At 49.4% G+C, this 57,671-nt stretch carries 52 protein-coding genes and 1 pseudogene (1 of these 53 running past the window's edge); 13 read left to right on the forward strand and 40 right to left on the reverse strand.

What is annotated here, in order from left to right:
- Positions 1-130: 130 nt before the first annotated feature.
- The 15 genes and pseudogenes from BMY60_RS15670 to hisC form a co-directional block, all read right to left on the reverse strand.
- Positions 131-460 (reverse strand): hypothetical protein, encoded by a 330-nt coding sequence (locus tag BMY60_RS15670; protein ID WP_177166601.1) that lies wholly within the window; start codon positions 458-460, stop codon positions 131-133.
- Positions 457-576: a cation transporter gene (locus BMY60_RS16610; protein ID WP_090332170.1), complete on the reverse strand. Its 120-nt coding sequence runs from the start codon at positions 574-576 to the stop codon at positions 457-459. Before BMY60_RS16610 ends, BMY60_RS15670 begins: the two co-directional genes overlap by 4 nt.
- A gap of 24 nt (positions 577-600) precedes the next feature.
- The gene (locus BMY60_RS06080; RefSeq protein WP_090332172.1) at positions 601-822 is read right to left on the reverse strand and encodes a cation transporter; all 222 of its coding nucleotides are present in this window, start codon (positions 820-822) and stop codon (positions 601-603) included.
- 117 nt (positions 823-939) lie between these two features.
- Positions 940-1,557, reverse strand: a complete 618-nt coding sequence (locus BMY60_RS06085) for a hypothetical protein (RefSeq protein ID WP_090332173.1) — start codon at positions 1,555-1,557, stop codon at positions 940-942.
- A 132-nt stretch (positions 1,558-1,689) separates the two neighbouring features.
- A complete protein-coding gene (gene tatC / locus BMY60_RS06090) occupies positions 1,690-2,457 on the reverse strand; it encodes a twin-arginine translocase subunit TatC (RefSeq protein WP_090332175.1) in 768 nt (255 codons plus the stop codon).
- Between the two features lie 77 nt (positions 2,458-2,534).
- Complete coding sequence (tatB, locus tag BMY60_RS06095) at positions 2,535-2,930, reverse strand: Sec-independent protein translocase protein TatB (RefSeq protein WP_090332177.1); 396 nt, start codon at positions 2,928-2,930, stop codon at positions 2,535-2,537.
- A 241-nt stretch (positions 2,931-3,171) separates the two neighbouring features.
- Positions 3,172-3,363 (reverse strand): annotated as a pseudogene (gene tatA / locus BMY60_RS16185) (Sec-independent protein translocase subunit TatA); the annotation flags it as partial.
- Between the two features lie 29 nt (positions 3,364-3,392).
- Positions 3,393-3,749 (reverse strand): histidine triad nucleotide-binding protein, encoded by a 357-nt coding sequence (locus BMY60_RS06105; RefSeq protein ID WP_090332179.1) that lies wholly within the window; start codon positions 3,747-3,749, stop codon positions 3,393-3,395.
- Between the two features lie 6 nt (positions 3,750-3,755).
- The gene (locus BMY60_RS06110) at positions 3,756-4,091 is read right to left on the reverse strand and encodes a phosphoribosyl-ATP diphosphatase (RefSeq protein ID WP_090332181.1); all 336 of its coding nucleotides are present in this window, start codon (positions 4,089-4,091) and stop codon (positions 3,756-3,758) included.
- Complete coding sequence (gene hisI / locus BMY60_RS06115; RefSeq protein ID WP_090332258.1) at positions 4,088-4,477, reverse strand: phosphoribosyl-AMP cyclohydrolase; 390 nt, start codon at positions 4,475-4,477, stop codon at positions 4,088-4,090. The genes BMY60_RS06110 and hisI overlap by 4 nt, the downstream gene beginning before the upstream one ends.
- Before the next feature lie 314 nt (positions 4,478-4,791).
- Positions 4,792-5,565: an imidazole glycerol phosphate synthase subunit HisF gene (gene hisF / locus BMY60_RS06120; protein ID WP_090332182.1), complete on the reverse strand. Its 774-nt coding sequence runs from the start codon at positions 5,563-5,565 to the stop codon at positions 4,792-4,794.
- A gap of 66 nt (positions 5,566-5,631) precedes the next feature.
- Entirely contained in the window at positions 5,632-6,384 is a 753-nt protein-coding gene (hisA, locus tag BMY60_RS06125; protein ID WP_090332184.1) for a 1-(5-phosphoribosyl)-5-[(5-phosphoribosylamino)methylideneamino]imidazole-4-carboxamide isomerase, read from the reverse strand.
- Positions 6,385-6,616: 232 nt separating this feature from the next.
- On the reverse strand, positions 6,617-7,261 hold the full coding sequence (gene hisH / locus BMY60_RS06130; RefSeq protein WP_090332185.1) for an imidazole glycerol phosphate synthase subunit HisH: 645 nt from the start codon (positions 7,259-7,261) through the stop codon (positions 6,617-6,619).
- 29 nt (positions 7,262-7,290) lie between these two features.
- Positions 7,291-7,878: an imidazoleglycerol-phosphate dehydratase HisB gene (hisB, locus tag BMY60_RS06135; protein WP_090332187.1), complete on the reverse strand. Its 588-nt coding sequence runs from the start codon at positions 7,876-7,878 to the stop codon at positions 7,291-7,293.
- A gap of 50 nt (positions 7,879-7,928) precedes the next feature.
- Positions 7,929-9,008, reverse strand: coding sequence for a histidinol-phosphate transaminase (gene hisC / locus BMY60_RS06140; RefSeq protein ID WP_090332189.1), 1,080 nt, complete (start codon positions 9,006-9,008; stop codon positions 7,929-7,931).
- Positions 9,009-9,325: 317 nt separating this feature from the next.
- Between hisC and BMY60_RS06145 the strand changes: the two genes are divergently transcribed.
- The 4 genes from BMY60_RS06145 to BMY60_RS06160 are packed head-to-tail and all read left to right on the forward strand — an operon-like array spanning position 9,326 to position 16,103.
- Positions 9,326-11,335: a class I SAM-dependent DNA methyltransferase gene (locus BMY60_RS06145; protein ID WP_090332259.1), complete on the forward strand. Its 2,010-nt coding sequence runs from the start codon at positions 9,326-9,328 to the stop codon at positions 11,333-11,335.
- Positions 11,332-12,552 carry a restriction endonuclease subunit S gene (locus tag BMY60_RS06150; protein WP_090332190.1) on the forward strand — a complete coding sequence of 407 codons (1,221 nt, stop codon included), beginning with the start codon at positions 11,332-11,334 and terminating at the stop codon, positions 12,550-12,552. Before BMY60_RS06145 ends, BMY60_RS06150 begins: the two co-directional genes overlap by 4 nt.
- A 31-nt stretch (positions 12,553-12,583) precedes the next feature.
- Positions 12,584-12,832: an AbrB/MazE/SpoVT family DNA-binding domain-containing protein gene (locus BMY60_RS06155; protein WP_090332261.1), complete on the forward strand. Its 249-nt coding sequence runs from the start codon at positions 12,584-12,586 to the stop codon at positions 12,830-12,832.
- A gap of 40 nt (positions 12,833-12,872) precedes the next feature.
- The gene (locus BMY60_RS06160; RefSeq protein ID WP_090332192.1) at positions 12,873-16,103 is read left to right on the forward strand and encodes a type I restriction endonuclease subunit R; all 3,231 of its coding nucleotides are present in this window, start codon (positions 12,873-12,875) and stop codon (positions 16,101-16,103) included.
- Between the two features lie 151 nt (positions 16,104-16,254).
- On the opposite strand, the gene BMY60_RS06165 is transcribed toward BMY60_RS06160, so the two are convergent.
- From BMY60_RS06165 to mfd, 3 genes are all read right to left on the reverse strand, one after another.
- Positions 16,255-16,638 carry a hypothetical protein gene (locus BMY60_RS06165; RefSeq protein WP_090332194.1) on the reverse strand — a complete coding sequence of 128 codons (384 nt, stop codon included), beginning with the start codon at positions 16,636-16,638 and terminating at the stop codon, positions 16,255-16,257.
- Between the two features lie 287 nt (positions 16,639-16,925).
- A complete protein-coding gene (locus tag BMY60_RS06170) occupies positions 16,926-17,144 on the reverse strand; it encodes a DUF2798 domain-containing protein (protein ID WP_090332195.1) in 219 nt (72 codons plus the stop codon).
- Positions 17,145-17,345: 201 nt separating this feature from the next.
- A complete protein-coding gene (gene mfd / locus BMY60_RS06175; RefSeq protein WP_090332197.1) occupies positions 17,346-20,825 on the reverse strand; it encodes a transcription-repair coupling factor in 3,480 nt (1,159 codons plus the stop codon).
- A gap of 421 nt (positions 20,826-21,246) precedes the next feature.
- Between mfd and BMY60_RS06180 the strand changes: the two genes are divergently transcribed.
- Positions 21,247-22,800 carry an HDOD domain-containing protein gene (locus BMY60_RS06180; protein ID WP_090332199.1) on the forward strand — a complete coding sequence of 518 codons (1,554 nt, stop codon included), beginning with the start codon at positions 21,247-21,249 and terminating at the stop codon, positions 22,798-22,800.
- A 5-nt stretch (positions 22,801-22,805) separates the two neighbouring features.
- Here BMY60_RS06180 and BMY60_RS06185 read toward each other — a convergent pair whose 3' ends face one another.
- From BMY60_RS06185 to BMY60_RS06225, 9 genes are all read right to left on the reverse strand, one after another.
- The gene (locus tag BMY60_RS06185; RefSeq protein ID WP_090332200.1) at positions 22,806-25,235 is read right to left on the reverse strand and encodes a Lon protease family protein; all 2,430 of its coding nucleotides are present in this window, start codon (positions 25,233-25,235) and stop codon (positions 22,806-22,808) included.
- 87 nt (positions 25,236-25,322) lie between these two features.
- A complete protein-coding gene (locus BMY60_RS06190; protein ID WP_090332262.1) occupies positions 25,323-27,206 on the reverse strand; it encodes an ABC transporter ATP-binding protein in 1,884 nt (627 codons plus the stop codon).
- Between the two features lie 15 nt (positions 27,207-27,221).
- Positions 27,222-28,460 (reverse strand): TraB/GumN family protein, encoded by a 1,239-nt coding sequence (locus tag BMY60_RS06195; protein ID WP_090332202.1) that lies wholly within the window; start codon positions 28,458-28,460, stop codon positions 27,222-27,224.
- Between the two features lie 446 nt (positions 28,461-28,906).
- Complete coding sequence (locus tag BMY60_RS16190; protein WP_305728767.1) at positions 28,907-29,776, reverse strand: septal ring lytic transglycosylase RlpA family protein; 870 nt, start codon at positions 29,774-29,776, stop codon at positions 28,907-28,909.
- Between the two features lie 80 nt (positions 29,777-29,856).
- Positions 29,857-30,993: a rod shape-determining protein RodA gene (rodA, locus tag BMY60_RS06205; RefSeq protein ID WP_256250718.1), complete on the reverse strand. Its 1,137-nt coding sequence runs from the start codon at positions 30,991-30,993 to the stop codon at positions 29,857-29,859.
- Between the two features lie 12 nt (positions 30,994-31,005).
- The gene (gene mrdA / locus BMY60_RS06210; protein ID WP_090332205.1) at positions 31,006-32,919 is read right to left on the reverse strand and encodes a penicillin-binding protein 2; all 1,914 of its coding nucleotides are present in this window, start codon (positions 32,917-32,919) and stop codon (positions 31,006-31,008) included.
- Positions 32,916-33,467, reverse strand: a complete 552-nt coding sequence (gene mreD, locus BMY60_RS06215; protein ID WP_090332207.1) for a rod shape-determining protein MreD — start codon at positions 33,465-33,467, stop codon at positions 32,916-32,918. The genes mrdA and mreD overlap by 4 nt, the downstream gene beginning before the upstream one ends.
- A complete protein-coding gene (mreC, locus tag BMY60_RS06220; RefSeq protein WP_090332208.1) occupies positions 33,448-34,347 on the reverse strand; it encodes a rod shape-determining protein MreC in 900 nt (299 codons plus the stop codon). The genes mreD and mreC overlap by 20 nt, the downstream gene beginning before the upstream one ends.
- Positions 34,348-34,466: 119 nt before the next feature.
- Positions 34,467-35,525 carry a rod shape-determining protein gene (locus BMY60_RS06225; protein ID WP_090332210.1) on the reverse strand — a complete coding sequence of 353 codons (1,059 nt, stop codon included), beginning with the start codon at positions 35,523-35,525 and terminating at the stop codon, positions 34,467-34,469.
- Positions 35,526-35,657: 132 nt separating this feature from the next.
- Here BMY60_RS06225 and gatC point away from each other — a divergent pair, with 132 nt between their 5' ends.
- The 3 genes from gatC (at position 35,658) to gatB (ending at position 39,039) form a co-directional block, all read left to right on the forward strand.
- Positions 35,658-35,945 (forward strand): Asp-tRNA(Asn)/Glu-tRNA(Gln) amidotransferase subunit GatC, encoded by a 288-nt coding sequence (gene gatC, locus BMY60_RS06230; protein WP_090332211.1) that lies wholly within the window; start codon positions 35,658-35,660, stop codon positions 35,943-35,945.
- A gap of 151 nt (positions 35,946-36,096) precedes the next feature.
- The gene (gene gatA / locus BMY60_RS06235) at positions 36,097-37,548 is read left to right on the forward strand and encodes an Asp-tRNA(Asn)/Glu-tRNA(Gln) amidotransferase subunit GatA (RefSeq protein WP_090332213.1); all 1,452 of its coding nucleotides are present in this window, start codon (positions 36,097-36,099) and stop codon (positions 37,546-37,548) included.
- A 48-nt stretch (positions 37,549-37,596) separates the two neighbouring features.
- Positions 37,597-39,039 carry an Asp-tRNA(Asn)/Glu-tRNA(Gln) amidotransferase subunit GatB gene (gene gatB, locus BMY60_RS06240; protein WP_090332215.1) on the forward strand — a complete coding sequence of 481 codons (1,443 nt, stop codon included), beginning with the start codon at positions 37,597-37,599 and terminating at the stop codon, positions 39,037-39,039.
- A gap of 69 nt (positions 39,040-39,108) precedes the next feature.
- Here the strand turns inward: gatB and BMY60_RS06245 are convergent, their stop codons facing one another.
- Positions 39,109-39,867, reverse strand: a complete 759-nt coding sequence (locus BMY60_RS06245) for a prolipoprotein diacylglyceryl transferase (protein WP_090332216.1) — start codon at positions 39,865-39,867, stop codon at positions 39,109-39,111.
- 95 nt (positions 39,868-39,962) lie between these two features.
- Entirely contained in the window at positions 39,963-40,592 is a 630-nt protein-coding gene (gene ampD / locus BMY60_RS06250; RefSeq protein ID WP_090332218.1) for a 1,6-anhydro-N-acetylmuramyl-L-alanine amidase AmpD, read from the reverse strand.
- Between the two features lie 87 nt (positions 40,593-40,679).
- Between ampD and tmk the strand changes: the two genes are divergently transcribed.
- Positions 40,680-41,312, forward strand: coding sequence for a dTMP kinase (tmk, locus tag BMY60_RS06255; RefSeq protein ID WP_090332265.1), 633 nt, complete (start codon positions 40,680-40,682; stop codon positions 41,310-41,312).
- Positions 41,309-42,433, forward strand: a complete 1,125-nt coding sequence (holB, locus tag BMY60_RS06260; protein ID WP_090332219.1) for a DNA polymerase III subunit delta' — start codon at positions 41,309-41,311, stop codon at positions 42,431-42,433. The genes tmk and holB overlap by 4 nt, the downstream gene beginning before the upstream one ends.
- A 23-nt stretch (positions 42,434-42,456) precedes the next feature.
- On the opposite strand, the gene BMY60_RS06265 is transcribed toward holB, so the two are convergent.
- Both BMY60_RS06265 and BMY60_RS06270 read right to left on the reverse strand, forming a co-directional pair.
- Positions 42,457-43,536 carry a metal-dependent hydrolase gene (locus BMY60_RS06265; RefSeq protein ID WP_090332221.1) on the reverse strand — a complete coding sequence of 360 codons (1,080 nt, stop codon included), beginning with the start codon at positions 43,534-43,536 and terminating at the stop codon, positions 42,457-42,459.
- Between the two features lie 3 nt (positions 43,537-43,539).
- Positions 43,540-44,343, reverse strand: a complete 804-nt coding sequence (locus BMY60_RS06270) for a TetR/AcrR family transcriptional regulator (protein ID WP_256250720.1) — start codon at positions 44,341-44,343, stop codon at positions 43,540-43,542.
- A gap of 694 nt (positions 44,344-45,037) precedes the next feature.
- On the opposite strand from BMY60_RS06270, the gene BMY60_RS06275 reads away from it, so the two are divergent.
- Complete coding sequence (locus BMY60_RS06275) at positions 45,038-46,894, forward strand: ABC-F family ATP-binding cassette domain-containing protein (protein ID WP_090332222.1); 1,857 nt, start codon at positions 45,038-45,040, stop codon at positions 46,892-46,894.
- 43 nt (positions 46,895-46,937) lie between these two features.
- Here the strand turns inward: BMY60_RS06275 and BMY60_RS06280 are convergent, their stop codons facing one another.
- Both BMY60_RS06280 and BMY60_RS06285 read right to left on the reverse strand, forming a co-directional pair.
- Positions 46,938-48,416, reverse strand: coding sequence for a DUF4139 domain-containing protein (locus BMY60_RS06280; RefSeq protein ID WP_090332224.1), 1,479 nt, complete (start codon positions 48,414-48,416; stop codon positions 46,938-46,940).
- Positions 48,417-48,525: 109 nt separating this feature from the next.
- Positions 48,526-50,544 (reverse strand): coiled-coil domain-containing protein, encoded by a 2,019-nt coding sequence (locus BMY60_RS06285; RefSeq protein WP_090332225.1) that lies wholly within the window; start codon positions 50,542-50,544, stop codon positions 48,526-48,528.
- Between the two features lie 112 nt (positions 50,545-50,656).
- Between BMY60_RS06285 and BMY60_RS16000 the strand changes: the two genes are divergently transcribed.
- Positions 50,657-50,815: a hypothetical protein gene (locus BMY60_RS16000; protein ID WP_218141647.1), complete on the forward strand. Its 159-nt coding sequence runs from the start codon at positions 50,657-50,659 to the stop codon at positions 50,813-50,815.
- On the opposite strand, the gene fliR is transcribed toward BMY60_RS16000, so the two are convergent.
- The 7 genes from fliR to fliL form a co-directional block, all read right to left on the reverse strand.
- Positions 50,805-51,602, reverse strand: a complete 798-nt coding sequence (gene fliR / locus BMY60_RS06290; RefSeq protein ID WP_090332227.1) for a flagellar biosynthetic protein FliR — start codon at positions 51,600-51,602, stop codon at positions 50,805-50,807. The two genes, BMY60_RS16000 and fliR, sit on opposite strands and share 11 nt — an antisense overlap.
- Positions 51,603-51,655: 53 nt before the next feature.
- Positions 51,656-51,928, reverse strand: coding sequence for a flagellar biosynthesis protein FliQ (gene fliQ, locus BMY60_RS06295; RefSeq protein ID WP_090332228.1), 273 nt, complete (start codon positions 51,926-51,928; stop codon positions 51,656-51,658).
- A gap of 18 nt (positions 51,929-51,946) precedes the next feature.
- Positions 51,947-52,645, reverse strand: a complete 699-nt coding sequence (fliP, locus tag BMY60_RS06300; RefSeq protein ID WP_143057378.1) for a flagellar type III secretion system pore protein FliP — start codon at positions 52,643-52,645, stop codon at positions 51,947-51,949.
- A 111-nt stretch (positions 52,646-52,756) separates the two neighbouring features.
- Complete coding sequence (gene fliO / locus BMY60_RS06305) at positions 52,757-53,194, reverse strand: flagellar biosynthetic protein FliO (RefSeq protein WP_090332231.1); 438 nt, start codon at positions 53,192-53,194, stop codon at positions 52,757-52,759.
- A gap of 13 nt (positions 53,195-53,207) precedes the next feature.
- Positions 53,208-53,705, reverse strand: a complete 498-nt coding sequence (gene fliN / locus BMY60_RS06310) for a flagellar motor switch protein FliN (RefSeq protein ID WP_090332233.1) — start codon at positions 53,703-53,705, stop codon at positions 53,208-53,210.
- Positions 53,706-53,720: 15 nt separating this feature from the next.
- On the reverse strand, positions 53,721-54,698 hold the full coding sequence (fliM, locus tag BMY60_RS06315; RefSeq protein WP_090332234.1) for a flagellar motor switch protein FliM: 978 nt from the start codon (positions 54,696-54,698) through the stop codon (positions 53,721-53,723).
- Between the two features lie 6 nt (positions 54,699-54,704).
- The gene (fliL, locus tag BMY60_RS06320; protein WP_090332236.1) at positions 54,705-55,178 is read right to left on the reverse strand and encodes a flagellar basal body-associated protein FliL; all 474 of its coding nucleotides are present in this window, start codon (positions 55,176-55,178) and stop codon (positions 54,705-54,707) included.
- Positions 55,179-55,583: 405 nt separating this feature from the next.
- Here fliL and BMY60_RS06325 point away from each other — a divergent pair, with 405 nt between their 5' ends.
- Positions 55,584-57,671, forward strand: the 5' portion of a protein-coding gene (locus tag BMY60_RS06325; protein WP_090332238.1) for a M20/M25/M40 family metallo-hydrolase. The gene runs 111 nt beyond the window's last position; only the first 2,088 of its 2,199 coding nucleotides appear in the window; its start codon is at positions 55,584-55,586; its stop codon lies off the right edge, out of view.

The following is a 57,671-nucleotide window of genomic DNA, read 5'->3' on the forward strand; positions in this document are numbered from 1 at the left end:
ACCGGTTGCCATTCCTGGTGTTGCCGCTGCCTTTCTTTTTACCGTTGGATAGATGCGCACTACCGACACAACGACAGTACGAAACATAATTGCCGGCGCCGGCAAACCGTGCGATGTCGCCGGTCTCAAGCTAGATACGCCATGCTGGTGCCAAGCGCAACCAGTATTCCATATTGGCGCCTCCTCCACGTAGCGCTTGCCAATCCAGAACTGTACCGGTGTGGCGAGTAGTCATTGAAGCCAGCGGGGTAATACATCCAATATCATGGCCGGTAAACATGGTGCCCATCTGCATGGCCAGAGGTAGTGTAAGCACAGCGGAAATCCAGGATAAACGTAATTCGGCGCCGATATGCCGCAGGCTGTCGCGCTTTCTCCTCGGCATAGCCTTTATTGCTGATTTCACTGCGCCATAACCTGCATTTTCTACCGTGGCGGTCAGTTGATCTGCCGTTGTCAACCTGGTGTGAAATTGACTTTGGCTGTTTCAGTTGCAACATTATTGACCTGTGCTGTGACACCGGGTAGCGTATTTAATGCTTTTTCGATGTGTCCTGCGCACACTGCACAAGTCATCTTGTGTAATTGCAGCTACAATGTTTACGGGACGATTTGAAAGTCGGCTTTTTCTATGGTCTGGATGAGTGCGTCTGTCCCGATCCACCGGTCATCGTAATGAACACGTGCCTTCTCGCTGGTGAAATTGATAGCTGTCTCCACGCCGGGAAGTTTGTTCAGATTTTTTTCGATACGGGAAGCGCAGGCTGTACAGGCCATGCCGGTTATAGCAAATTCGATTTGCTTGCGCGTGGCTGTGTTCATTATTGCTGGTCAATTTATGCCCAATAAATAGGTAGGTTGTCATGGGCATTGAAATGTGTGCGTCATGCTTATCATATAGTGCATCTGATTTGGAAATCGAGTGTGAACCGATGATTTCTATTGATTGGCTTGTTGTTCCGGTATTATCATACCGTCAATTAGTTGCACATTGTCGCCGTGGTGCAAGTGAGAAACATCGGGCACACTGATAATTTGCCGACTACCGTCTTGCATCGTGACGCCGACGTGATAATGCTGCTGTACCTGGTGAGCGTGTCTGCCGGGCGTGTGATCGGTATGCGGATGTGTATCATGTTCACCGATTCTTCGTGCGATGGTTCCGGCAATGATACCGCTGGCCATGGCATTGATTGCATTACCTTGGGCGCTATTGATGAAATCAATGATGCCGCAGTTAATGCAGTTTGATCCTGATTGCGGCAGCGGTGATAATGGTGCGGATGGGGCCGCAGGGCGATGGACGATACCGGCATCGGTGCTTTTGATGCTGATGCTGTTTCTGGCACCGGAAATTGCTGTGCCTGTACGTTGTATGGACCGGGCAGGCAGGTTTAAATTGGGTTTTACGCCGGGTATGGGCACCGGCGCCTGTATAGTGGGTTGCTGTGTTATGGATTCATTGACTTCGCCGGATTGGGCCAGGGTCGTTCCACTTACAGAAATGAAAACGGCGGTCAGGACAACTTGAATCGAATTTTTTTTGCCGTATTGCATATATTTCCTTATGCTTGATTATGTTTCACATTTGGAGTCTGAAAAAATTGATTAGTTTCTGCAACGCTGAAGGTTGGCATTCAAAAAATCAGAAAGAGCAATGGCAATATCATGCGGATAGAGTACTAATTGTTATACTTTGTCGTTTTCAGACTTGTCCGACATGGCACTTTTGTCTGTTTGCCGGCTTTTTTTTATCGTATACGCGGCAATGATAATGCCAACCTCATAAAGCAGGCAAAGCGGAACTGCCAGCATAAATTGGGAAATAACATCGGGCGGGGTGATTATGGCTGCAATGACAAATGATCCGACGATGACATAAGGACGGATTTCTTTTAGTTTTTCAATCGTGATAAAACCGGTCTTAACGAGAACCATTACGACAACAGGTACTTCAAACGTTATGCCGAATGCCATAAACATGGATAAGACAAAATTGAGATATTTGTTGATGTCTGTCATTACAGCGACGCCTTCCGGTGCAAAATAAGTAATGAACTCAAACACCAAGGGTAAAGCAGCAAAATAAGCGAACGACATGCCTAAAAAGAATAACAGGCTGCCGGCAATAACCAGCGGCAGCGCAAGACGCTTTTCATGTGCGTAAAGGCCGGGAGCAATAAAAGCCCAGACCTGATACAGTGTATGTGGCAAAGTAATGACAAAGGCGAGCATCATCGCGACTTTCATTGGTACAAAAAAGGGTGTTGCGACATCGGTGGCGATCATCTGTCCACCCTGAGGCAACTTTTCTAGCAGTGGTTGCGCCAGCATGGTATACAGTTCCCGGGCATAAAAGGCGCATGGTATAAAACCGATAAGCAGTCCGCCCAGTATGCGGATCAGCCGGGTGCGCAGTTCAACTAGGTGCGATAAGAGCGAGCCTTCAACAGTCATGGTTGATTTAACCGCGGGGTATGGAAGATTGAATATGCATGAGATAGGCGCGAACCAAAAATATGGACTACGCCAGGCTAAGGTGAAGCCTGGTCGTGATCTGATGATTTCTGGCGGGGTTCTGAGGCGGTTGTTTCCGTATCGGCGCCGGATTTCGAATAGGTATCATCGGAGTGTGGCAGCGCTGCATTTTCCCCTGGTTCGGATCCGGCCATCGATTTGACTTCGTGTATTTCCTTGCGTACGGAATCTTCGATTGATTGCACGGTTTCCTGCATGGTGTGATGCATTTGTTTCAGTTCTTCCATGCGCATTTCATTGTGAATATCCGTCCTGACGCTGTAAACAAACTGCCGGCACCGGCTGATCAAGTGACCCAATGTCCGGGCTACCTGTGGTAGCCGCTCCGGACCTACGACTATCAATGCAATGATTGATATGATCAGGATTTCAAAGAAGCTGATATCAAACATATTACTGTTGTCAATGTTCGGACATACCTAAATTACCGATGCAGGGCAATATTTCGTACCCCGCATATAAATTTCATCGCATCGTCTGACACTGCAATTCGAGTTATGTTTTGGACTGCGGGTTTTCTTTGGAAGTGCTGCTTGAGGCCTGATGATGGTTGCTGTCAGATTTTTGTTCGTCTGGCTTATTTGCATTCTGAGCTGTTCCCGTACCAAATGCACCCATATCTTTAGGCTCGTCGTCGAATGTCAGGCTGTCATGCTTTGAAGTCTGGGAAGCATTTTTTTCAGTATCTGTTTCCCTCATGCCCTCTTTAAAACTTTTAATGGCACTGCCGAGATCGCCGCCAAGATTGCGTAGTTTTTTTGTGCCGAAAACCAGAACAACGATAATTAATACAACAATCCAATGCCAAATACTGAATGTGCCCATTTCTGCCTCCTGTGTTCTATCGAACAATACTAGCTTTTTTGCATCATGGCGGGCAGACGCTCCTTACTGCCGATAATATGGATATGCAAATGAAATACTTCCTGACCGCCTACCCGGCCAGTATTGATAATTGTGCGAAAACCATCGATACAACCCTGTTCTTTCGCAAGCGCTGGTGCTAATAATAGCATTTTTCCGAGTATCGCCTGGTGCGTTTTTTCACACACCATGAGTGATGCAATATGGATTCTGGGTATAATCAGAAAATGCACCGGTGCTGCCGGATTAATATCATTGAATGCGATAAGATCGTCATCTTCATAAATGATCTGGGCCGGAATTTCGTTGCGCAGGATTTTGCAGAATATACAGTTGTCATTTTCCATCGTGTGTTATCCTTTATCGCCAACGTTGCGCGCGGCTTTTTCAGTGATGCCGGAAACACCTTCGCGTCTTTCCAGTTCCTTCAGTACGTCTTCCGGCGTCAATCCATGATACGCCAGCAGGATCAGACAGTGAAACCAGAGGTCCGCCGTTTCGCGGACAACGTGTTGTGCATCACCATCTTTAGATGCCATTAACGTTTCTGCAGATTCTTCGGCGATTTTTTTAAGTATGTTGTCATGTCCGCTTTGCAGCAATTTTGCCACATATGAACTGCCAGCATCAGCCTGTTTGCGCATTTCAATAATTTCTGACAAACGGTGCAGTATGGTCGGTTGCATCATTTTTTATAGATCGTGTCCGGGTTTTTAAGAATAGGTGAGGTGGTGACCCAGTGTTTATTGTCGAGTTTTCTGAAAAAACAGTGATGCCTGCCGGTATGGCAGGCAATGCCGCCCTTCTGTTCTACACGCAACAGCACAACATCGCCGTCGCAATCAAGACGGATGTCCTTTACTTTTTGCGTGTGGCCTGATTCTTCACCTTTATGCCAGAGTTTTTGGCGGGAACGGGACCAGTAGACAGCTTCACCTTTTTCAACTGTTAATTTCAGTGCCTCGCGGTTCATCCAGGCAACCATTAAGACTGTTCCGCCTTCGGTTTCCTGCGCAATTACCGGTACCAGCCCGTCATCAGACCAGTTGATTTCACTTAGCCATGTCGAAGTCATTATCTCTATACAGCGAAAATAAAATGTTTGTGCATCTTCTGGCGCGCAATCCATAAGATATTGTCAGGTCAGGTACAGCGTCACTGCATGGCGTTATCACAGTACGCGCCAGCGGGTGTTTTCCCTTTTCAAGTATTATAGCGCGATTGCAGGGCACCACGGTAGCGCCCTGTGGCTGAGTTTGTCAGCGGCTATGGATGTATTGTGCGCGTTGCGCCTTTAGGGCAATAGAACGATTTCCTGCAAGGCGTGTCTTGTCATGTACACTGACAGGTTGACTGAACCCGTCAATATCACATGGATAGAGTACCGCATTACAGACGGACTTCGATACCGTTTTCAGCCATACGCTGTTTGGCCTGATTGATGCTGAATTCGCCATAGTGAAAGATACTGGCGGCCAGCACCGCATCCGCATGGCCGTTCAGAATGCCGTCAACCAGATGATCCAGATTGCCGACACCGCCGCTGGCAATGACGGGAATGTCGATTGCATCCGAGACTGCACGCGTTAACGCTATGTCAAAACCATTGCGTGTGCCGTCTCTGTCCATGCTGGTCAGCAAAATTTCTCCGGCACCTAATGATTGCATTTTTTGCGCCCAGTGAATTACTTCAATCCCCGTTGGTGTCCGGCCTCCATGTGTAAAAACTTCCCAGCGCAGTTCATGATTTTCTGTGTTAACGCGTTTGGCATCAATTGCAACCACAATGCATTGGGCGCCAAAGTGGCCCGTAGCGTCTGAGACCAGTTGCGGATTGAGAACAGCCGACGTATTGATGCTGACTTTGTCTGCCCCGGCGTTTAGCAGTCTGCGCACGTCCTCGACTTTACGGACGCCGCCACCGACAGTCAGCGGTATAAAAACCTGTGATGCAACATCTTCAATAATATGCAGAATCAGATCGCGATTGTCCGAACTGGCGGTAATATCGAGAAACGTTAATTCATCTGCGCCCTGCTCATCATAGCGGCGTGCGATTTCAACCGGGTCGCCTGCGTCACGTAATTCGACAAAGTTAACGCCTTTTACGACGCGCCCGTTCGTTACATCGAGGCAGGGAATAATGCGTTTGGCTAGGCCCATGTATTTAACCGCCTGAAGTGAAAAAAATGGGAAAGTACATGCCTACGAATAAGAAACGCGGTCTCATTAAAAACCGGCGTTATTATGTAGTTCGTCAGCCAGTGTTTGCGCTGCTTTAAAATCCAGTGTGCCTTCATAGATTGCGCGCCCCGTAATTGCGCCCATGACACCTTCGGTTTCAATCGAACACAATGTCCGCACATCTTCCAGATCAGTAATACCGCCGCTGGCGATGACAGGAATGGTCAGCTTGCTGGCAAGATCGACAGTCGCTTTGATATTAACGCCATTGAGCATGCCGTCCCGTCCGATGTCGGTGTAGATAATGGCTTCAACGCCGTAATCTTCAAATTTTAAGGCCAGATCAATTACATCATGACCGGTTACTTTGGACCATCCATCAACAGCCACTTTTCCATCTTTCGCGTCAAGCCCAACCAGAATATGACCTGGAAACGCATTACAGGCATCATGCAAAAAGCCGGGAATCTTTACAGCTGCCGTACCGATGATGATATAGCTTACCCCTTCGTCAAGATAGCTTTCGATTGTATCCAGATCGCGTATCCCGCCACCCAGCTGAATCGGGATTTGATTGTCAATAGCCTGTACGATTTCGCGAATAGCACTTTTGTTTTTAGGTTTGCCGGCAAACGCGCCGTTCAAATCGACCAGGTGCAACCGCCGTGCGCCCTGATCCAGCCAGTGTGCCGCCATTTCTCCCGGATTTTCCGAAAAGACAGTAGCGTCTTCCATGACGCCTTGCTTCAGACGAACGCAGTGTCCATCCTTGAGATCGATTGCAGGAATTATCAACATACCAAATTCAGTCAGAGTTGAGTTGTTAAATCGAATTAGGAGCCGCGAATAAATAAGTGTGACAATCGGACGCGTCTGGCGGGATGCAATGCAAGGCGGGAGGATCAGTCATAGCACAAGCCATGGCGACGGCGAACAACGCCGCAGTGTACCCGCCAGATGCGATCCAGGTGTTACAGTTATTTATGAACGACTCCTTAGTCTGTGCCAGCATGAGCGAATGCGCGAGGTCTTAGATGTCGGGCGACCATCTCGAAAAGTTGCGCAGCAGCGTTAATCCCGCGTGATCGCTCTTTTCAGGATGGAACTGTACCGCGAAAATGTTATCTTTGGCAACCGCACAGGTGAACGCGAAAGGGTAGCGGCTTTGTGCGGCGATAATGGCGGTATCCGGTGTTTCTACATAATAGCTGTGGACAAAATAAAACCGTGCGTTGTCGGCGATACCCTTCCAGAGGGGGTGAACATGCGTGTGGAATACCTGATTCCAACCCATGTGCGGTACTTTAAGTTTCTGTCCGTCCGGCATTGTCATGGCTTCTGCCGGAAAATGCACGACTTTTCCGGGAAGAATATGCAGTCCCTCGACATGACCTTCTTCGCTTTCTTCAAACAGCATTTGCAGGCCAATGCAAATGCCGAGAAACGGTTTATTTCGTGCCGCCTTTACGACTGCATCATGCAGTCCGTGTGTGTTCAGTGCGTGCATGCAATTTGGCATCGCGCCCTGTCCTGGTACCACAACCCGTTCAGCCTGGCTGACGATAAACGGATCGCTTGTTACGGTAACAGCGGCATCGGGTGCGACATGTTCGAGCGCTTTATGGACGGAACGCAGGTTCCCCATGCCATAATCAACTACTGCTATATCGGTCATTTCTGGAAAAAGAGGTGGGTGAGATCAGCTTATAGCATGCCTTTGGTTGATGGGATGACGTCTGCGGCTTTCTGGTCATATTCAAGCGCCATGCGCAGCGCACGGCCGAATGCTTTGAAGATGGTTTCGGCCTGATGATGCGCGTTTTTTCCGGTTAGATTATCGATGTGCAAGGTAACCAGCGCATGGTTGACGAACCCTTGAAAAAACTCACTGATCAGGTCAACATCAAAATCGCCGATGCGGGCGCGTACGAATTCGGCGTTCAGTGTCAGGCCGGGACGCCCGGACAAATCAATGACTACACGCGATAACGCCTCATCAAGCGGTACATAGGCGTGGCCATAGCGACGGATGCCTTTTTTGTCGCCGAGTGCTTTGGTGAAAGCCTGGCCAAGCGTGATGCCGATGTCTTCCACGGTGTGATGCGCGTCAATATGCAGATCGCCTTTGGCTGTAATGTCAATATCCAGCATGCCGTGGCGCGCGATCTGGTCGAGCATGTGTTCAAGAAAAGGTATGCCTGTATTCATGGCGGCGCTGCCTTTGCCGTCCAGATTCAGGCTGACCGTAATCTGAGTTTCCAGTGTGTTACGTGTGACTTGGGCCTGACGCATAGATCGATAAGGCTTTTAAGGCGGGTGGCGCGGACTGGCTGAATCTGAGTTTATTCACTTAATAACGTTTCTAATGCCGTAACAAATTGTGTGTTTTCCTCTGCTGTGCCAATTGTGACACGCAGGCAATTATCCAACAAGGCGTGCGTGCGATCAAGATTTTTAATTAAAATACCTCGCTGTTTAAGTTTCCGGAAGATGCCGGTCGCATTATCTACGCGGAACAGGATGAAATTGGCATCGGAAGGAAATACCTCAAGTGTTTTCAGCGTGGTCAGTCGGGCAAACATTCTGGCGCGTTCGGTTTTGATCTGTTCAGCCTGATCCAGCAGTACATCCATGTGACACAGTACACTTTGTGTCACGCATTGCGTCAGCACACTGACATTATACGGCAGGCGCAGTTTTTCAAATTCGGTCAACCAGGCCGGACGGCCGATGAGCAGACCCAGCCGCAATCCCGCCAGCCCAAGCTTGGACAGCGTGCGCATCAGCAGCAGATTGGGATAATCAGTCAGTTTGTCCATAACGCTGGCGCCGGCAAATGCATGATACGCTTCATCGATGACTACAATTCCGGGTGTGGCCTCAATGATTTTCAGAATAGCTTGCTCGTCAAATAAATTGCCGGTTGGATTGTTGGGGTATGCGAGAAAAATGACGGCGGGTTGATGGCGTGCGATGGCGTCCAGCGTGGCGTCGAGGTCAAGTGCAAAATCCGCAGTCAATGGCACGCCGGTGTACTGCATATTGGCAAATGTCGCAATCATACGGAACATGACAAACGCGGGCTCGACACTCAACACAATGGCGCCGGGCCGGGCCGCCGCCATGGCGATAATCTGGATGATTTCATCGGAGCCGTTCCCAAGCATGACATCCATTTGATCCGGAATCGTCAGTGCCTCGCGCAGCGCCGCTTTCAAATCGGCCGCGTTCGGGTCGGGGTAGCGGTTGATCGGCGCGCCGGCTGCAAGGCTTGAAATTTCATTTTGTAAAGCCTGCGGTAATGCGTACGGATTTTCCATGGCATCGAGTTTGACCATGCCGGTTGCGGGCGGGACGTGGTAGGCTTTCAGTGCGAGGATTTCAGGGCGGATAATATCAGATGGTTTGTGTGAATAAGACATCAGAGCTTTTTTTAGTGTGATCTGTGCTTTATGAATGCGGCGTTAAGTTTCGTTTCGCAAGTCAGGAAGGTATTCGATTCTGTCCAGACGTGCCATGATTCTGTCGATGAACGCCCGGGCTTGACTTGTTTGATATCATCAGCCATTGAAAAAAACACGGCCGCGAGTATGGCGCGTATGCCGAAGGTACTCCAAAAACAGATTCCTGCTGCTTGCTTTCATTGTTTACATTTTTTGACATCATGAGCGGGAAGTTTAGCATTAGCGGATAAAAAAAACAGGGTATCTGCACAATGCGCAGATATGATAACGATCAAATGACGCAACTGGAACATATTGAAACCATCGAAAAACGGCTGTGGCGCGGCGCGGACAATCTGCGCGCCAACAGCAATTACGCCAGTAACGAGTATTTTCTGCCGGTGATGGGGCTGATTTTTCTGCGCCATGCGTACAGCCGCTATCTGCAGGTCAAACCCGGTATCGAAGCTTCGCTGCCGCGCCGCGGCGGGCAGACGCGGCCTTTGACGAAGGAAGACTTTTCCAGCAAGAGCGCGATCTATCTGAAACCGCAAGCGCAATTCGACACGCTGGTAAGCCTCAAGGACAGCGACGACCGGGCGCAGGCGGTGATCAACGCGATGGAAGCAATCGAGTCGGATTACGACACGCTGAAAGGCATTCTGCCCAAAAGCGAATATCAGGAACTCGACAACGATGTGCTCGGCAGTCTGCTGCGCACGTTCAACGATCCGGCGCTGAAAAAAGCAACCGGCGATATCTTCGGGCGCATTTATGAATATTTCCTGACCCAGTTTGCCAACCAGAGCGCGCATGACGGCGGTGAGTTTTTTACCCCGGTATCCATCGTGCAGATGATCGTCAACGTCATCGAACCCGATCACGGCACGGTGATCGACCCCGCCTGCGGATCGGGCGGCATGTTTGTGCAAAGCGCGCACTTTATCGAAAAACTGCACAAAAACCCGCAGGAGGCCGCCACTTTCTACGGCCAGGAGAAAAACCCGACTACCATTCGCCTCGCCAAAATGAACCTCGCCGTGCATGGCCTGGAAGGCAACATCCAGAAAGGCATCACCTACTACGAAGACCAGCACGAGCTGTGCGGCAGGGCCGACTTCGTCATGGCCAACCCGCCGTTCAACGTCGACGATGTCGACGCCGAAAAAATCAAGAACGATCCGCGCCTGCCGTTCGGTCTGCCGAGCGTCAACAAGAAGGGTGCAGTCTCCAACGGCAACTATCTGTGGATTTCGTACTTTTACAGCTATCTGAACCCGGCAGGGCGTGCCGGGTTTGTGATGTCGTCGCAGGCGTCGAGCGCGGGCGGTCAGGAGGCCGAAGTGCGGCGCAAACTGGTGGAATCCGGCGACGTCGATGTCATGATCGCGATCCGTTCGAACTTCTTTTATACGCGTTCGGTGCCGTGCGAACTGTGGTTCTTCAACCGCAACAAACCCGCGCAGTTGAAAGACAAAGTGCTGATGCTCGACGCGCGCAATGTTTTCCGCAAGGTTACGCGCAAGATTTATGACTTTTCGCCGGAACAGCTCGCCAATCTGACGGCGATCATCTGGCTGCATCGCGGTGAGCAGCAGCGCTTTCTCACACGGGTTGCAAGCTATCTGCAAACCACGCTCGATGAGGCGCAACAATCTATTCCGGCCATCGAGAATTTTATTAGTGCGCTGCAAAGCCTGACCGGCAAACTGGACACCATCGACGAAGAAACCCGGCAGGCCATCGGTCTGTTCAAAACCGACCGCAAAGCGTTTGAAATGAGCATAACCGGTCAATCCAATGTCTGGGCCAAAGCACCGCGCGATAATGTAGGGTTGTTGCAGGCCGCCAAAGACCTGGAACCGCTCGCCGAAACTAGCCGCGATTTACTCAAGCAAATCGACCAGCTCTATAAATTCGTTGATAAGCATGTCAAGGACAGCAATGAACGCGGTCTGAACCGGCTGCTCAACGCACTCGACGACTTGCGTAAAGAAGCGGTGGAACAGCTCAAGCAGGTGCGCTATACCTTCAAGCAGGCGCGCTGGTTGCAGGAGCGTTTTCCCGAAGCACAACTTCGTGATGTCGAGGGGTTGGTCAAACTCGTGACCATAGACGAAATCAAAGTCAACGATTGGAGCCTCACGCCGGGGCGCTATGTTGGCGTCGCACCCGAACCGGAAGACGAGGACTTCGACTTCGAGGAAACGCTTCGTGATATTCATATCGAACTGAAAGGGTTGAATGAGGAAGCGGCGATTCTGGCTGCTCAGATTCAGAAGAATTTTGAGGAGTTGGGGGTGTGAGTTGGACTGAAAGAAGTATTGGGGAAATATCAAAAATTGTAACAAAAGGTACAACACCATCTACTTATGGAATGCCTTTTACAGAAAATGGCGTCAACTTCATCAAAGCTGAAGCGCTAAATGGTGATGTGACTTTAGACCGTAGTGGATTCACATTTGTCGATGATGAGACACATGAAAAACTTAAAAGGTCACAGTTGATCGAGAACGATGTTCTGATAACAATTGCCGGAGCAAATGTTGGTAAATGCGGTTTTGTTCGACAGTCAGATGTTCCAGCCAATGCTAACCAAGCGGTGGGTATTATAAGAGTGAAGTCGGATGAAGTTAATCCACGCTATATTTATTATCACTTCAAGAAACCTGCAACTTTTGCAATGTGTCAAGGAATTGGTGGTGGTCAAGCAGCACAACCAAATATCAATTTGACCGTGCTTAAGAATTTTAAGGTTAACCTGCCAGATGTTCAGTATCAAAATAAAGTTGTCGAAATTATTGAAGCCTACGACGGCCTCATCGAAAATAACAAGCGCCGGATTGCGTTACTGGAAGAATCCGCACGACAGCTCTACAAGGAATGGTTTGTCCGTTTCCGCTACCCCGGCCATGAGCATGTCAAGATCGTTGATGGTGTGCCGGAGGGGTGGGAAAAAATAGATATAGGAAATCTTGCTAGTTTTTTAAGCAGAGGGATGACGCCAAAGTACGATGATGAAGGTGAATTTATAGTCATAAATCAGAAGTGCATAAGAAATAGACTGTTATCTTTTAATCTTGTACGTCGGCAAGATAAAGAAGTCGACGAGAAGAAGTTGATTCGGTATGGAGATGTACTAATTAATTCAACTGGCACAGGAACCCTTGGGCGTGTTGCCCAATGTTGGACGAATCCAAATAAGTGCACAGTTGATACCCACGTCACTATTGTGCGCCCTAAAGACAATGTAGATAAGTTATGGTTTGGTTATTCGTTAATGGAACTAGAATGTCGTTTTGAAGATATGGGAGAGGGTGCTACAAATCAAAAGGAACTTAAAAAATCGTTAGTATCTGCTTTAAGTGTAGTACTGCCTCCCAAAATAATCACAAAACAATTTGAAGATATTATTACTAACATCACAAATCAAATTGTTGTATTAAGCGATCAAAATAATAACCTTACTCGTGCCCGCGACCTCCTCCTCCCCAAACTTATGAACGGAGAAATTGCCGTCTGATGAAATTTTTATCAGAAAAAAGGAAAAGAAAATGGCATTGACAACATTAACATCGAAAGGGCGGGTGACGATTCCGAAACAAATCAGGGAATCGTTGAATTTGAAAACAGGCGATAAAATTGAAATCGTTGTTACCGAAAAAGGAGAGGCGATTATCCGGCCGGTTTCAAGGAAAGTGGATGACGTTTTCTGTATGTTGCATCAGGCTGACAGAAAAGCTGTCTCAGTCAAAGCCATGAACGATGCTGTCAATAAACACATGAAAGTCAGATATCAATAAACAGAACCTGTATGCATTCTCAGCGAATAAAACCTCTCTAATGAGTCCCCTGAATGAAGACACGCTGGTACAGCAAACCACCGCCGATTATCTTGAAACACAGCTCGGTTGGGACAGCGTGTTTGCGTATAACAGCGAAACCTTTGGTACTGAAGGTACATTAGGGCGGCAGTCGGACAAGGATGTGGTGCTGACCCGTTATCTGAATGAAGCGCTGGTAAAGCTGAATCCCGGCCTGCCCGGTGCGGCGTATCAGGACGCACTGCGCCAGATGGTTGACGCGCCGGTGACGCAAAATACCTTGCAGATCAACCGCGAGCAGTATGAGCGGGTTAAAAACGGCGTGCTGGTGCAATACCGCAACAGCAAGGGCGAGCTGGAAAAGAAACGCCTGAAAGTGTTTGACTTCGAGAAGCCGGAAAACAATCACTTCCTGTGCGTGCGTGAACTATGGGTGCGCGGCGACATTTACCGCCGCCGCGCGGATATTGTCGGCTTTGTCAACGGCCTGCCGCTGTTGTTCATCGAATGCAAGACGCTGCACAAAGACATCCGTCACGCGTTTGAAAAAAACCTGTGCGATTACAAAGACACCGTGCCGCATCTGTTTCACCACAATGCGCTGATTATTCTGGCCAATGGCGTCGATGCCAGAATCGGTTCAGTTTCAAGCCGCTTTGAGCATTTCAATGACTGGAAGCGGCTGGCCGAAGACGAGCCCGGCGTGGTGGATATGGAAACCCTGCTCAAAGGCGTGTGCAACAAGCGCAATTTTATCGATCTGTTAGAGAATTTCATTGTATTCGACGAAAGCAGGGAAAAGATGGTCAAGATTGTTGCGCGCAATCACCAGTATCTCGGCGTAAACCGCGCTATCGATGCCGTGAAGCACAGAAAAGAACGTAACGGCAGGCTCGGCGTTTTCTGGCATACGCAGGGCTCGGGAAAATCGTATTCGATGGTGTTCTTCACCCGCAAGATTCACCGACGGCTGGGCAGCAATTTTACCTTTCTGATCTGCACCGACCGTGACGATCTCGATGGACAGATTTATAAAACCTATGCCGGTTGCGGCCTGGTCGACAATGACCGCGACCCGTGCCGCGCGGGATCGGGTGATAATCTAAAAGAATTGCTGAGCCACCAGCACAAGGCGTATGTGTTTACGCTGGTGCAGAAATTCAATCAGGATGTTAATCCGGACGACCCCTATTCAGACCGTGACGATGTGATCGTCATCACCGATGAAGCGCACCGCACGCAGTATGGCCGCTTATCATTAAATCTGCGCAATGCGTTACCCAAGGCGAGTTATATCGGTTTTACCGGCACGCCGTTGTTCAAGGACGACGAAATCACCCGGCGCGTATTTGGTGAATATGTCTCGACCTATGATTTTCAACGTGCAGTGGAAGACAACGCCACCGTGCCACTGTATTACGACGCGCGCGGCGAGAAACTCGGTATCGCCACCAGCGAACTGAACGAGCGTATTGCCGAGAAGCTCGAGGAAATCGAGATCGACGATATCGATACCGCCACCCGGCTGGAAAACGAACTCAAGCGCGATTATCACCTGATCACCGCAGAAAGCCGCTTGCAGCAAATCGCCGAAGATTTTGTCACGCATTACAGCACTCAGTGGGAAACCGGCAAGGTCATGCTGGTCTGCATCGACAAAGTCACCTGCGTGCGCATGCATGGATTGATTCTGGCGTGCTGGAACCAGCGCATCGTCGAACTTGAACAGCAGCTGGAAGCTGTGGATGAACAGGCAGCTGCAGATTTGTCGCGCCAGATCGACTGGATGCGGGGGACGCGCATGGCGGTGGTGGTCAGTGAAGAACAGGGCGAAGTGGACAAGTTCCGCAAATGGAACCTGGAGATCACCCCGCACCGTAAACTGATCAAGCAAGGGTTTGAAACCGGTGACGGCAAGCGCATCGATATCGAGACCGCGTTCAAGAAAGAAGACCATCCGTTCCGGGTGGCGATTGTCTGTGCCATGTGGTTGACCGGCTTTGACGTGCCCAGCCTGTCGACGCTGTATCTCGACAAACCGCTGAAAGCGCATACGCTGATGCAGGCCATCGCGCGCGCCAACCGCGTGCATGAAGGCAAGAATAACGGGCTGATCGTCGATTACTGCGGCATCCTGAAGAATCTGCGCAAGGCGCTGGCGACATTCGCCGGGCATCAGGGCGCGGGTATGACTGATGGCGGCGGCATTCCGCCGGAGATTGATCCGGTGCGTCCTGAAGAAGAATTGCTCGCAGACCTTGAAGAAGCCATTGACAGCGTCAGGGCATTTTTACAGGCGCAGGGTTTCAGGCTTGAAGACGTGCTGGAGAAAACAGGCTTTGACCGCAACAGGGCCATTGTTGACGCCAGGGAGGCGGTCAATCAGAACGATGAAACCCGCAAGCGCTTTGAAATCATCTGCCGTGAAGTGTTCAAGAAATTCAGGGCGTGCCTGACCATCAAGGACATTAACCGGTATCGGCATGCTTACGACGCCGTCAACATCATTTACAAAAAACTGCAGGAAGGCGTTGAAAAAGCAGACATCTCAAACATCATATGCGAACTGCACCGCATCATTGAAGGAAACATTGAACCGGTAACCTCCGATAATGAACCTGGCATTAGAGAAGACCGGGCGCTGTACGATATCAGCCGGATCAACTTTGAACGGCTAAAGAAAGAATTCGAACGCGCCCGCGCCAAGAACACGATTGTTCACGATCTGAAGATGGCAATTGAAAAGAAGCTGTTCAGAATGATGCAACAGAATCCCACCCGAATCGATTTTCAGAAACATTTTGAGCAGATCATCGAAGCCTATAACCGTGAGAAAAACCGCGCCACCATCGAACAGACATTTGAAGACATGATGCGTTTTGCAGAGAACCTTGATGAGGAAGGCAGGCGCGCTGGCCGGGAAAAGCTTGACGAAGAATCACTGGCATTGTTCGATCTGCTGTTCAAGCCTGATTTATCCCGGCAGGAAATTGACCGGCTGAAGCAGGTAGCGACCGGCCTGTACCAGACCCTGCAGGCGCAACTGGCGCAGATTCAGGATTTTGCCGCCAAGCAGAGTACGCGCGATGAAGTCAAGATATTCATCAAGAATTATTTATGGGATAACCGCACCGGACTGCCGGCAAGCTTTCAAAATAATGAGATCGAGGAAAAGGCCGACGTAGTGTTTGCGCATGTGCTGATACGTGAGAAGCATCATCAATCAACGCAGAATAATGCGCTGCGTTGAACAGGAGAGAGCTGAACAAATACCGTCAATTTGTATCATTGAAATGACCCCGGTTTTCCTGGCAATAGCGTGACAATATAGCCTGCGCAGATAATAAAAGACCCACCTGAGCGGGTCTTTTATTATCTATGATTATCTAAGCGCTAGCCGCTCAGCTTTTGGTGTTGCCAGAATCAGCAAAAACCGGTTTGTCTCCTTGTTTTTCAGCCATTTTCTTGTGATAGGCAGCTTTTTCCATATTTTCTACCGCGGCTTTTTCATATTCGTGAATTTTATATTTCACATGTTTTTTAATATCCTGACCGTGCTTGCCGAAATAGCTGCTGCGTGATTTATGTTTGAGCGCATCGATCTGTTCATCGATTTTTGCCAGCATCTCGTTGGCCTGCGCCTCATAGTAATGTACTAGCGCATCATGATCGACATGATTGGTTTTAATATCCTGTCCTGCCGCAATCGCGTTCACTGGTAAAGCAAAAAATACCACCGCAGCAACGATTGCAATGTTTATATTTTGCAAAATTCCGGTTTTCATGGCTGCGCTCCTTTAATTAACGTCATCATGGTAGAAATTCTAGTTAATTCAGGATGGCAAGTATATTGGGGATGCCATTATTTTAACCTAAGTGAAACCATTAAAAGCCGAAGTCCGGGGTAAACACGCCGTATGGTCGTGTAGTCTGCTCGTTCCATGAAGATCAGATACGTTCAAATTTTTCAGCTAAAACGCCAACAGGTTTTTAAATCTTTTCTATGTTCAAGCGTATAGCGCACCCCAGGGTCCGGATCGGCTCAACCCAACTTAACTCAGCTGTAACGGAATTATGGTTTTGTATCGGAATTGCCAGTGGTGCTATTTGGCCTTGTCACGATAGTTTCGGCAGTGCGCTTTAAAAATGGCGAGATTAGCAGCAACAAGCCAAAGCCTACCGGAAAAGCAATGCTCCAGGAACGCAGCCATTCTTCCACATAATTGCTTGAAAAACCGGGATTGACCGCAGTTACGGTCGCCGAAACACACCCGGTCACAACGCCGGACATCGTTAGACTGTAAATCAGGTGCAGCAGAACTTTTTGTTTCGTGTTGCATGACTATCGCTACAAACAGATCTGATGCATTTCTATGGATACTGGTCTATTTCTCTTTTGAAACCCCGGGCGAAACGCCAAACCGTTTCTCCAGTGCAAAATGCCGGATTGCTCAATCACACGGTGCGCTGTTTTTTTGCATGCTGGCGTCAGTCAGTTTTCGGCAGCCGCATTGCCTGTATTCAATGATTGCATCAAACGCTGAATCCGTAAAACCCTTTTTTTGACTTCAGGTATTTGCACCTGGACTTTAAGCCGGTCCGGTCCGGCGAGGGAATATTCACGGCCGCTTTGAATCAACTGGATAATTCTGGCGGGATCAACCGGCGGCTCGGGTGTGAACTGTATTTGTATGCTTTCAGCGCTGGCGTCAATGCGGATAATGCCGAGCGGTTTTGCGGCAATGCGCAGGCGGTGGCAGTCGAGCAGAGCCCTGGCTGGATCGGGCAGCAGTCCAAAGCGGTCGATCAACTCGCTTTGAATATCGTCGAGCTGTTCGTTGTCGGCGCAATTGGCCATGCGTTTGTACAGGACAAGACGCTCGTGAATGTCGTGACAATAATTTTCCGGGAGCAGGGCGGGGGCATGCAGGTTGATTTCGGTTGCAACCCCGAGGGGGTGTTCCATGTCGGGTTCATGACCCTGTTTCAGCGACTGAATGGCGGTGTCGAGCATGGCGCTGTACAGGCTGAAACCGACTTCCTGCATTTCGCCGCTTTGCGATTCGCTCAACACCGCACCCGCCCCGCGGATTTCCAGATCATGCATGGCCAGATAAAAGCCTGATCCCAATTCTTCCATTGCCTGAATTGCTTCCAGACGTTTCTTGGCCTGGGCGCTGAGCGTCTGCATATCGGGTGTTAGCAGATAAGCGTAAGCCTGATGATGAGAACGCCCTACGCGTCCGCGCAGTTGATGCAGTTGCGCCAGTCCGAATTTGTTGGCGTTGTTGATGATAATGGTGTTGGCGCTGGGCACGTCAATACCGGTTTCGATAATGGTGGTGCATAACAGGACATTAAAACGCTGCTGGTAAAAATCGCGCATCACATGCTCCAGTTCACGTTCGCGCATCTGGCCATGGGCAATCTGTATACGCGCTTCGGGCAGCAGATCGACAAGTTTGTCATGCATATACCGAATGGTATTGACTTCATTATGCAGAAAGTAAATCTGCCCGCCGCGTTTGAGTTCCCGCAGACATGCTTCGCGAATAAGCGCCATGGAAAAATTACTGACAAATGTTTTGATTGCCAGTCGGCGCTGCGGTGCAGTTGCAATGATGGAGAAATCACGCAGACCCTCCAGCGACATCGCCAAAGTACGTGGAATCGGAGTGGCTGTCAGTGTCAGTACATCGACTTCAGCGCGCAGTTTTTTGAGTTGTTCTTTCTGGCGCACGCCAAAACGGTGCTCTTCATCGATGATCACCAGACCCAGGTTTTTGAATTTGACGCTTTTCTGTATCAGTTTGTGCGTGCCGATGACGATATCGATCTGGCTGCGTGCAAGTGCCTCCAGGGTTTGCGTTTGTTCCTTGGTCGACCGGAACCGTGAGAGTTCTGCTATTTTTACCGGCCATTGATCAGCGATCAGGCCGAAACGGTCGGAAAAATTCTGAAAGTGTTGTTCGGCCAACAGCGTGGTGGGTACCAGAACTGCAACCTGTTTGCCGTCAGCCACAGTCACAAAAGCCGCGCGCAACGCGACTTCGGTTTTGCCAAACCCAACATCGCCGCAGACCAGCCTATCCATTGGTTTTTCTGACTTTAAATCCGCAAGGACAGCATGAATGGCAGCAGCCTGGTCCGCGGTTTCTTCGAAGCCGAAACCTTCCGTAAACGCTTCATATTCATGTTGATTGAACTTGAATGCGTGCCCCCGCCTTGCAGCGCGTTGCGCATACAAGTTAAGCAGTTCGGCAGCGGTATCGCGTACCTGCTGCATGGCTTTACGCTTGGCTTTGTCCCATTGACTGCTGCCCAGTTTATGCAATGGCGCCGATTCCGGTGATGCGCCGCTGTAGCGGCCGATCAAATACAACTGTGAAACAGGCACGTATAACTTATCACCGCCCTCATATTCCAGTGAGAGAAATTCGCTGAGGCTGCCATTCTCATCTTCGGCGAGATCCATGCTGACCAGTCCCAAATAGCGGCCGATGCCATGCTGTTCATGAACAACCGGATCGCCGGGCTTGATTTCGGACAGGTCGCGCAAAATATTATCGGCCGCGGTGGTTTTGCGTGATTCTCTTTCGCGGCGCCCGGGAACATGTGATGCAACATATAATTCGCTTTCGGTAATAAAAGCGAACCTTTCTGTATCGTGAATAAACCCGTTGTACAGCGGTGCTACGCAGAGCATAAAGGGCTGCGGGCTTGAGAGAAATTGGGCGTAGTTCTCACACAACAGCGGATAAAGGTTATGCTGGTTAAAATATTCTGCGATCAATTCTCGCCGGCCTTTGCTCTCGGCAACCACCAGCACACGTCCGCCGCTGCTGGTGTAATCGTCGGCAAAGGCAGTCAACTGCGCCAATGGATTATCTGCGTAACGGTTGACGGCGATCGGCGGTAATGGAGAAGTTGCAAGTGGTTCGGCTTTTTTGCTTTCTGCCTCTGGCAGTATTTCGATGCGGGCGTAGGATTTCAATCTGCCGAAAAACGTATCGGCGGATAAAAACAGTTCTTCGGGGGGAAGTAATGGCCGGTCGAGATCAGCCCGCAGCAATTGATAGCGGGACTGGGTGTCGTGCCAGAACTCATCGAGTACCGGTCGCACGTCCTGATGGAGGCAGAGTACTGTTTCCTGCGGCAAATAATCAAACAATGTGGCGGTCTGGTCGAAAAACAGGGGCAGGTAGTATTCGATACCGGCCGGTGCGATACCCTTGCTGACATCCTTGTAAATCTGCCTTTTGGTTGGATCGCCCTCAAATTTTTCACGGAATTTGCTGCGAAAACATGTCCGGCCGGCCTCGTCCAAAGGAAATTCGCGTGCAGGCAGCAGGCGTATTTCGTTGACTGGATAAATACTTCGCTGGGTGTCTACGTCAAAAGTGCGGATGCTGTCGATTTCATTATCCAGCAGATCGATACGATAGGGTATGGCGCTGCCCATTGGAAACAGGTCGATCAGCCCGCCCCGTATACTATATTCGCCAGGCGAGAATACCTGCGTAACGTGTGAATAACCTGCCATGGTCATCTGGCTGCGCAATGCGTCAATATTCAGTACATCATTTTTCTGGAGAAAGAATGAGTGCGCAGCCAGATATTCGCGCGGCAAAATGCGGTACAACGCTGTCGTTAACGGCGCGATCAGAACATCACAGGATTTGTTCATGATCTGATAGAGCGTTGCCAGCCGTTCTGAAACCAGGTCATGATGCGGTGAGAATGTATCGTAAGGCAGTGTTTCCCAGTCGGCCAGCAAGTGAATCTGTAATTCAGGATTGAAAAACGGTATTTCCTCCAGTAAACGCTGTGCTTCGCGTGCACTGGCTGTGATAATGGCTAATGGCTTTGTCTGCTGCGCGAGTTGTGCCAGTACGAATGAATCGCTTGATCCTGCATAACTGCAATAACGTAAAACTTTTCCGGGGGAAGGGCGTGTAAACGGGTTAGACATACAATGCAATAATTATCCGGGGCTCATCGCGAAGGCACAAACACATATAATAAAACGATGACGCTATGGCGTTTTATTATATGTCATTTTGCAACACGGTTACTGTTTCAAGTTGTCTGCATGTTTAAACGTTAGGGGTACTCAGACAAAATTTTCGAATAAAATTGCGGTTTTGACAAATTTTTCGCTTAATTATTGCTTTTTCTGCCGTAAATAACTATTAATGTGTGCATTAACAGGACGGTATCGAGCCGATGGGTTGGTCACGGTCTTGGTAAGCAAATTTCCAGACGAGTGATTATAGTGTATTTTCACTTGATATTAATCGACTTGTAAAGCGATCACGCGATGTGTTGACTGAAAAAGATACAGTCAGATTGATCAATAAAAACAGTGATGAACTTAATTCCAATACGCCCTGATGAATACCTCAAATGAAAATGAAGTGATACCAATCAAGGACAAACTGATTGACCTGATCCAGAACGATCCCGATTTGCCGACGCTTGGCAATGCTATATCCGAAGTGATTCAATTGACTTCTTCAGACGAGCAGTCATTGGAACAATTGAGCAATTTCATTTTGTTGGATCCGTCGCTGACATTGAAAATCCTTCGATTGTCCAATTCAATTACGTATCGTTCATCGGCAATGGCCGTCACCAGTATTTCGGCTGCGATTCAGTTACTGGGGTTGAATACGATTAAAGCCTGTGCACTGGCTATGATTATGGTCGACAGGATGCCGCACAAACATGCCAAAGCCGTGCGCACAGAATTGATGCTGGCACTGTCGGCCAGTCTGATCGGACGCAGTCTTGCTAAACGCAGTGCTTATCCAAACGCGGATGAAGTGACGATTGCTGCGCTGTTTAGAAATATAGGACGGCTCATTGTGGCCGCTTATGATGACCGTCTGTATCATGAGACGATGGCGCTGGCCAGAGAAAAGGAATATACGGAAGCACGTGCTTCTTTACAGAAGCTCGGCTGCACCTTTCACTGGTTAACAGAGTATGCGCTGCGCAAATGGAATATTCCGGATTCGATCATTCAGGCCATGAAGCTGTTGCCGGGTAAATTTCTTAAATCCCCTAAAAACCGGAATGAATGGATGCAGCAGGTGACTGAACTCAGTAATCATGCAGCGTTAATGGCTGCACCAGATACTACAGCTATCCAAGTACCGTCAACCGATGATTTGTTAAGCCGCTTTGGTAAAGCGCTGCATCTCGATGCTGCCAGATTAAAAGCCCTGGTCGAAGAATCTTCAGGACAGATTCAGAATGTCTGCAGTCAGATTTCAAGCCTGCAGGTTGATGATAGAATAGAGGAAAAATCATGTTACAGTGAAACTGAAGCTGACTCGGAAACTGAGTTTTCAAACTGTCGGGTTTTCGATACCGAAACAGTACAGCAGACAGAAGACTGTCAAAGAAGCGGCAAACCTTATAATGCGGCTGACCGGTTGTTAACGGGTATTCAGGAAGTTTCAGAAATGCTTGCTTCCAGTCAGTTTAATCTCAGTTCCTTAATGATGCTGGTGCTGGAAACATACTACAACAGTCTGGGTTTTAAATTTGTCACCATTTGTCTGAAAGATGTTAAAACCAATCAGTTCCGGGCAAGAAATTCTCTTGGATTTAATCACGAAAAAGTCCGCGATAATTTTGTTTTTCCGGATATTAAATCCAGCGATTTATTCAGTATGGCCATAAAACGAAATGTCGATTTGTCCATTTCCGATGCAACAGAACCCAAAATCCGTAATGCGTTGCCGGACTGGCACACAACACTACTACCGCATACCAAGAGTTTTATTCTGTTGCCATTGGTTGTTCAGCAAGACAAACCAGTCGGCTTGATTTATGCGGATCGATCGGTCATTGCGCATGAAGGCATCACGACAAACGAAATGCGATTGATTAAATCGCTGAAAGCACAGGTGCTGGTAGCGCTGCACGATAAAAGATGAATGATTCAAGTCGTATCCGGCCTGGAATGAAACGTCTGGCAGGCAAAGCGAAAATCGATGAGCGTTTTTTCGGCACGGCCCAGGACTGTTTTGGCAGAATATTTTTTTATTTTTCTTTTTTGCGATATTCCGGAAGGAACGCCGGTCAGTAATTCGAGACCTTCTGTTACATGCTGCATGGTGTAAATATGGAACAGATTTTGTTCAACGGCTTCAATGACATCATGGTTGAGCATCAAATGTCTTTTGTTACGGTGCGGAATCAAAACCCCGTGTTCACCATTTAAACCACTTCTTGCGCAGATATTGAAAAAACCTTCAATCTTGTCATTGATACCGCCGACAGGGAGAACTTCGCCGTATTGGTTTAATGCGCCGGTTATTGCGATGCTTTGTTTAACCGGAATGCGGGATAATGAAGAAAGCAGTGCATAAAACTCGGCGCAAGATGCTGAGTCACCTTCAATGCCTGTGTATTCCTGTTCAAAAACGATGGATGCGTTCAATGCAAGCGGCGCTATATGTGCAAACAAAGCGGATAAGTAGTTATGTAGTATCAATACGCCTTTATCATGAATCGGTCCGGACATGTCAACTTCGTGTGCAATATTCGACAGCCCGTTTTCTCCGGCAAAGGTGCGTGCGGTTACGCGTACCGGTGCGCCAAAACAGTAGTCGCCCATTTCAATCAGGGTAATCGCGTTCAACTGGCCAATTTTTTGGCCGTCCAGAGCGATCAGTATGTCGCCATCGGTAATAGCTTCCTGCAGCCACTGGTCCGGTGCATTATGACGAACGGCGCGTGTCTGCAGCGCGGCCGCCACATCGGCAGTTTCCACTAATTTTTCTCCACGGGCCTTACACTGTGCCGCACTTTCCAGAACAAGCATTTCCATGCGCGCAAATATTGCGCTCTGTCGCGTCTGGTCATCGACTGCACGGTGCGATTCCTCCAGCAGACGAGCCACTGCGGCAGCGGAAAAATGTGGCAGTTTTTTTGACTGGCATATATGCGTTACAAAAACGGAAGATGCGTGATAAGTTTCCGGATTTGATTTGAAACTGTCGGTAAAATCGACTTTTACACGAAAACGGCGAATGAACTCCGGGTCTTCATATTGCAGATAGTAATAATCTTCACGTGATCCGATTAAAACAATTTTAATACTGATATCCACAGCTTCCGGATCAATTGAAACGGGGATATTTGCTGCGAATGTGGATGCCGATTCTCCAATCTGCAGCCGTTTGCTGCGTAGCAAACGCCGCAGCCTGGTCCAGAGCATCGGATCTGACAATAGATCGCTTAAATGCAGCATAATGAATCCGCCATGCGCTTTATGCAGACTGCCGGCCCGGATATGCATGAAATCGGTTTTAACTTTACCTTCTTCAAACTGGTAGTCTATGTTGCCAAACAGTGAATGGATGTGTGGATTATCTTCAACAATGACCGGTGCGCCTTTAAGTCCGGAATTGTCCACTGCCAGATTAATCTGGTAGCAGGATAATATTTCGTCCAGTGTGTCGGGTTGTTCCGGGCCGGTGGCAGGGTCCATTTCAATGGACGCCGATTCAAACAGGGACAGGTTATCCAGAATATCCTGTATAACCTGTTCCAGAAAAAGCGTTAGCCGTCTGTTTTTCTTGAGTGCAGAATGTAGTTTATTACGCAGGCTGTTAAAACGTTGATCGAGAATCGGTTGAATATTATTGCGCTTGAGTGATGCAAGCGCGTTTTTTTTATCATTCTCAACGCGTTTGATTGCTTCAAAATACCTGGTAATCTCGGCATGTAATTCCTGTTCGGTCTGATCTATTTTGGCCCGTTGTGTTTTCGGCAGTTTAAAAAGTTCGTCTTCGGTCAGAATTTTTCCTTTGTTATCGCGCATCGTGAACACGATTTGTTCGGTTTCACGACGAATGGAAAAATTTCTCTCTTCTGCATACGCATCCAGATGCGTATAGAGTTCTGTTTCAGCTGTCTTGAATTTTTTCAACAGGCGGTCCTGTTTGATTTTAAAATCCCGGCCATTCAGGCAAAGTGTTATTTCATCAAACAGTGTTGCCGTCAATTTTTCCAGAGAGTTGCGCAGCAAACGCCCCTGTCCGGCGGGTGTGCGCAAAGCAACAGGTTTTTCGGGTGTAGTGAAGTTGTAGAGATAACATAAATCCGGGGGAACAGCACTTTTCTCTGCGGTCTCGATCATTGCCTGCAGTAATAATGAAGACCGTCCGCTGCCCACTTCGCCAAGGACAAACAGGTGGTAATCAGGCAATTGCATAGCCAGCCCGAAACTTGCGGCGGTTTTTGCGCGTTCCTGACCAATCCATGAAAGGGGGAACTGCAATAACGCTGAAGTGTCTTTAAATCCAAGCGCTTCCGGGTCAATATTGATGCGCAGCTCGGTAGATTTCAGGAGAATTGCCGGCATATGTTAATAGATACCTCTAAATATATTCGCAGAATTACCGTAATTTTATCAACCGATTATGGCCGTGCTAATGCAGCACCGGGCAATCTATCCAAATCCCAGGAATCCTCCCGATTGATGATTCCAGAGCTGGGCATACAATTGATTATTGGCGATTAGCATCGCATGCGTGCCCTGCTCAACAATACGTCCTTTGTCCAAAACAATCAGTCTGTCCATTGCTGCAATGGTAGACAAGCGATGCGCAATGGCAATCACGGTTTTTCCCTGCATCAGCTGGTAAAGACTTTGCTGGATACTTGCTTCCACTTCCGAGTCAAGCGCAGAAGTGGCTTCGTCCAGTACCAGAATCGGTGCGTCTTTCAGCAGTACGCGCGCGATTGCTATACGCTGTCGCTGTCCGCCAGACAGTGTCACGCCGCGTTCACCGACATGTGCGTCATAACCGCGGCGTCCCTTGATATCCTGCAATGCCATAATAAATTCATGTGCCTGGGCTTTTCGGGCTGCTGCGATCATTTGCGCCTCTGTTGCATCAGGTTTTCCAAACAGGATATTGTCACGAACGGAACGGTGTAATAACGACGTGTCTTGTGTCACCATGGCGATATTACTGCGCAGACTATCCTGAGTAACTGTGTGAATATCCTGTCCGTCAATTGTTATCGTGCCTTGTTGAAGATCAAAAAAACGTAGTAACAAATTAACAAATGTGGACTTGCCGGAACCCGAACGGCCAACGACGCCGACTTTTTCGCCGTGTTCTATTTTGATATTCAGTTTATGAAATATTTTAGGTACGGTAATGGACTGGTTTGTGCGGTTGGTTTTGGTGGAGGCGGTTTCAAGATCATCGACGTGGTAGGAAAAACCAACATTTTCAAACTGAATTTCTCCGCGCAATACATGTAAGATGGACGCATTCGGTTTATCCCTGACAATCTGCGGTTTTGACAAAGTATTGATCCCGTCCTGCGCCGTACCTATATTTTCGAATAAATTGTTAACTTCCCACATGATCCAGTGCGACATGCCTGTCAGACGGATTGCCAGGCTCATCACGATAGCGATTGCACCTGGTCCAAGTGCATCGTTCATCCAGAGATGTAAACCCAGTACACAAATTGTAAAAACAAGCAGCATGTTGATTGTCCACACGCATATGTTCAGCCAGGTTGCCAGGCGCATTTGCGGGTAAACTGTTGCCATGAATTCCTGCATGCCCGTTTTAGCGTATGCTGATTCACGTTCACTGTGGGAAAACAGTTTTAATGTTGTGATATTGGTGTAGCTGTCGACAATACGTCCAGTCATTATGGAACGGGCATCCGCCTGTAAGGTGGAAATACGCTTAAGTTGCGGTACAAAATAAGACAGGATACTGATATAAGCGATCACCCAGACCAATAACGGTATGCATAAACGCAGGTCGGCGTCCGCGACCAGTAACAGGGTTGTAACCAGATAAACGGTCACAAAAAGTATCACATCGAGTAGTTTAAGTACTGTCTCGCGTACCGCGAGCGCTGTTTGCATGACTTTGGTGGCGATGCGGCCGCTGAATTCATGCTGAAAAAAAGCGTAGCTTTGGTTAAGCAGATATCGGTGGGCCAGCCAGCGAACCCGCATCGGAAAATTTCCCATGAGTGTCTGTTGAATGACCATGGAATGCAGAAACACAACAACCGGTATGAATATCAGAATGAAAATGGTCATGGCCAGTAATACCGGCCATTCAGTGTCGAGAAAATGTTGTGTGTTTTGCTCAGCCAGCCAGTCAACCATTTGACCAAGAATGCCGTACAGCATGGCTTCGCTGATAGCCAGGCAGGTGGTCAGTATAGCCAGCAAAACCAGATAAGGCTCGATACCCCGAACATAATGGCGGCAGAATTGATATACCCCCTTCGGAGGTTCGGTTGGATGTTCGGGGGGGAAGGGTGTGATCAGCCGCTCAAAAAAACCAAATATGGTTTTCATGAAGATCTAGCCGCTTAACCGCTCGAATATGCGAAAGCCTGCGACATATGTGCCAATGGCAGAACCCATTGTCGACAAGATGAAAATTAACAGTATGCGGGTAACCCGATTGTTCCACCAACCTTTCAAACTGGTAGTATCGCTGCGCAGGCGCTCAAAATCATGTACTTTTGGCTTGCGCAAAAAAGTTTCTGCAGCAGCTACAACCATACCTGCCCCAATTGTCGGGTTGAGCGATGTCAAGGGTGCAGCGAGAAAAGCAGTAATGATTGTCAATGGATGCGCAAGCGCTATTGCAGCGCCAAGAGCGGATAACCCGCCATTGATGAGTATCCAGTCCAGTACCATGGCAGTGCCGATTTCAGGGCTGCGCATGAATCCGATTGCGAAACCGGTCAGAATCAGTAAAACAATTATCCATGGTAAATATTTAAACCAGCTTGAAGAAACCGGTTGTGCTTCCAGCGTGTTAATGGTTTCATCAGGATCGCTGATACTTTGATGTGAGACTAGGCGCTGTATGCCGCTCATATGGCCTGCCCCGACAATGGCGAGAATATGCTGATAGTTGTTTTCATTGCTTTCTTTGATGAGGCGTGCAGACATATACTCATCACGCTCGCTGATCAGCGGTTTGAATAAATCTTTTTCATTTTCTGCAAACTGGGAGAATGTACTTTCCAGCACGTCACCCTCTTTTAATTTTTCAATTTCTTCTGCGCTAACTTTTTCTTTACTGATCACACTGTGGATTAAACCACCTAACAGACCCATGCGTTTCCACCACGGTACGTTGTGATAGATACGCTTCAGCGTGATACCAATTTCTCTGTCGATCAATAACACAGGCAATTGAGCGGTTTGCGCATCCTCGATTGCGACACGCATTTCAGCGCCGGGCTCAATACCGAACTGCTCGGCCATGCGTTGTTGAAAGGCGCCTAATGCCAAACTGGCGGCGACCATGCTGGCTTGACCGTTTTTGATTACTTGAAACAGATCCATTTTAGCCATGGCGTCAGGATTGACAATGGCTTTATGACGACTTGGACATAATTCGATGGCAATGGCATCGTATACTCCCGAAGCGATCAATTCTTGTACCTTGTCTGCACTGGCTTTTGATACGTGTGCGGTACCCAGCATTGTGATACTGCGTTTGCCAATTTGGACTGTTTTAATTGGTTCAGTCGCTAAAGTCACATTTTGTGAAATTGCGAGATCAGGTAATTCTTTTGTGCTCATGGATAAAAAGCTTGCAGGTTATGCGATAACATAAAATGGATCCGGTCACGGCCTGTTATGGTTGCCAATCAGCATGTTAATTAGGATTATCAGACCGCCGTGATTGATTTTTTAACTGATTCACTCAATCTTAATGAATGGGTGTGATAAAAATCACGGTGCTTTAAAAGAAAAACGGGTAATTTATACACTTGTTTTCGCCTTTGGACTGATTTATTTGCATTATAGTCTAACTTATGTGATGGCAATCTTATTGAATTAACAAACAGAGCGTCCAGAATTGATGGTGTGTTGTTGATACCGGTTAGTTGCGGTCATTTGAGTTGAATGAATGGTTTTATGACGAGGCCCTTTAATCCCTACACAATGTGGGGATTTTTTTCGGTTGATTCATTTGACCGTGTCGTATATGCCGTCGTCGCGGTTTCATGCCTCCGATGACAATGTTAGTCTATAACGATCATGGGTCTGATAGCCAGTTGCCGGGTTATGGTGTTCGCGGCTTGTTGAGCCAGTACATGACTGGCATACGGGCCTGCATGAACTTTAAATAAACCGTTTTGCCGGGTTATGCCAATTACTTTTTGAAGCCAGGGAAGCTGGTCTTGGATATGGGACAGGTAAATCCGCGCATTGTCCATATTTCCGAACGCGCCAAGCTGCAGGTATGCTTCAATTTCATTTTTCACTTTGTCGATTGGGCGCGCAGCCTGGTCATCAGATGATGCAATTTGTTTAATCTCCGCAGGTAATATCGATTCAACAATCACTTCACCTGTGCCATTGCCGATGATATCGAGTTTGTAGGCCGCTGTGTATGAAAGATCGATCAGCCGATCGGATAAAAATGGACCGCGATCGTTAATCCGTACAATCACGGTATTGCCGTTATGAATGTTGGTAACCCGTGCATAGCTTGGCAACGGTAATGTCGGGTGTGCTGCTGTCATCGCATACATATCGTAAATTTCACCCGATGCCGTTTGACTACCGTGATAACGCCGCCCATACCAGGAAGCAGTGCCGCGTGCGTTATACGGCTCGAGCGTTGTCATCGGTTCGAACAACTGTCCCATCACTTTGTATGGCCGCTTATTGGCCGCACGTAGCGGCTCCAGTTTGGGTACGGCATCCGGTATCAGATGTAGATCGCCGGGCGGATTATCACCGGGGCCGTCGTCCAGGTAGTACCCACCGCCACTGTGTTTGACCGATAGCTGTTGTGTCGAATTCATGTCCAGTACGTCAGATTCCGTATGCGCATCATATTGAGATGTGCTTGCGCAGCCTGAGATGGACAATAATATCGCTGGCATAATAATTTTTACTAACAGTTTTGATATGAAGGGAATACGTACGCAATGTATATAGCGTTTGTGGAATAGTAGTTTGTTCATCATGTTTTTACGAGTTTGGGATGTGTTTGAATACTCATCAGAATACCGAAACCGAGTAGCATGGTTACCATGGACGTGCCGCCATAACTGATTAAAGGCAGTGGTACGCCGACGACAGGCAGAATACCGCTGACCATACTCATATTGACGAAAATATAGGTGCAGAAGGTCAATGTGATTGAACCGGCTATCAGCCGCGTAAATTGCGTCGATGCATTTGCAGTGATAACCATGCAACGTCCTATAACTATCAAGTACAGTAATAATAATAGAGAATTGCCAATTAAGCCAAATTCTTCTGAAAATACGGCAAAAATAAAATCAGTACTTTGTTCAGGTAAAAAATCCAGCTGGGTTTGTGTGCCGTTTTGCCAGCCCTTGCCGACTAAACCGCCCGAGCCGATGGCAATTGATGACTGTATGGTATGGTAGCCCGCGCCTAGCGCATCCTGAGAAGGGTCCAGTAATGTTAGTACACGCTGGCGCTGATAGTCGTGCATGAATGACCATAGCACCGGGACGCTGCTGACTGCTGCAATAATAAGGCCGGCTATGATACGCCATGATAAACCGGCTAGAAACAATACATAAAAACCACTGGCTGCGATCAAAAGCGCCGTGCCGAGGTCAGGTTGGCGCAATATCAGCAAGACCGGCAACAGCAGAATGATTGCGGCGCTCAAATATTCTCTGAGGCGCAACGTAATTTCATATTTATCGAAATACCAGGCCATCATTAACGGTACCGCGATTTTCATGACTTCAGAAGGTTGAATGCGTGTTATGCCGATATTTAGCCAGCGGCGCGCACCATTGTTAATTTCGCCAAAGAATGCTACGCCGATTAGCAGAACGAATCCGAGTATATACAACGGCAGAGCAAGCCGCATAATCTGCTGTAAAGGAATATTGGCGACCAGCCACATAACACTCAGTGCAATCAACATGTGAAAGCCCTGTTTGATAACCTTGCTGATATCGCTGCCGGTAGCGCTGTATAATGTGACTAGGCCAATTGCCATCAGGATCAGTATGCCTGTTAACAGAAAACTGTCGATATAGCGTGTCAGATAGTGCCAGAGTTTTTTAACGCCAGCCAGCGGCATTTTTAATTTTGAATCGGATAAACTGGACATAAAGCGTTACGATTAATGTGGATGCGTATGCGTATGTTCTAAAGATGCCACTGCTTCTGCTGTTTTAGATTCCGGCAGTATACCAAACAAAAAATAATCCAAAACCTGTCGGGCTATTGGTGCCGCGGTTGAACCGCCGCTGCCGCCGTTTTCGACCAATACCGACAAAGCGATCGTCGGGTTATCGGCAGGCGCGTAAGCAACAAACATTGCGTGATCGCGGTGGCGTTCAGCTACAAGCTCTTCCTTATAACGCTCATTCTGTTTGATGCCGATCACCTGCGAAGTACCAGTTTTGCCTGCAAACATGTACTGTGTACCGGCAGCGGCGTTTGCTGCAGTGCCGCCGGGCCGGGTGACATCAACCAATGCCTGGTGAACCAGTTCCATATTCTGCGGTTCGTGATTAATAGTATATAGTACATTTTTAGGCAGTTCGCGCGTGACTCCGGTCTGGCTGTTTGTGATCTGTTTGACAAAATGCGGCCGGTAGGCTTTGCCGCGGTTGGCAATGATTCCGGTTGAAAAAGCCAGCTGTAAAGGTGTGGCCAGTACATAACCCTGACCTATGCCGACCGAGATTGTATCGCCGGCGTACCACCGCTGATTATGGCGGCGCATTTTCCACTCCCGCGAGGGCAGCAGGCCGTCGACTTCACCATAGATGTCTATGCCTGTTTTTTCCCCGAGCCCAAACTGCTTGATATAGTTATGAATGCGGTCTATGCCCATATCATGCGCAAGACTGTAATAATAGGTGTCACAGGAGACAACCAGCGATTTATGTAGATCAACGCGGCCGTGCCCGCCTACTTTCCAGTCGCGGTAACGGCGTTTGGAGCCTGGCAAACTGAAGTAACCGATATCACTAATGGCATACCAGGGCGAGCGCAAACCAAGTTCGAGCGCGGCGAGTGCCATGAATGGCTTAAACGTTGAGCCTGGAGGGTAAACACCCCGCAGTGCACGGTTATTCAGTGGTTTGTCGATTGAGTCGTTTAATTGTCTCCAGTTTTTATGGTCGATGCCGCCGACAAACAAATTGGCGTCAAATCCCGGCTTGCTGACAAATGCCAGCACTTCACCGTTTTTCGGATCAATTGCAACAAGCGCGCCACGGCGGTCACCGAAGGCATCATCGGCAATCTTTTGTAAATCGATATCCAATGAAAGAATCAGATTATTGCCTGATATTGGTGGAGTACGCGATAAAACCCGGATTGACCGGCCGGCCGCATCGGTTTCCACTTCGTCAAAACCGGTATTGCCGTGCAGTTCTTTTTCATAACTCTGCTCGATACCGGTTCGCCCAATAAAGTGAGAACCACGGTAGTTGTCAAGCTCACCGGATGCTTCAAGTTGCTCCAGGTCTTTATCGCTGATGCGGCTGATATAACCAACAACATGCGCCGCCAGCTCGCCGTAAGGATAATAGCGCAGGATCCGCGCCTGAATTTCCACGCCTGGGAAGCGGTAACGATTGGCAGCAAAACGCGCCACTTCTTCGTCATTCAAGCGGTTACGAATGGGCAAGCTCTTAAAGCGCTTATTTTCGCGCAGCAATTTTCTGAATTGCTCCAGGTCACTGGGTTTGATTTCGACGTAATTGGCAAGCTCCTTCAGCGTGGCGTCGAGGTCAGGAATTCTATTGGGTGTTAATTCCAAAGTATAGGTTGAATAGTTTTGCGCAAGTATTTTGCCATTGCGATCAAGAATCAAACCACGATTAGGCACCAGTGGTGCGATGGAAATACGGTTTGCTTCGGCCAATGTATGGTAGTGCTCGCCCTGTGTGATTTGCAAATAAAAAAAACGGGTAAAAAGGGCCAGAAACAGTAATAACACAAAACCAGCGCATATGGTCAGCCGTTTACGGAATTTGTACAGTTCAAGTGGGTGATTTCGAAGCTCTACAATAGATTTCATAATACATTGGAGTCATATCTGTGTTGCAACGGATAACGCAATAGGAAAGCGACGATAGGCCAGATAATCGCACCACTGAGCGATCCCAGAAAATAATGCCAACTCGGCAGATTGGCACCACCAAGCAATTCGATAATCACAAGCGCGCTTTGCATGATCAACAACATTACGAAAATCTGGGGGATTTGCTGCACTAGGCTAAATACTTTGACGCGGCGGCGAAAAACCGCTGCAATGTATACAACTACACAATACACCAGCGCATAATGCCCCAAAACAGAGGAATGATGTACGTCCATCATCAAGCCGACACAAAAAGCAATACTCATGCTCAGGCGCTGCGGTTGGTTGATATTCCAGAACAGGATAACCAGCGCAGCAAAATCGGGACGTATGGCCAGTGCGAATGATTGCAATGGGATAAAATTCAGGACCAATGCCACGCTAAGGCTGGCAAGCACATACCATGTTTTTGCAGGCGCAAGCATATCTTTGCTGACATACTTGTTGGGATTGATTTTAGATTCATCAATTACTTTCAGACTCAACGCTGGATTCCTTGGCGGGACTTTCGGGAGAAACGGGTAGAGCCGGGGATAGCGATAAAATCAATACCTGCCGGTTGCGATCGACGCCTGCGACAGGTGTGCCGGATATTTGCGCGAAATTATCCGATGGGTGACGCTTGATTTCAGTGATCACGGCAACCGGCAGTCCTCGCGGATATACCCCGCCGATACCGGATGTGGCCAGCAAATCGCCCTCACGGATATCCGTATTCACCGATAAATAGCGTAACTCAATTTCGTTGTTTTTTCCGGTGCCTGAAATTACTGTGCGGATATTGTTGCGCACAATTTGTATTGGTACCGAATGGTCTTTGTCAGTAATCAGCGTGACTTCGGATGCTAGTGGATATACTTGCGTGATTTGTCCGATAATGCCTTTGTAATCGATCACTATCTGACCCGCCTGGATGCCATGGTATGCGCCTTTATTCACAGTGATTTTATGGCTGAATGGATCGCGCGGGGTATAGAGAATTTCAGCCATGACCGCTGTGGCTGTGGTTTTTGTGTGGATGGTATTGACTGCGCCGAGCAGTTTGCGCAAATGGGTATTTTCGGCTTCCAGTGCTTTTAAACGCAATAGCTTTTCACTGTTGCGGAGGAAGTGTTCCCTGAGATAGGTGTTTTCTTCAAGGATGTGAAAACTGCCAATATAATCCATGACTGTATCATGTACATTTGATGGAAAAAGCGCCACTTGCTGCATCGGATAAATGATCATTGCGATGGCCTGCCGCATTTCCGGTACAAATTTGAAACGAAGATCCTCGGCCATGAGCAGGCATGAGAGCAGTATAAATAAAAATAGACGTGCTAGCGGACCTGGTCCATGCCTGAAAAACTGAGGCGTTGAATCCATTTATTCAGTAATAGAAATTCCAGATGTAAATCGGCTGCTGAGAAGACAGTTACAGGCAGTCAGCTTAGTTATGTTATGTTTATAGACGATTAGTCCTCAATATAATTGTAGAGTATCTGTCAATCGCTGGCAAAGATGCCGATTGACTGGTCCATGTTTTCAAGTGCAATGCCGGCGCCGCGGGCAACGCAGGATAGCGGATCGTCGGCGACAATAACCGACAACCCGGTTTCTTCCATCAGTAGACGGTCAATGTCACGCAGCAGCGCGCCGCCACCGGTCATCACCATGCCTTTCTCTGCAATGTCAGAGCCCAGTTCGGGTGGCGTATGTTCCAATGCCGTTTTAACGGCACTGGCAATGCTGTTGAGCGGCTCGTTTAGCGCTTCAAGAATTTCATTGCTTGATATGGTAAAGCTGCGAGGGATACCTTCCGCCAGATTGCGACCCTTGACTTCAATTTCTCGTACTTCAGATCCCGGAAATGCCGAGCCGATCTCCTTTTTAATAAATTCCGCTGTCACTTCCCCAATTAACATGCCATAGTTTCTGCGGATATAATTGATGATCGCTTCATCAAATTTGTCACCGCCAACACGCACCGAATTGGAGTACACAATGCCGCCCAGAGAAATAATGCCGACTTCGGTAGTACCGCCGCCAATGTCAACCACCATGGAACCGGTAGGGGATTCCACGGGCAGGTCTGCACCCAGCGCCGCAGCCATGGGTTCCTCGATTAATTCCACTTTGCGTGCTCCGGCACCGTAAGCGGCTTCGCGAATTGCGCGCCGTTCCACCTGGGTGGAGCCGTAAGGGACGCAGATGACGATGCGTGGATTGGCGGAAAAAAGACGGGGTGGATTAACTTTCCGGATAAACATTTTGAGCATTTGCTCGGTGACTGTGAAGTCCGCAATAACGCCGTCCTTCATAGGCCGGATGGCCGTGATATTGCCGGGTGTGCGGCCCAGCATCTGCTTGGCCGCCAAGCCAACCTGCTGAATCATTTTCTTTCCGTTGGTGCCGCTTTCCTCGCGAATCGCTACAACCGATGGCTCGTCAAGTACCACACCTTGGCCACGCACATAAATCAGCGTATTGGCCGTGCCCAGATCGATCGCCATATCAGTTGAAAAATAGCTGCCAAAAAAATTGTTGCTGAGAAAATTAAACATGGTGGCAATATCCGTTAATTGTGAATGGTGAAGGACATATCATAATAGTAGAAAATGCAATAAAATTGGTACGCCGAACAAACGGCGTCATGATACCCTATTACTCCTTTAAATATAAGATTCACACGTTATATGACTTTATCGACTGACGATGTAAAACAAATTGCTAGCCTTGCATATATCAAGATTGACGAGGATGAAACGAAGGCTGTTTTGGCCGAGTTGTCCGATATTTTTAAGCTGATTGAAACGATGCAGGCGGTCGATACATCCGGCGTGGCGCCGATGTCTCATGCGCAGGATGTAGTGCAGCGGCTGCGCGAAGACCGGGTGAGTGAATCAGATCAACATGAATTATATCAATCGATCGCACCACAGGTCGAGGAAGGCTTGTACCTCGTCCCCAAAGTGATAGAGTAAACCCGGCCTCACCGCATGTATGCATGTTACTGAGAAAGTCTGCGCTAACGTGCACATTGCGCGCATAGCAGTCATCATTTTAAGACAAACCGAGAACACTAACTGGTCGTCTTCAACCCATCTATGCGTATAATCCACAAACAATAATAACATGTTAAACGACAGTCTTAAGCAATTAGCCAAACGGCTTGCCGGTAAAGAAGTTTCGAGCGTGGAACTGACTGCAGAATTCCTCGGGCGGATCAATCAGCTAAACCCGGCATACAATGCATTTATCACCGTTGATGCCGAAAAGTCGCTAGAGCAGGCGCGCGCTGCTGACCGGAAAATAGCCGCGGGCGAAGCTGGACCGCTGACAGGAATACCGATAGCGCAGAAAGACATCTTCTGTACCCAAGGATGGTTGACAACATGCGGTTCCAGAATGCTGTCAAACTTTGTTTCACCTTATGACGCCGGTGTTATCGAACGGTTTAATGCGGCAGGTGCTGTAAATGCCGGCAAGACCAATATGGATGAATTTGCCATGGGGTCCAGTAATGAAAACTCATTTTACGGTCCGGTCAGAAACCCATGGGATATCAATGCGGTACCGGGCGGCAGCTCGGGCGGGTCGGCCTGTGCGGTTGCGGCGCGGATGACGCCGGCCGCAACGGGTACTGACACTGGCGGTTCGATCCGGCAACCTGCGGCGTTATGCGGAATATCCGGAATCAAACCCACTTACGGCACGGTCTCCCGGTATGGCATGATCGCTTTTGCGTCGAGCCTCGATCAAGGCGGGCCAATGGCGAAATCCGCTGAGGACCTGGCATTAATGCTCAATGTCATGACCGGCTTTGATGCGCGCGATTCAACCAGCCTGCAACGTGAAGCGGAAGACTATGCGCGCGATCTGGAAAAACCGTTAGCCGGTCTGCGCATCGGTCTGCCTCAAGAGTATTTTGCAGAAGGCATGCATGCCGATGTTGCGCGAGCGATCGAGCAGGCGCTTGATGAATTTCGCAGGCTGGGCGCGGAAATGCGTGAAGTGTCGTTACCGAATTCACCGTTGTCGATACCTGTATATTATGTGCTGGCACCGGCCGAAGCTTCCAGTAATCTGTCGCGTTTTGACGGCGTACGTTATGGTTATCGCGCTGAATCCTATCAGGATCTCCAGGATATGTACCGTAAAACCCGTGCCGAGGGTTTTGGTACGGAAGTGAAGCGCCGCATTCTGATCGGCACTTATGTGCTGTCACATGGCTACTACGATGCCTATTATATCCAGGCACAGAAAGTTCGCCGCCTGATCGCGCAGGATTTCACACGTGCATTCACACAGTGCGATGTCATCATGGGACCGACAGCGCCATCGGTAGCTTTTGATCTCGGCGAAAAAAGCAGCGATCCGGTGCAAATGTATCTGTCGGATATTTATACCAGCGCTGCAAGTCTTGCGGGATTACCTGGCATGTCGATTCCGGTCGGGTTCGGGGAGAAAAACAGGCCGGTGGGCCTGCATATTATTGGTAATTACTTTGCCGAAGCGCGCATGCTCAACGCCGCGTATCAATATCAGCAGGCGACAGACTGGCACCGGAGAATGCCTGATGTATAAATCCAGCACTATCCTGTTTCATCAAATATATTGAATTGGAAATCAAATATGCAATGGGAAATTGTCATTGGTCTTGAGATTCATGCGCAACTGTCTACGCAATCCAAGATTTTCTCGGGCGCATCGATTGCATATGGTGCGATGCCCAATACACAGGCCTGTATTGTTGATCTGGCGCTGCCGGGCGTATTGCCGGTATTGAATCAAGGCGCGGTTGAACGCGCGGTCAAATTCGGTCTTGCTATCGGTGCAAAAATCAATTCACCATCCATTTTTGCGCGCAAGAATTACTTTTATCCCGACTTGCCCAAAGGATATCAAATCAGCCAGTATGAGTTTCCTATTGTTGAAGGTGGCAATATCCGCATTCAGACGGGTGAAACTGAAAAAGACATCCGCCTGACACGCGCGCATCTGGAAGAAGACGCCGGCAAGTCCCTGCACGAGGATTTTCATGGTATGAGTGGTATTGACCTGAACCGCGCGGGCACGCCGCTGCTGGAAATCGTTTCCGAACCCGATATGCGCAGCAGTGCGGAAGCAGTTGCTTACGCCAAGATCTTGCATGCCCTGGTACGCTGGATCGGGATTTGTGACGGCAACATGCAGGAAGGTTCGTTCCGCTGTGATGCCAACGTGTCGGTACGTCCGCACGGTAGTGAAGCATTCGGGAAACGCTGCGAAATCAAGAATCTGAATTCGTTTCGTTTTCTTGAAAAGGCAATCGAATTCGAAGCGGAACGCCAGATTGAAATACTCGAAGACGGTGGCAGTGTGCGGCAGGAAACCCGGCTCTACGATGCCAATAAAGGCGAAACGCGCACGATGCGCAGCAAAGAGGATGCCAACGATTATCGTTATTTCCCTGATCCCGATTTATTACCTGTTGAAATCAAGCCGGACTGGATCGCACGGCTGCAGGAAACGCTGCCGGAACTACCGCAGGCCAGACGCGAACGTTATGTATCTGACTTTGGCCTGTCGGCTTATGATGCATCGGTGCTGACCGGTTCGCGAGAACTTTCAGAATACTTTGAGGCCACGGTAAAGCAGTTGCCGGCACAGGCAAAGCTGTGCGCCAACTGGATCATGGGCGAAATCAGTGCGCGACTGAACAAGACGGATATGGACATAGCCGCGTGTCCGGTTGCGCCTGAAGCACTGGCGGCACTGCTGTCGCGTATTGATGACGGCACCATTTCCGGCAAAGCGGCGAAAACCGTATTTGACGGCCTATGGCAAGGCGAAATGGATCAGCAAGTTGACGCCATTATCGATGCAAAAGGGTTGAAGCAAATTTCAGACGATAGCGCGATTGAACAGCAGGTCGATGCTGCGCTGGCGGCAAACGCGCAACTGGTGGCCGACTTTCGCGGCGGCAAGGAAAAGGCGTTTAACGCACTGGTCGGCAAGGTGATGAAAGCGACCCAAGGCAAAGCAAACCCTGCACAGGTGAACGCAGCACTTAGAAAAAAACTGTCCGGTCAATAACTGCCGGTTACGCTGAATTTGGAATCGTCAAATCGTCAAATCGCCATAATGACTTGTTGCAGGGTGAAGTCAGTCCAGCCCGGTACGCAGATTTTTTAATTTGAGTGATCCTGGCGCGAGCTTTTCAGCGCGTTGCAAATAAACCCTGGCGTTGTTTTTCTTGCCGTCTGCGATCGCTTTTTCCGCGAGATGAATGTACATGTCAACCATTTTCTGTATGCCGGCAAGCGCCTCGGCGTTACCGGATTCGATTGTCAGCACTGTCTGGTAGTGTTCGTAAGCATTGTCGCCCGGCGGTGTGGTCATGCGAAAGTCTTTAAGTGCCTTTTCTGCAGCAGCCAGATGCTGTGCGACGGCTGTGTCAACCGGTGCGGGTGCGGTGGATTCAGCATCAGCCGTTCCGGTCTCTGCTGCAACCGTATCTGAATTGACCGCTTCATCGCCCGATGTGTTCGCGTCCGCGCCGCGGTCTGACATGGCGGCTTCTGATTCAGCTGTTTCCGCCTTGGGCATGTGTGACAGATTTTCCGTGCTACCCGCAGCATTTGCCTCCGGATTATCCAGGTCAATAATCAAGTCGGGCGCAAATTCGGTGTCGATGTTGAATTCAGTATCGGGCACATCGGCAAAACCTTGCGTTTCAGCCGGGCCCATCGCGATTCGACCGGCGTCCTGCTGCGCCGAGACAGATGCAGAACTGGTTGCTGTTGCGGTATCAACAGATTCTGCCGCGTCGTTATTTTCCCGTGAAGACAGCAGTTCAACCACGGTTAAAGCGGCGACGATTACGATACCGCCAATCCAAAGCGCATTACTCGAATTCGCCATGAGATAACTCCTATATCATTTTAAGCACGATCAGACACGATGCTATGCATTGGAAACAATGCGCTGCCGTTTGAAACTACTTCCGCTGAAGCTGTTTATTCTGCCCGGTTATGGCCATTACGGCAATATAAAAGTGTTGGTGTATGGCTGATCTGTAGCTTGCTGCTACTGTCAAGGCCATTAAATACGAATTGCTTATAGGCTTGCCAGTCAAAATACGGCCCCGGGTCCGTTTTCCGTCCGGGCGCGATATCCGCGTGTCCGGCGATGTCGGTAATCGGATAATGTTTACACAGGCACTGGGTCAAAGCGGCCAGCGCATTATACTGCGCGTCAATGAATGGCGTTGTGTCACTGCCTTCCAGTTCAATGCCGATGGAAAAATCATTGCACTGGTCTTTTCCACGCCAGCGTGAAGTGCCGGCATGCCAGGCACGTTTGTTACAGGGTACAAACTGGATAATTTCACCATCGCGCCGGATGAAAAAATGGCTGGATACTTTCAGGCCGGCGATGCCTGTATAATAGGAATGCGACTGCGGGTTAAGTTGGTTGGTGAATAATTCAATCACGCCATTGCCGCCGAATTCTCCGGGTGGCAGACTGATACTGTGAATGACCAGCAGGGTGATTTCAGTACCTTCAGGACGGTTATCACAATTGGGGGAAGCGATATATTGAAAACTGTCGTTAAGGTAAAGACAGCTGTCAGCATCAATTTTCATGGAATGATCCAAATTAATCGTTGAATGATCATCTGCGCATGAATGATGATACCTGATAATACACACGATTCTCTACATTACTGGTTTATGTACGCTGGCAAATTTATCACGTTAGAAGGTATCGACGGCGCGGGCAAATCGACGCAGCTTGCGTATCTGTCTGCATTGCTGCAGCAGAAACAGCAGACTGTGGTAGTGACCAGAGAACCGGGCGGTACAGCATTGGGCGAACGGCTGCGTGCTCTGTTGCTCGATCAATCCAGTGCGATGCATCCCGAAACCGAGGCATTACTCATGTTCGCGGCACGACGCGAGCATATCGACAAAGTCATTGTTCCCGCATTGCAAGACGGCAGCTGGGTGGTATCCGACCGTTTTACCGATGCCAGTTTTGCTTATCAAGGTGGCGGCAGGCAAATCGACCGGGAGAAACTGGCGTTACTTGAACAATGGGTGCAGGGCGGTCTGCAGCCTGATTTGACATTATTTTTTGACGTTCCAATCGAACTCGGCCTGCAACGCGTCAGCGCGATGAAAACGCCAGACCGCTTTGAGCAGGAGCGGCAGGATTTCTTTCGGCGTGTACGCGATGCGTATCTGGCGCGCGCGTGTGAGTTTCCGCAACGCATTCATATCATTGATGCGCGTCAGCCTGTCAACGCCGTCAAGGCTGAAGTGGCCAGTACGATTGAAACATTATGTGCAGGTTCTCGGTTATGAATCCATTGCCAGTCTGGCAGCAGCGCATATGGGAGAAACTGATGCGTGGGGGGGTGGTGCGCAGCCACGCCCTGTTGCTCAAGGGCAGGCCAGGTATCGGGAAATACAGGTTTGCACGCATGCTGGCCAAATCACTGTTATGCGTCAATCCGGATGCGCGTCATACTGCTTGCGGGCGATGCACTGGCTGTAATTGGTTTGCGCAACACACGCATCCCAATTTTGCGCTGATTGCACCCGATGCCTTGATGTTAAGCCTGAGCAGCCGTGCTTTAGACGCGAATCATTCAACAAAAGTGCCTGACCCGCCCGCCGGAGAGCGGCAAACGAAACAGCGGGCCGGGCAACAGATCACTATCGGACAGATCCGCGGGTTAAACGATTTTGTGTATTTAACAGGCCATCAGGCGGGCTTCAAAATTGTTCTGATCTATCCTGCGGAAACGATGAATACTGCGGCAGCCAATGCGTTATTAAAAAAGCTGGAGGAGCCGCCCGAGTGTACGTTGTTTATTCTGGTTGCGCATCAGCCGCAACGTGTGCTGCCGACCATTCGCAGTCGCTGCCTGCAGATTGTGATGCCCGCGCCCGATATTGAAACAGCGATACAATGGATGCTGCAACATTGGCCACAACAGACGGATGCCGAAAAATACCCGGACTCGTTGCAACTGGATAAACGGCAATATGCGCATATGTTACTGGCGTTGTCCGGTTATTCGCCGTTTTTGGCATTGCCGTTAGTTGATACGATAGAGCGGCACCGGCAGTTTATCGACGCTGTCAGTACGTATGCAAGCTTTGATCCGCTGGCATTGGCCGAGGCGATGCAACAACAGGAACTGACCGTGACCATTGACTGGCTGCAGAAATGGTGCTACGACCTGGCAGGTTTTCACGTTGCCAGGCGAGTGCGCTATCATCCGTATCTGGAGGCGCGCATTCAACCCCTGTGTCAGCAGATTAACCTGCAGGCGTGTTTGGCGTACCTGCATTTTCTGAACACCCGTCAGCCGCTATCCCGGCATCCTGTCAATGTCCGCTTGTTTTTAGAGGAAATCTTTATTCAGTACGGCAGGCTGCTTGCGTCAGAATCGGCAGTGCCCGAATTCGATGTTTAACTGACGGCCGGTTGCGCAGCAAATCAGTCAATGTAAAACAATCCCCGGTGCCGGGCTATCTGCCAGTCCGGCGCATCGTGTGATCGACATAACCCGAACTGAAACGAAGGCTGCAGTTCCGGGAATTTGAAACGCATGTCATAAAACCAGTAGCAGCGCATTTGGTCTGAATGATCGATGCGCTCGAGCAGCGGATACCGGGCGAACTGACGGAACGGTTTAAATGCAGCGTGCTGCCAGGCAGCGCGAACCGCTTCGGATTGTTCGATATCGTCGCCAAATTGTCTGAGCAAGCGCCAGTGAATGTCCGTGACGGGCTGGTATGCGGCGGCCATTTTCGGCAGCAGCCAGTTTTTTCCAGGTTCGTTTTGCGTATTGTTGTCTGAACCGAGGTCGACGAGCGCCACATAATAACGATCATTTTCTTCAATGATGATTTTCCAGTGAAATGGCGACAGCGGTTGCGGCAGTGCACTGATACACGCTTCCGGCAAGGCGCTGACATGATTTTCCGCGATGTCGAGCGCATGCGTGCGCTGCATAAACAAAAAAACTATATAACCGGCCAGAACGCACATGGCTGCTGCCGCAGGAGTTCTATGGTGTGGATAACGCCACGAAATGATCAAGCCGGAAAGTATTATCAGGGTGAACCACGGGTCGATCACAAACACCAGTGGCAGTGCATAGCGTTCGGTTGAGAGCGGCGCAAACAGCATTAATCCATACGAAGTAATCAAGTCGCCAGCAATGTGAATAGCCAGCCCCAGGCACACGGGCAGGTAAAACAACCGCCATCCGTACTGCGGTGAACCGGTCCGGCTGGCCAGCCATGCAAACAGCTGCGCGAGCAGCCAGGCCCAGAAAGGCAGCAGGATCAACGAATGCGTCGGGCCCTGGTGCCAGTTCAGATAGATCAGGGTGTCGATCAGGCGCAGCGCGAAGTCCAGATCGGGGAATGCCGCCGCAAAAAAACCGGCAGCGGCCAGCAGGTGCAGCGGCAGACGGGCGGTTTTTGCTGTATGCGCCGTTTGATGCGATTGAGCGGTGGCTGCGGCGCGTGCCAGCAGCGCTCCACTCATCGCATGTGTGAGTGGGTCCATGGTTTATTCGGGCTGCGTGCGCGTTTCGACTGCTACATTCCCGGCAGACGTGGCGGGCGCCGATTGGTCGTCGTTGATGCCGCTTGTTGTGGTGTCCGCGATCAGTCTGGTTTTGTTCCCTGAGGTGGCGTCTGGCTGGTGGTTGCTGTCAGCGCGCGCGCGGCCGTAAACTGCCTGATCGAGAATTTCAGCCAATTGTAACTGCTGTGCCAGAAAGGCCCGCGTGCGCTGCGCGTTATCCGATTCGTCGAACATCCAGCGAGTAAATGTCGCGAGATATAGCGTGGTCAGCGCGGTTTCCTCGAGCGCGCGGCGTAAAAAAGTGCCGTCCCGCTGCGCCGCTTCGCGCATCCACTGCACTGTGCGGCTGATGCGCATGATCGCCGGAATCTGGATATGAATGTGTCCAGGCTCGAGCTTGGAACCGATCATCTGGCGTGTGACCGTGCGGTGCGCAGCCAGCGCGTCAAGCCATGCCATGACCAGACGATGCAGGCGTTCGCGCGGCGGCAATGCCAGAAAATCGTCTTGCTTGGCAAGCTTGAGCATGCTGCCGTCGGCGCGGTCGAACCAGGCATCGATAATGTCTTCTTTTTCGCGGAAATACGGACGAATATCATCGAGTGTAATCTTCAGTTCAGCGGCGATATCGAACAGCCGCACAGCCTCCCAGCACGAACGCTCCGCAATGGCAACCGCCTGGTCGACAATCGCCTCGCGCAGATTCGGATAATCAGTCATGGTTTGTATTCTCCGAAGAATCAGGGTAACACCCCGTTTGCAGGAACTATAGCATAAATAATGCATTTGCCATGTTACAGGCGCCTTTGATGTGGCATTCGCCGCAGTAAAATGCCAACAAAAAAATGCTTGTTTTTTTACGTGCAAGACATTTTATCTTTAAATTAGCCGCCGCTTTGTTGCTTTATCTTGCAGTAATTCATGCTTGCGGCAAATGCCGCAACGATAAAGTTTAGTGATGGCTTTGGACATTGATCAGCAGCAGACCAGCAAGTTAAATTTTAATTTTGATGGTCGCGTGCGTTTGTCCACAAAAACTGTGGATAACTCTGTGGACAAGATGTAAATTTTGTATTTAACATCCCTTTACATAACATTTTTCTTTAATCCGATTAATTTTTATACGATTATTAATGATTTATAATCAATAACTTAATTTTTATCCCAATGTTTACACGGGTTTGCGTTAAATTCAAAATCCTTTTCTAAAGGATGTGGATGATTCTTAAATGTCAAGTGTTTTTTTCGCATAAAAATTTTCTGTTTTGCTGCCAGCAGGCGCGAAAATTTTCAGCCGGTAAATGAAGTAAACGGGCTAAATGGCTGTTGTTTATCGTTTTATAGTTTGCATTTATATGACAGTCGCATGACGGAACGGACAGAATTTTTTATCTGTAATTTCTTGACTGAAAATTGCCGGCATTCGATTTTACTCACGAGCGCGAACGGTTACACTATGCAATTTTGATAGTTTGATTTCATGCTCACAATACATTCACTGACTTATCTTCAGGGCGGTACGCCCTTGTTGCAGGACTGCCATCTTCAAGTCTTTGCGGGACAACGCATTGGTCTCGTAGGTAGTAACGGCAGCGGCAAGTCGACGCTGTTTCGTCTGATGCGCGGTTCGGTCAAACCGGATGCCGGCGAGATTGTTTTGCAGGCGGGCAAGACCATCGCATTTGTCGAGCAGGAAATTATCGATACAACACAACCCGCCTTGACATTTGTGCTCGATGGCGACGCCGAGCTGCGGCGACTCGAAAACATTCTGGCGCAGGCGCAACACGATGCAGCCTGGTTCGAGGCGCAACAGCAGTTCGAAGTGATTGACGGTTATGGCGCTCAGGCACGTGCAGCGCAGTTGCTAAGCGGCCTGGGCTTTGCCAGCGACGAACTGCAACGCCCCGTGACACAGTTTTCTGGAGGTTGGCGCATGCGTCTGAATCTGGCGCGTGCGCTGATGCACCGTGCTGACTTGCTGTTGCTCGATGAACCGACCAACCATCTGGATCTGGAAGCGATACTTTGGCTTGAACAGTATCTGGTGCGCTATCCCGGCAGTCTTGTTGTGGTGTCCCACGACCGCGAGTTTCTCAATGCCTGTGTCAACCGTATCGCGCATATCCATCGCCGGCGGATCGAGAATTATACCGGTAATTACGATGATTTCGAGCGTGCACGCGCGGAGCGGCTGCAGCAGCATACGCAGGCGTATCAACAGCAGCAGAAACAGATCGCACACATGGAGGATTTTGTGCGCCGTTTTCGTGCCAAGGCGACCAAGGCAAAACAGGCGCAAAGCCGCATCAAAGCGCTGGAGCGGTTAACGCGGATTGCACCGGTGCATATCGAAAACGGCCGTTTTGAACTGCAGATCGACGCACCTGAACGCAGTCCTGATGTGCTGCTGCGGGCCAAGCAGATAAGCTTTGGTTTTGCAAACAGACCGTTGTTTGAAAAGGTGCAACTGGTGCTGCAGGCAGGTGCGCGCATCGCATTGCTGGGACCGAATGGCGCCGGAAAATCTACGCTGATCAAGTTGCTGACTGGAGACATTCTGCCCGATTCCGGTACAGTTGAATGGGCGCCGAATCTGCGCATCGGCTACTTCGCGCAGCATCAGCTCGATCTTCTGGATGCCAATGCGACGCCGCTGCAGCATCTTGCGCGTCTTGCGCCCGAACATACCGAACTGGTTTTACGCAGCTTTTTGGGGCGCTTCGGTATGGGCGGGGATACCGAAAACCGGCCGGTAGGCACATTTTCAGGCGGCGAAAAAAGCCGTCTGGCGCTTGCACTGCTGGCGTGGAAAAAACCGCATCTGCTATTGCTCGACGAACCGACCAATCATCTGGATCTGGATATGCGTGATGCGCTGACACTGGCTTTGGAGGCATATACAGGCGCCGTGGTGCTGGTTTCGCATGACCGTAGCCTGGTGCGTGCGATCGCGGATGAATTATTGCTGGTCGCAGACGGTCGTGTGCAATTGTTTGATGGCGATCTGGATGATTACAAGCAGTGGATCAATACCAGACGCGCTGAGGCGGTGCAAGCGCGTCCGCATCCGGCAGCGGAAAAAACAAGACAGAAGCCGCCAGTCAGAGCAAATAAAAAAACATTGCTTGCCAAACAGTCGAAGCTGGAGGCAGCTATCGATGCCGCTCAGAAAGAGCTTGCCGAAGCGCGCCGGCAGCTGGCAGATCCGGTAATTTATACGCAACGCACGCGTACGGAAATTGACCAGCTCAGCGTTGTGCATGACATGCTTGAACAAAAAATCGCCGATCTGGAAGAAAGCTGGCTGGAACTGGAAATGACGCTGGAGGAATAAAATAAGGCGGTGCTCGTTATAATTGTATGCATAAGTTGAATCGCTACAGCGCGGTCAGGACGCGGAACGCTAATACAGTATCACGCTCAGCGGGTAATTCAATACGCCATTCGGCCGTATTAGCGGTGATTTTCTGATGTGGATGCGATTCGGACAGCATGCGCCAGTCACCGGGAACGGGTTCGCGGACGATTACCGTGACGGCTTCTTTTTTTGCGTTGCTGAGCGTGATCCGGTGCGCTGTCTCGAATTGCCGCGTATTCGGATCAGGCGATGGAATTTTTTTAAAGTCAATCTGTTTTTTCTCTGCTGTAATATCGAATGCCTGCCCCAGTTGCAGCCGAACCATCACATTGCCGGGTGTGTGGCTTAGCGTGTCTTCGCCGACAAAATGCAGATCGTTATGTTGATCCCGCTTGTAGGCGCGAATGATACCGGCCGGTAACGGTACACCCAGCTCGCCGCCGTTGTTGCGGAATTTAATGAAAGTGTCTACCGCCTGTTTTTGTTCGGCATGGCGGTAATGGCCAGAATAATAATGATTCTGTCCTGTTAAAATAAACTGCTTTTCGATTGGAATCGCACGCGCGGACATGAAGGCAACTTGCTGACTTTGATTGTCGCGTAACGTGGTTTTGACAGGAAGCGGATAACGGTGCAGTTCAAAATGTGCGGTATTGTCGATATCGGCAGCTGCTGCGCTCATGGATTCAAGTTCCCGGCTGAATTGTTTGGCCACGGGGCGGCTGGCAGGTTGTACCTGGTTGATATCACCGGCGATCAATTGAATTCTGGCATGGTGAAAATCGATGCCGCTCTGGTTCGTGAGCGTGGCCATACCGGTCAAACTGGCCTGCCGGTCTTGTTGATCGAGTTCTAAAATATAATCAGCCTGCCACGAAAGCCCATGGCTCAGGTATGTTAACTGCAATGGCTGCGGTTTGTTATGCCGGGTTATCTGGCTGTCCAGTACAGCCGTCATTGCCGGTTTGTCGCGCAACCCATCAGGGATTTCAGAAAATGCCAAACGGCCGGGCATGCCGGTCTCAATACGATCGGAAAACTTGAGGATGATGCCGCCGTTGGTCGTCAGCACCGTGGCCGTCTCTTTGTGTTCGTCGCCGGTAGCCGGATTTAAACGTATGACAGTGACTGGTTTGCCAGTATGGCTCTCCAGTAATTGTTGTGGTGTCAGCAAATTCAGATTAAAGTGCTGAGCCACGGTTTGCAGCAGTTCGGGCCGCTCTGAATGACTTAACCAAGCGGTCTGCGGTTTGATTCTGGCGGAGATTTCCTGCCAGACCAGACGGTTGAGGCCGTGCTGCAGCGTGATATGGCGGGTATCCTTAACCAAGGCAAGGTCATGCTGGTACAGTGAAAGCGCTATTTCCGCCTGATCGCCGCGGGTTGTGGTTATCTCGGTAGCGGCAAATGCTGCTTGCAGGCTGATAGCGGCCGCTATGATCAGCCCGGCCAGTGTAATGATGTAAATGGTTAAACGGCGGGCAAGGGTTTTGTTCATGGCTGACTCCTGTTCCAGACAATTGTTGATGGCGGGGTTTTGAACGGCTTTGTTGTTTCGCGCCGAATACGCCGGGCCTGATAAGCCCGCTGGGAATTGTACCAGTGTGTCAGGGCTTGCGGGGAGTGCGGGTTATCGCAATCGCAGCGGATGATGCAAGATCCTTTTCGGGCGGGGTGGATATAACACCGGGTTTTGTTTGATCAGATGCTGGACGAATTGATTGAACGGCTGTATCCGGTGACAATAGCGGGATGGCTGGCTGCGCATGGTGATGCGCTGTTGCGGCCAGTACGGCGCGTATTCTGGCCGTTGCCGCTGCTGTTGCTTTTTTGTTTTCTTCAGTTTGCGCAATGATCGCTTCGTTGGCCATGCGTTCGACAGTTTCACGCCGTGCGGCTTCCTCGCGGGCCTTTTCCTCCAGTTCAGCGCGTTTGCTGATAATAGCCAGTGCGGCGGAATCGGCTCTGGCTTTAGCCAGAGCTGCTTCGGAGGCTTTGGTTTCCGCGTCTAACAGGGCTTTTGCTTTGTTGGCAGCGTCAATTTTTGCTTGCGCCCGGGTAACAACGAGACTGGTGATTTTCTGTTCGGTTTGCAAACGTTCGGCGGCCGCGCGCTTTGCATCCGTCATCGCCTGGATGCGCAGCTCGGCATCCGCGAGCAGGCGTTGTTCGGTCTCAGCCTTGGCGCTGGCTTCTTCGGCCGCTCGAAGATCAGCGTTGGCTCTGGTTTCAGAAATTTCTCGGGCGTGTTTTTCAGCTACGGTTTTTTGCTCGGCCGCTTCCGTGGCAGCGATATCTGCCTGTTTGCGCGCCCGGGCTTCTGCGGCAGCCTGCAGGCAGGCTTCGCGGCGAATCTGTGCGGCCTGCGCTGCTTCTGTCTCTGTTGCTTTCTGTTGCTCAGCGGCGGTACGGGCGTCGCGCTCGGCGTTCAGTTTGATCTCGGCTGCAGTTTTTACTTCCAGTTCACACTGTAAGCGCTGGCTTTTTTCAGCCAGTGTCTGGGATTCGATTTGTATGCGTGCGCGAATGGCTGCAGCGGCTTCCGACTCTTTTTGTGCTATCGATTCCGAAATTTGCGCAGCGGCTGCCTCCGCTTCTTTTTTCGTGCGCGCCATTTGTGCCGCTTCTGCATCCTTTTGCTGGCGTTGTTGTGCGGTTTCGGCTGCCTGAGATTCCTCTTTGGCTTTTTCCTGCGCGGCCCGCGCTGCATCGGATTCTGCGCGCACACGGGCCTCAGCCGAACACCGGGCACTGGTTTCTGCCTCCAGGCGCTTTGCAATTTGTTGCTGAATTTCGGTTTCCAGACGTGTACGCTGCTGTATTTCCTCCAGCTCTTTTTTCTCCGCACTAGCATTTGCATTGGCCAAAGCAAGCTGCTTTTCGTTTTCGCGGATTTTTGCTTCAGCGATTTCCCTGGCGCGGTTTTCGGCCTCGATAACAGCCAGCGCAGTTTGTTGCGCCTGTTCGGCTTTTTCTGTATTGTTTTTAACGGTTTCCGCTGCTTTTTTTTCAGCGCGCAGCTGTGCATCCGATATGTCAAGCGCAGCGGCTTCCTGACTGACCCGCTCGCGGGCCTCTTCTACAATTGCGGATTCCGTTTTGAGCTTGGTGTGCAAAATAACAGCCAGTTCTTTTTCGGCCTTGATTTTTTCTTCCGCAAGTTGCCGTGCCTGGATTTCCCTTTGTCTGTTTGCTCTGGCTTCATTCGCCGCCAACGATTCAGCTTGCGCGCGTGATCTGGCTTCTTCGGTAGCCTGTGTCTCGGCCTTGAGCCGTTCTTCAGCGGCAACGCGTGCTTTGGCTTCTGCTCTTGCTCTGGCTTCGGCGGCAACCCTGGCTTTTGTTTCAATTGCCAGTCTTTTTTGCGCTTCTTGGATGGCGTGGTCTTCCGCGCTCAGGCGTTCATGATGCTCCCGTCTGAGTTGATGCTCGATATCGGCAAGCGTCATGTTGTCGTCCGATGCCGGTTGATATGATTGCAGCAGGTCGGATTGTCCGGCTGGATGTCCTGGCAAATCCAGAAAATACAAATCATTGTCGGCCGCATTAGCAATCGTCGGTTCAAAAGATTCGTTCGACGGCGATTTTTTTCGCAATGATTGAATTAATCTGGATTTGAATGTCATGTTCTGTTGTACCTGATTATACTGCGCAATCCTTATCTTATTTGGCAATAATCCTTAAACATCTTGTGTTGGAAGCTGACTCTCAAACAGGCAAATCTGCATAACCTGTTCAGTGGGCATGCTTTTTAATAGCAGCATTTTATCATTTTTTAAAAATGTAACGCTTGGGATAAAGGACAAAATAAAGCCTATTTCTTATTTGGCGGATGATGAATTAAATGCGTTGCACCATACGGATTGGCAGGTGTCCGGCGTTGAAATCATGGTATAGCGATGCCAGGCAGATTGACCAGGTGTGACATAAATTCGAATCCATTTTGAATCAATTTTTCCAGTATTGGCGTATAAAAGGTGATGCTCAGTGCAAGCATCAGGAAACCAATTGATAATGTAATCGGGAAGCCGACAGCAAAAATATTCAATTGTGGCGCTGCACGGGTCAATATGCCGAGTGCCAAGTTGGTGATCAGTAACGCGGTTAATACCGGCAGGGCAAGCTGAAGGCCGGATTTGAAAATTTCTCCGCCCCATTCTGCCAGCAGACTGAACGACAATACAGAGATGCCGTCTGCCCCGATGGGCAACGCATTAAAACTTTGCGCGATCAGGGCGATCATGAGCAAGTGACCATCGATTGCCAAAAAAGCCAGACTTGCAATAATGCCCAGAAACCGTCCAATCAAGGCGACCTGACCGGAGCTTTGCGGATCAAAAAAAATGGCGAAAGCGAGGCCCATTTGCAAGCCGATGATTTCTCCTGCCATTTCGACAGCAACAAAAACGATACGCATGACAAGCCCGATTGCTGCGCCAATAATTATTTGCTGAACTAAAATCAATAATCCGGTACCCGAAAAGGGATCCGCTGACGGGGCGGGTTGTTCGATAGTCGGCGCAACCAGTATTGTAATCAAAATCGCGAGTCCTACCTTGACTCTGACCGGCACACTGGGGTTGCCGAGTATTGGCGCGCTGGCGATCAACGCGAGAATCCGAAACAGCGGCCATATGAATGCCGCCATGACGGCATCCAGTTCAGCGCTGGTGATGCTGATCACGGGTCAGCTTATGCGTCGTTTTATTCATCAATGGGCCGGTGTGTGGCAAGCGGTTAACTGACCGCAAGCCAGGGGATGCTGGTGAATAAACGGTGCATGTAATCGGTCATGACACTCAGCATCCAGGGTCCGGCAACCACCATAACCAGAAACATGACCAGCAGTTTTGGTATGAAAGACAACGTCATTTCATTGATTTGCGTGGCAGCCTGAAAGATACTGACAATCAGACCCGTAATCAGCGCGGTCAGCAATAGCGGAGCGGAAATCATGAAGGTGATTTCAAGTGCTTGCCGGCCAATGGTCATCGCATTTTCTGGCGTCATGACTTTTCCTTTTATCGGTCAGGTGAAAAAACTTTGTGTCAGCGATCCAATCAATAAATGCCAGCCGTCGACCAGAACAAACAGCATTAACTTGAACGGCAGGGAAATAATCATTGGCGAAAGCATCATCATACCCATGGACATCAAAACGCTGGCGACGACCATATCTATGATCAGAAATGGAATAAAAATAATAAAGCCGATCTGGAACGCGGTTTTTAGTTCACTGGTGATATAGGCTGGCACCAGTATCTTGAAGGGTACTTGCTCCGGGGATTCAATGTCATCATGATCGGCAATTTGTATGAACAATGCCAGATCGCTTTCCCGTGTCTGATGCAGCATAAAGGTGCGCAGCGGCCCACTGGCGATATCGGCGGCTTCCATGATATCGATTTTGTCTTCCGAAAATGGCAGATATGCTTCGTTATAAACACGATCGATAACGGGTGACATAATAAAAAATGTCAAAAACAGAGCAATTCCGATCAATACCTGGTTGGGAGGGGAAGACTGCGTTCCCAGTGCCATGCGCAGCAATGACAGGACGATAATAATACGCGTAAAACTTGACATCATCAGCACCACCGCAGGAATGAATGTCAACGATGTGAGCAGTATCAGCGCCTGTAGGCTGAGAGTATACGTGGAACCGCCATCGGGCGCGGGCGTGCTGGTAAATGCGGGAAAACCGGATTGCTGTGCCAATGCCGGCATAGCAAAGCAACCTGAAAGCAGGATGGCCAGTTTTAGAAGTTTGTGTAGGATATGTCGCATTCTGGTTCAATAATTGCCGTGATTACACTGAGAATTAATCATAAGCCCTTGTTAAGGTAGCTCGTTTTTACTGATGCTTTTATTCAGTATTTTTGAAAATTGCCCGGCTGATTTTTCCGTTTTCTGTTCTGCAGCATGCTGCGGTGGTTTTTCCGTGCTGTGCAGTGTGTTGATTTGACCGGGCGTGACGCCGAGTACCAGCCGGGTTTCTCCGATTTCCACAATTACGACGCGCTCGCGCTGGCCAATGCTGGCAGCAGCAACGACTTTAATGTGACCTGTTGCTGCTGCCGGAATATTGGCAAAGCGTTTAAACAGCCAGGCAACAACGACAATGATCATTAATACCAGCAGCAGACCGGTAATCATTTTCGTGATACTTTCAGCCGCGATGACTGATTCCGGCTGAACCGGGTTTTTGGATTCCGTCTCAGCCAAAACCGCCAATGGACAGGTAAGCAGCAAAAACAGGCAACAATGTTTCAACATGACAAATGACCGGTTATCGATTGAGTTTGCGGATTCTTTCGCTGGGCGTAATGATGTCTGTGAGCCGGATACCGAATTTGTCGTTAACGACTACGACTTCGCCCTGAGCGATCAGACATCCATTAACAAGAACATCCATCGGCTCACCTGCGAGTCCGTCCAGTTCAACAACCGATCCTTGTGCCAGTTGCAGTAAATTCTTGATGGCGATTTTGGTACGACCGAGTTCCACTGTCAGTTGAACCGGAATATCGAGAATCAGGTCGATATCGTTTGACGTATTAGTCAACGCGCCCTCGTTGGAGAATTGCTTGAATACTGTGGCGCTGGCGTTTTTTGTGCCTGGAAAAGCGCCATCCTGAACACTGTTATTCGTACCGGCAGCTGGTTCCTGTTCAACCGTTGTTTCGGCAGCGACCGCTGTATCCGGGTTTTGTGTGGTTGCTTCCTGTTCAGCCATCGCTTCTGCCCAGCTGTCCAGTTCGTTTTGTTCTGCTGTAGTATCTGTCATTTGATTCTCCGGTAGTTAATCGGCTTCTTTTTGGGAAATCATGGAATTCACCTTGAGCGCATATTGTCCGTTGATAATGCCGTAACGGCATTCCATGACCGGAACGCTGTCAACTTCTGCAATTACGGATTCCGGGATGTCAATCGGTACAACGTCGCCAACTTGCATTCCGAGAATCTGCTCAAATGTCATTCGGGTCTGCCCCAGGTTCGCAACCAGTTCAACTTCCGCTCCCTGTATTTGTCTGGACAGCGATCTTACCCAGCGTTTGTCAATATCCATTTGTTCACCTTGTAATGCACTATAAAGTAGGTCGCGGATCGGTTCGACCATCGAATAGGGAATGCAGACATGAAATTCTCCACTATTGCCACTGAGATCAAGATCGAAAGAAACGCACACGACGACTTCATTGGGCGTGGCAACCGAAGCAAATTGCGGATTCATTTCGGAGCGGACATATTCAAACTGAACCGGATAAACCGGCTTCCAGGACTTTTCATATTCTTCGAATACCACATTCAGCAGCCGTTTAATTATGCGCTGTTCGGTTTCGGTAAAGTCACGCCCTTCGACGCGCGAGTGGTAGCGTCCATCGCCGCCGAACAGATTGTCAATAATCAGAAATACCAGGTCCGGTTCGAAAACCATCAAGGCAGAGCCGCGCAGTGGTTTGATTTGAATAATGTTCAGATTGGTCGGCACCACGAGGTTGCGGACAAATTCACTGAATTTGATAACTTTGACAGGCCCGACCGCAATGTCGACCGTGCGGCGAATGAAATTGAAGAGCCCAATGCGCAGCAAACGCGCGAAGCGTTCGTTAATAATCTCAAAGGTGGGCATGCGCCCACGGACAATACGCTCCTGCGTTGCGAGATTGTACGTCCTGACGCCGGACTCAACATTCTCCTGTTTTTCTTCGTCCTGTTCGCCAGTCGCACTTTTCAGCAGTGCATCGACTTCGTCTTGTGAGAGAAAATCTTCTGCCATTTGGTTTTATTGAATAACAAATGAAGTGAATAAAACTGCCATAACCTCTTCGCGCAGTATCTCTGAATCAAGCGATTTCTTGATTTCTTCGGTTAATTCCGCGCCTAATTGTTTTTTGCCAATCAAAGTGGAGACATCGTTTGCGGTTTTACTGGTTAACAACAGGAGAACCCGGTTGCGGATTTCGGGCATTTGCCGGTCGATCTCTTGAGAAACATCGGTATCACGGATTTTTACCGTTAATCCGAGTTGGAGGTACTGGTTTCTGTCTTCTGGCTGTAAATTAACCGTAAAGATGTCAAGCTCTTTAAACGCAGTGGGTATTTTTTTGGGACGGGCGGGCTCGTATTCATCTTCCTGTTGTCCTTGCATAAAAAACCACGCGCCGCCAGCGCCTGCCCCGATGGCAATAACCGAGACAAGTATCATGATGACCAGTCCTTTTTTGCCGCTTTTCTTTTCTGCTGCTGTATCTGACATTTCATAGGCTCCGTGCTTAATTGCCAGGCATTATGAAAGATGTCGACAACGCTTGATATGGCAAATAACAAGCAATTATTAGGTTTTTTTAAGATACCGGTATTTCAGGCTGATACTTTGTCCAGCAAAATTGATATTTTCTTCTGTATCTGCCCTGCCAGTCGCATTGAGTAATTGGCACTCCCTAATGCGAAATTGTTGGCGTATGTGGGTTTTCCTGCAGGTATTATTCCTGGTGATTTCAAACGCTATTATTTGTGCTAATCTGAACTAATCTATTTGCATGCCGCACGTTTTGACTTGACCGAGGCCGCGATCAAGGCGCGAAACCAAACGCAGTATTTTTGTAAGCCATGATTCGCTGGCTGCCGTTGGGAACAATAAATTGACTATGGAGAAAATGCCATGAAAGTTGCAGTTATTTTCAATAAACGCAAAAAAAGTCAGGGTGAAGGCGTGATCAACGTTTTTGGCGCGCAGAATCAGGAAACCTATAATCCCGCTACGGTTGAGCGTGTTGCAGCGGCTTTGGAACAGGGCGGGCATAATGTGCGTGTAATTGACGGCAATATACATGTGATTGAGCAGTTGCAGGAATTCATGCCGAGGGTGGTGCAGGGGGATCAGCCGGGCATGGTGTTTAATATGGCCTATGGCATTCAGGGAGTTAGCCGTTATACGCATATTCCTTCGTTGCTGGAGATGCTTGGCATTCCCTATGTCGGTTCCAGTCCTGCCGGCCATGGCATCGCGCTGGACAAGGTGACCACTAAGGTTATGGTTCAGGCCGCGGGCCTGCCGACAGCACCATACTGGGTGTTCCACAATGCTGATCAGATTCAGGGCGACCTGCCGTTTCCCGTGATTACCAAGCCCAAAATGGAAGCGGTATCGCTTGGCATTCAGGTGATTCACGACATGAATTCGTTGAGATCGGCAATCTCAGGATTGATCGATCAGTTCAAACAGCCTGTTCTCGTCGAACAATTCATTCCCGGCAGAGAGTTTGCGGTGGGCGTGCTGGGCAATCAGGATCCCGAGATTTTTCCGATTGTTGAAATTGATTTGGAGGGCGATCCACTCGGTATTCAAAGTCTGGAAGATAAACTGAAAAAACCAAAAAACAAAATTTGTCCGGCGCAGATCGACGACAAGCTCGCCAGTGAATTACGCAGGTTAACCGTGGAAACGTTTAAGGTGCTCGGAATTTTCGATTTTGGCCGCGTTGATTTCCGCATGGATCAGGACGGCAATCTGTATATTCTTGAGTTGAATTCCATGGCCAGCCTCGGCTTAACGGGGACCTACGTCAGCGCGGCAAAAGTTGCGGGCTATACGTATGAATCCTTAATCAATCGCATGCTGGATGTTGCGGTTGAACGTTATTTCGGCAAAGAGTTTGAGGATGCTGCATCGGGCCATGAGCATCCGGCAGCAGCCCAGAAGAAAGACCCGCTGCGAATCAGACTCAGAAGTTATCTGCGCAGCAATATCGATACGATGGAAGACTATCTGTCCAAAATGGTGGATATCAATTCCTTTATTGAAAATGTAGAAGGTGTTAATACGCTGGGCCGGTGGATTTCAAGCCAGCTATCCGGTTCCGGTTTTGACAGGCAGGTTTTTTCGATGTCCGAGTTCGGTAATATGCTTTATTTTACCAACCATACCGGGGAAACTAATGATGTACTGATTGTCGGCAACCTTGATAATCCCGTGGATTATGAGGACTACATTCCTTTTTCCGAGGAACGTGGGCGCATTTACGGAACGGGCGTGGCCAGAGGAAAAGGAGGGATTGCTGTTCTGCTTGGCGCGTTGAAGGCATTACGCTACACGCGTGCCCTCAGGCGCGTCAAGATCGGTCTGTTGTTTATTACGGATGATTCAAAAGGCGGCGTGGCATCGAGCAAGATAATGCATGAGTTGTCTTCAAAATCGGATTATGTGTTGGGATTGAGCGGAGGCGGTCCCGGCGGTGATATTGTGACTGCAAGTCTGGGTTCCACCTGCTTTAACGTCGAAGTCAACCGCAAGCAAGGTAGGGCGTCCAGTCAGTATTTCTCGGATGAGCACGATCCGGTTCTGTACTGCGCTCAGAAAATCAGTCAGTTAAAAAAACTGAATTCCGTAGAAACCGGTGTTTATGTAACATTGACCGGATTCGAGACGCGTAGCAATGCCGATTTGCCTGCTTATCATGCCGCGTTGTCTTTTGTGTTGCATTTTCAGAATTCCGAACAGAGTAAGAAACTGGATAATCTGGTGATGCGTATCTTCGCACCCAAAATGCAAGATGCCGTTCGTGTTAATATCACAAAGGGAGCGCATAGAAAACCGTTTTTGCAGAACGATAAAACCCTGCAATTTTACGATCAGATCGAAAAAATCGCCAAGGTGGTTGAAGTGCGCATTATTCAGGAAGACGCCGGTATCGCTTCCTTGCTGGCGAATGTCGCGCCCGGAGTCGCCGCGGTTGATGGCATGGGTCCC

Source organism: Nitrosomonas sp. Nm51, assembly GCF_900111165.1.
Classification (GTDB): Bacteria; Pseudomonadota; Gammaproteobacteria; order Burkholderiales; family Nitrosomonadaceae; genus Nitrosomonas.

Coding starts and splice junctions, on each gene's coding strand:
- BMY60_RS16610 (WP_090332170.1), bottom strand. CDS start 576: ATGACTTGTGCAGTGTGCGCAGGACACATCGAAAAAGCATTAAATACG.
- BMY60_RS06080 (WP_090332172.1), bottom strand. CDS start 822: ATGAACACAGCCACGCGCAAGCAAATCGAATTTGCTATAACCGGCATG.
- BMY60_RS06085 (WP_090332173.1), bottom strand. CDS start 1,557: ATGCAATACGGCAAAAAAAATTCGATTCAAGTTGTCCTGACCGCCGTT.
- tatC (WP_090332175.1), bottom strand. CDS start 2,457: ATGACTGTTGAAGGCTCGCTCTTATCGCACCTAGTTGAACTGCGCACC.
- tatB (WP_090332177.1), bottom strand. CDS start 2,930: ATGTTTGATATCAGCTTCTTTGAAATCCTGATCATATCAATCATTGCA.
- BMY60_RS06105 (WP_090332179.1), bottom strand. CDS start 3,749: ATGGAAAATGACAACTGTATATTCTGCAAAATCCTGCGCAACGAAATT.
- BMY60_RS06110 (WP_090332181.1), bottom strand. CDS start 4,091: ATGATGCAACCGACCATACTGCACCGTTTGTCAGAAATTATTGAAATG.
- hisI (WP_090332258.1), bottom strand. CDS start 4,477: ATGACTTCGACATGGCTAAGTGAAATCAACTGGTCTGATGACGGGCTG.
- hisF (WP_090332182.1), bottom strand. CDS start 5,565: ATGGGCCTAGCCAAACGCATTATTCCCTGCCTCGATGTAACGAACGGG.
- hisA (WP_090332184.1), bottom strand. CDS start 6,384: ATGTTGATAATTCCTGCAATCGATCTCAAGGATGGACACTGCGTTCGT.
- hisH (WP_090332185.1), bottom strand. CDS start 7,261: ATGACCGATATAGCAGTAGTTGATTATGGCATGGGGAACCTGCGTTCC.
- hisB (WP_090332187.1), bottom strand. CDS start 7,878: ATGCGTCAGGCCCAAGTCACACGTAACACACTGGAAACTCAGATTACG.
- hisC (WP_090332189.1), bottom strand. CDS start 9,008: ATGTCTTATTCACACAAACCATCTGATATTATCCGCCCTGAAATCCTC.
- BMY60_RS06145 (WP_090332259.1), top strand. CDS start 9,326: ATGACGCAACTGGAACATATTGAAACCATCGAAAAACGGCTGTGGCGC.
- BMY60_RS06155 (WP_090332261.1), top strand. CDS start 12,584: ATGGCATTGACAACATTAACATCGAAAGGGCGGGTGACGATTCCGAAA.
- BMY60_RS06160 (WP_090332192.1), top strand. CDS start 12,873: ATGAGTCCCCTGAATGAAGACACGCTGGTACAGCAAACCACCGCCGAT.
- BMY60_RS06165 (WP_090332194.1), bottom strand. CDS start 16,638: ATGAAAACCGGAATTTTGCAAAATATAAACATTGCAATCGTTGCTGCG.
- BMY60_RS06170 (WP_090332195.1), bottom strand. CDS start 17,144: ATGTCCGGCGTTGTGACCGGGTGTGTTTCGGCGACCGTAACTGCGGTC.
- mfd (WP_090332197.1), bottom strand. CDS start 20,825: ATGTCTAACCCGTTTACACGCCCTTCCCCCGGAAAAGTTTTACGTTAT.
- BMY60_RS06180 (WP_090332199.1), top strand. CDS start 21,247: ATGAATACCTCAAATGAAAATGAAGTGATACCAATCAAGGACAAACTG.
- BMY60_RS06185 (WP_090332200.1), bottom strand. CDS start 25,235: ATGCCGGCAATTCTCCTGAAATCTACCGAGCTGCGCATCAATATTGAC.
- BMY60_RS06195 (WP_090332202.1), bottom strand. CDS start 28,460: ATGAGCACAAAAGAATTACCTGATCTCGCAATTTCACAAAATGTGACT.
- BMY60_RS16190 (WP_305728767.1), bottom strand. CDS start 29,776: ATGCCAGCGATATTATTGTCCATCTCAGGCTGCGCAAGCACATCTCAA.
- rodA (WP_256250718.1), bottom strand. CDS start 30,993: ATGTCCAGTTTATCCGATTCAAAATTAAAAATGCCGCTGGCTGGCGTT.
- mrdA (WP_090332205.1), bottom strand. CDS start 32,919: ATGAAATCTATTGTAGAGCTTCGAAATCACCCACTTGAACTGTACAAA.
- mreC (WP_090332208.1), bottom strand. CDS start 34,347: ATGGATTCAACGCCTCAGTTTTTCAGGCATGGACCAGGTCCGCTAGCA.
- BMY60_RS06225 (WP_090332210.1), bottom strand. CDS start 35,525: ATGTTTAATTTTCTCAGCAACAATTTTTTTGGCAGCTATTTTTCAACT.
- gatC (WP_090332211.1), top strand. CDS start 35,658: ATGACTTTATCGACTGACGATGTAAAACAAATTGCTAGCCTTGCATAT.
- gatA (WP_090332213.1), top strand. CDS start 36,097: ATGTTAAACGACAGTCTTAAGCAATTAGCCAAACGGCTTGCCGGTAAA.
- gatB (WP_090332215.1), top strand. CDS start 37,597: ATGCAATGGGAAATTGTCATTGGTCTTGAGATTCATGCGCAACTGTCT.
- BMY60_RS06245 (WP_090332216.1), bottom strand. CDS start 39,867: ATGGCGAATTCGAGTAATGCGCTTTGGATTGGCGGTATCGTAATCGTC.
- ampD (WP_090332218.1), bottom strand. CDS start 40,592: ATGAAAATTGATGCTGACAGCTGTCTTTACCTTAACGACAGTTTTCAA.
- tmk (WP_090332265.1), top strand. CDS start 40,680: ATGTACGCTGGCAAATTTATCACGTTAGAAGGTATCGACGGCGCGGGC.
- holB (WP_090332219.1), top strand. CDS start 41,309: ATGAATCCATTGCCAGTCTGGCAGCAGCGCATATGGGAGAAACTGATG.
- BMY60_RS06265 (WP_090332221.1), bottom strand. CDS start 43,536: ATGGACCCACTCACACATGCGATGAGTGGAGCGCTGCTGGCACGCGCC.
- BMY60_RS06270 (WP_256250720.1), bottom strand. CDS start 44,343: ATGCATTATTTATGCTATAGTTCCTGCAAACGGGGTGTTACCCTGATT.
- BMY60_RS06275 (WP_090332222.1), top strand. CDS start 45,038: ATGCTCACAATACATTCACTGACTTATCTTCAGGGCGGTACGCCCTTG.
- BMY60_RS06280 (WP_090332224.1), bottom strand. CDS start 48,416: ATGAACAAAACCCTTGCCCGCCGTTTAACCATTTACATCATTACACTG.
- BMY60_RS06285 (WP_090332225.1), bottom strand. CDS start 50,544: ATGACATTCAAATCCAGATTAATTCAATCATTGCGAAAAAAATCGCCG.
- fliQ (WP_090332228.1), bottom strand. CDS start 51,928: ATGACGCCAGAAAATGCGATGACCATTGGCCGGCAAGCACTTGAAATC.
- fliP (WP_143057378.1), bottom strand. CDS start 52,645: ATGCCGGCATTGGCACAGCAATCCGGTTTTCCCGCATTTACCAGCACG.
- fliO (WP_090332231.1), bottom strand. CDS start 53,194: ATGTTGAAACATTGTTGCCTGTTTTTGCTGCTTACCTGTCCATTGGCG.
- fliN (WP_090332233.1), bottom strand. CDS start 53,705: ATGACAGATACTACAGCAGAACAAAACGAACTGGACAGCTGGGCAGAA.
- fliM (WP_090332234.1), bottom strand. CDS start 54,698: ATGGCAGAAGATTTTCTCTCACAAGACGAAGTCGATGCACTGCTGAAA.
- fliL (WP_090332236.1), bottom strand. CDS start 55,178: ATGTCAGATACAGCAGCAGAAAAGAAAAGCGGCAAAAAAGGACTGGTC.